This window comes from Micromonospora sp. WMMD734 (genome assembly GCF_049178975.1).
Taxonomy (GTDB): domain Bacteria; phylum Actinomycetota; class Actinomycetes; order Mycobacteriales; family Micromonosporaceae; genus Micromonospora; species Micromonospora wenchangensis.
On record NZ_JBMHMK010000001.1, the window covers coordinates 2,923,946 to 2,981,616 of the forward strand.

The window sequence follows — 57,671 nt, forward strand, 5'->3', positions numbered from 1 at the left end:
GTGCGGCCGGTCACGACCTCCTCGAACCGGTCGCCCAGCGCCCGCCGCAGCCGCCGGGCGGGCGGGGCGCTGCGGGCGAGCGTGTAGCCGAACGTGGTGAACGCCCCGTCCGGGGTGAGCGCGTCGGTGACGGCCTGCAGCAGTTCGTCCTGCTGGTTCCCGGCGAACGCCGCCCACGGCAGGCCGCTCACGATCACGTCCGCCCGGCGGTGGCCCCGCCGCGCCAGCACCTCGCCGAGGTCGCGTGCGTCGGCCACGGCGACGTCGAGCTGCGGGTACCGGGTGGCCAGCAGGCCCGCGAACCGCCCGTTGACCTCGACGGCGAGATGGTGGCCCCGGCCGGCGAGCCGGCGTTGGATGGCGGCCGTGAACGCCCCGGTGCCGGGGCCGAGTTCGACGACCAGCGGCTCACCGACGTCGGGCACGGGTGCGGTGACGAGGTCGGCCAGCGGGCCGCCGCTGGGGGCGACCGCGGCGACGGTGAACGGGTCACGGAGGAACTCGCGCAGAAACTGCGCCCGGTGGTTGTCGCTCATCGCCCGGCCCGCCGCCCGGCGAGCTGTGGCCGTGGGGTCAGCACCCGGGCGAGCCAGTCGGTGCGGGCGCGGCGGGCCTGGGCCGAGATCAGCGCCTGCGGGTACAGGGCGTCGAACCCGTGGAAGCCACCCGCCCAGATGTGCAGCTCGGCCTGGCCACCGGCGGCCCAGAGGCGGGTGGCATAGGCGACGGCCTCGTCGCGGAACACCTCGGCGGTGCCGGCGTCGACGTAGGTGTCCGGGAGGCCGGACAGGTCGCCGGCCGTCGCGGGAGAGACGTGAGCGGGTACGGCGTCGTCGGCCAGGTCACCGAGCACCGACCGCCAGCCGAATTCGTTCATCTCGCGCGTCCACACGCCGGGTTCGCCGGCGTACTGGCGGCTGGAGGTGGTGTCGTTGTGGTGGTCGAGCATGGGGCAGATCAGCACCTGGGCGGCGAGCGGCGGGCCGCCGCGGTCGCGGGCCAGCAGGGCGACCCCGGCGGTGAGGCCACCACCGGCGCTGACCCCGGCGACGATGATCCGGCCCGGATCGACGCCCAGCTCGTCGGCGTGCCCGGCCACCCACAGCAGACCGTGGTAGCAGTCGTCGACCAGGCTGGTGCCGGTGGCCTCGGGCGCCAACCGGTAGTCCACGGAGACCACGACGGCGCCGAACAGGTCGAGCCACTCCAGCGGGATGTCGAGCTGGGAGAAGCGGTCGCCCATCACCATTCCGCCGCCGTGCATCCAGTAGACGCACGGGGCCGGGGCGGTGTGGTCCGGGCCGGCGGGGCTGAAGACGGACAGCGGGATGTCCGCGCCGTCGGCACCGGCGATGCTGACCTCGCGCCGGTCGACCGCCCGGCCTTCGAGCAGCGGCTCCACGGGCGTCGACGAGAACTGCCGGATCTGCGGGAGCACCTCGCGGTTGAGTTCGGGCACGAGCGGCATGTCGGCGAGCAACGCGCGCAGCTCGGGGTCGAGAGGGGGACGTGTCAGTGCCATGAGGGGTTTCCTGTTCGTGTTCGGTGCGCAGGGGCGGATGTCCGTGCCGGATCTCAGATGGCGGCCTTGCCGCCGATCGGCACCTCGTCGAGGTATGCCGGCTCACCGGCGAGCAACGGCTGGAGCCGGTTGACCAGGGCCTGTGCCTCGTCGGTGGCGAAGAACCGGTGATGCGCCTCCTCGGTGGTCCAACCCTCGGTGACGTGGACGACGTCGGAGTCGGCGGCGGATCGGCCGATCAGGAAGACGACGCAGTCCTCATTCGTCAGCGACGGCGAGGCGAGCAGGAAGTCGACCAGTTGGTCGCCCTTGCCGGGGCGGGCGGTCATGGTGGCGTGAAAGCCGTAGCTTGCGGTCATCGGGCACTCTCCTCGGCGGCTGCCACCGGATGTCGGCGGCGACGGTGTTGCCTGGCTGGGATCAACTTTCGGGGCCGCCCGGTCGCCCCTCTTCAGTCATCCGACTTCCGGGATCCGGGCCGCACCCTGCCGATGACCTAGCCGGTGGTGCTGCAATCGGGCAGCCCCGTGGCCGGGTGTGACCGGCGACGTGAGCGGAGTCGCCGGCGCACCGCGCCCCGGTGCCCTGGTGCGGGGGCTGCGGGCTCCGCCCACCGCCGGCATGTCGGCCCCGGGGTTAGGTCATTCGACAGATGCGCGGGCCGACAGCCGCGCCGCACCATCGACGGTGTGACGCCATCAGGACGGGAACACCCCGCATCGCCGCCCACCGTGCTGCGGATGCGCGAGGTCCGCGACCGGGCCCTGTTCGACCTCGACGACGGGCCGGTCACGCCGTCGAACCGGGCCGACCTTCCGGCGACCACGCGCCTGCTCAACGTGCTGCTGGCAAGCCTGGTCGTGTCCTCGTTGCAGTACGAGCAGCATGCGCTGGCCGTCCGCGCCCCGTCGGCCCGGCCGCTCGCGGAGCTCCTGTTCGCCGGGGCCGACCGCGACCGTGGTGACGCGCGGCTGGTCGCGACCCGGATCCGGCAGCTCGGGTGCGTCGGCGACTACGACCCGCAACACCTCGGCGCCCGGTCCCGGGTCGCCTTCCGGGCGTTCCCCGACGGTGACGTCGTCGGCATCGTGACGCAGAACCTCGTCGGGGCACGGGTCCTCGTTCAGACGTTGCAGGAGGCGGTGCGTTGGATCGGCGACGACGACCCCACCACCCGGCGGCTCCTGGAGCGGCTGCTCGAAGCGAAGGAGACGCAGGCCGACGAGCTCAGCGCGCCGGCTGCCCGGCAGCAGGCGGCGACAGCGCGGCCCGGAGCGCGGCCCGGGACGTGACGCCCAGCTTGGGGAAGATCCGGTACAGGTGGGCGCCGACGGTCCGGTGGGACAGGTACAGGCGTTCGGCGATCTGCTTGTTGGTCAGGCCGCTCGCCGCCAGCTGCGCGATCTGGAGTTCCTGCGCCGTCAGCGCGGTCAGGTCACCCCGCTGCCGGAGGGCCGGACGGTGACCGCAGGCGCGCAGTTCCCCTGCCACCCGGTCGAGCCAGGGCGCTGCGGGCAGGGCGGCGAATCCGTCCCGTGCGGCCAGCAGGTGCGGCCGGGCCTCCACCGGCGACCGGGTCCGCCGCAGCCGCTCACCGAGGGCCAACCGCACCCGGGCGGCGTCGTACAGCCACCGTCGGGTCGCGGCGTCGGCCAGCCGGGCCTCCACGCGGGTCACCGACTCGTCGTCGTCGAGGACGAGGGCCTCCGCGCCGGCCTGGAGCAGGGCCATCCGGGGCGACAAGCCAGCCACGTCCGCGTCCCGCATCGCCTGCACGTGGGCCCGGGCCTCGGCCGTCCGCCCGGTGCGTACGGCCGCCTCGACGAGGTCGAACATGACCCAGGTGCAGTGCGGCACGTGGGAGGCGAGCACGCCGGGCGGGCTCATCGCAGCGGCGTGGCCGAAGGCGGCGTCGTAGTCGCCCTGCCCCATGGCGGCGAGCACCCGGGGATGCTGCGCGAACAGCGCGGCGGCGGCGACGCCCCGGGGCAGCGCCCAATGGGTGATCTCGTCGGCGAGCGCATACGCCTCGTCGAACCGTCCCCGGCCGGCGGCAAGGATCGCCCGGTTGTACCTGAAGTACCACGCGAAGAACGAGAAGCCGCTGGTGTCGCAGGTCCGCTGGCCCTCCGCGGCGAGTTCCTCGGCCTCGTCCCACCGGCCGGTCAGGAAGTCGTCGAGGCACAGGTGCATCAGGGCCCCGAGGTGCCGGCGGGGCGCCCCGCCGTTGCGCCCCTGCTCGACCAGCCGCCAGGACACCTCCCGCGAGTCGCCGAGACGATCGAGGTACACCGAGGCCGTGCCGATCCGCATGATGCGGGTAGGGTCCTCGTTCTCGGTCAGCGTGCGGAGCACCGCGTCGATCCGGTCCAGCGCGGCCTTCCCGGTGCGCACCGGGTCGGCGAAGCTGTCGCTCGCCAGCGCGAGCACGTCCGGCGGCCGGGGCCGGATCCGGCGCAGCATCGCGAAGAACGGTTCCCAGTACTCCGGCGTGCTGCCGTACCAGCACAGCAGCAGCAGGGTGTGCATGGCCTCGACGAGCGCGGGGTCGTCGGCCCGGTAGCCGTGGTCGCCGGTCTCGATGGCACCCGCCAGCAGCCGGTGGGCGGTGTTCACGTCGCCGTCCCCGTTGATCATGAGGAAGGCGGTCGCGTTGGCCGCGTGCAGCGAACCGGCCGAGTCGGGAGCCGCCCGACGCGCGTCGGTCAGCAGGATCTTCGCGTCGTCGATGGTGCCGCTGGCCTCCGCGCCGATGTACGCGGCCTCGGCAAGCCGCCGCCCCCGGCCGGCGCTCGTGGCGCTCAGCTCGGCGGCGCGGACCAGGGCCGCCACCGCCGCGAACCCGTCCCCGCGCCGCATCACCCGGTGCGCCGCCTCCTCCAGGAGCTCCGCCACCGCCTCGTCCGGGCCGACGGCCGCCGCCGCGAGGTGCCAGGCGCGGCGTTCCCCGTCGTCGACCAGGGCTCCGGCGAGGGCGACGTGCGCGGTGCGGCGCTCCTCGTGGGTGGACATCGCCACGATCGCCGAGCGGATCAGTGGATGCCGGAACGCGATCCGGGCCGTGGCGTCGTCCACCCGGACGAGCTGCGCCCGCTCGGCGGGGGCCAGGTCGGCCAGGCTGGACTGGTCGGGCAGCGCGGCGCGGAGCACCCGGACGTCGCCGGTGCCCTCGAAGGTGGCCAGGAGCAGCACCCGCCGGGTCGCCTCGGGCAGCCCGGTCAACCGGGCCGCGAAGATCGCCTGCAACCGGTCGCTGAGGGGGACCACCTCGGGCTGCGTCTCCGTGCGCCGCACGGAGCCGAGCAGCGCGGCGGGCAACTCCATCAGCGCGAGGGGGTTGCCCTGGGCGAGGTCGAGCAGGCGTCGGCGTACCCGCGCCGGCAGTTGCGGGTGGCGGGCATCGACCAGCCGCCCCGCGGCCTCGTCGTCGAGCGGCCCGACGACGTGCTCGGACAGCCCCCGCAGGTCGAGGAAGCTCACCGATCCCGCCCTGGTCGACGCCAGCAGCCCGGCCCGGACACCCGCCAGCCGCCGGGCGACGAAGCCGAGGACGACGGCGCTCGCGCGGTCGAGCCAGTGCACGTCGTCGACCACCAGCAGGACCGGCTCGTCGGCCGTGAGCTCCGTGACGAGCAGCAGGGCGGCGTTGCAGACCAGGAGGACGTCCGGGGGCGTGCCGACGCCGAAGCCGAGCGCCACCGACAGCGCCTCGCGCGAACCGGACGGAAGACGGTCGAGGGCCGCGTACGCGGGCAGCAGCAGCTGGTGCAGGCCGGAGTAGCTGACGTCGGCCTCGAACTCCGACCCGGACGCCCGCAGCACGCGCATCCCGTCCGCGAGGGCGAACTCCATGGCGGCGGTCATCAGGGCGGACTTGCCGACCCCCGGCTCGCCGCAGATCAGCCGCGCGCCGCCACCCTGGCGCACCACGTCGAGGAACTCGGCGAGCTGCGCCAGGTCGTCGTGGCGTCCGAACAGTTCGCTTCCGGCCACCCGCACCTCACGCGCCCATCGTTGTCCGTCGGCCCCGGCCGACCTCGCCCTTTGTCCGGGCAGGCTACCGGGGTGTGCCGCCACCGGGATCGTCCGTCGGGCAGTCAGGCAGGAACGGGCAAGACAAGGCGAGTTCTCGTCAACTGTCGCGACGCGCCGCCCGCGTGGCGGTCCGGGCGTGCAGGCGGGCCGCGTCCTGGCGGGGCGGGCCGCCGAACTGCCGGCGGTACTCGCGGCTGAACTGTGCGGCGCTCTCGTAGCCGACGCGGCGGCTGACCCCGGCGACGTCGCCGGGGTTGGCGGCGAGCAGCAGCCTGGCGCGTTGCAGGCGGATCTGCTTCTGGTACTGGATCGGGCTCATCGAGGTGGCGGCCTGGAAGTTGCGGTGGAACGCGGAGACGCTCATCCCCGCCTGCTGCGCCACGTCCTCGACCCGGAATGGCTGCGCGTGGTTGTCGCGGATCCACTGGACGGCCCGGGCGATGTGGCTGAGGCTGCTGTCGGGCAGGCCGAACTGGCGCAGGACGCCGCCCTGCTCGCCGGTCAGCAGCCGCCAGATGATCTCCCGCTTGATCAGGGGCGCGAGCATGGGGATGTCGCGGGGCTGATCGAGCAGGCGCAGCAGCCGCACGGCGGCGTCGAGCAGCTCGACGGGGGCCCTGCTGACGGCCAGGCCGGCTGGTGGATGGGGGGCGGGCGCCGGCAGGTCCGCCGGGTCCGCCTGGAGCAGCACCTCGGCGACGGCGGCCGGGTGCAGGGTCAGGCCGAAGCCCAACGCCGGCTCCTGCGGGCTGGCCCGGGCGAAGTACGCGGTCACCGGCAGGTCGATCGAGGCGACGAGGTAGTCGCCGGCCTGGTACTCGTACACCCGGTCGCCGAGCGCGAACCGCTTCGTGCCCTGGGCGACGAGGGCCAGCACCCGGCCGTAGGTGGTCGGCGTCGGCGGGGTGGGCCGGTCGGCGCGGAAGATGCGGACGTCGGCGATGCCGGTGCCCAGATCGGGCCGAGCATGCCGGGCCAGCAGAACACGCAACTCGTCGAGCGGCATGCCCACCATTCAAGCACCGCGACCCGCGTGCCCAGGCAAAGGTCGCCGTCGGGGGGCCGCCCCGGGGTCGACCGCGCCGTCGCGACCCCACCCGGTCGGGAGCGAGTTGCCGCTGTCCCGGCGTACCAGGGTGATGTCCGAGGAAGCCGTCAGTGGGGCATGCCGGTCGCAAACTCCTCGACTCCCAGCACACGCAGCAGCTCAAGCCGCTCCCGGGCCTCGGCGTCGGCCGGGGTCAGCACCAGCAGCTGCTGGCCGAGATCGGGGGTGACCAGGGTCTCGCAGTCCATCGTGATCCGGCCCACGCGCGGGTGGATGAACGTCTTGCGGTCGGCCCGGCGTACCGCCACCTCGTGCTCGGCCCACAGCCGCCGGAAGTCGTCGCTGGCCGCCCGTAACCGGTCGATCAGGCCGGTCACGGTCGGGTCGCCGGCCCGCCGGCCGGCCACCGCGCGCAGGTCGGCGACCTGCTGGCGGGCGTGCCGCTGCCACTCCCCCGGGTCGTGCAGGTCGCGGACGGTCGGGTCGGTGAAGTAGCGGTAGGCGACGTAGCGGCGGTCGCCGGTCAGCCCGGTGTGGTCTCCGCTGAGCAGGACCGACATGCGGTTCTGCGCCAGGACCTCGCTGAGGTCGGACAGGACCATGGCGGGGGTGTCGCCCACCAGGTCGAGCAGCCGGACCAGGCCGGCCCGGGCCAAGCGGGCGGTGCCCTCGGCGGGCGGCGGCTGGTGGCCGGCCAGGTGGAACAGGTGACTGCGCTCGTCGTCGGTCAGGCGCAGGGCCCGGGCCAGGGCGCCGAGCAACTGGGTCGACGGCTGGCTGCTGCGGCCCTGCTCCAAGCGGACGACGTAGTCGACGGACATGCCGGCGAGCATGGCGACCTCCTCGCGGCGAAGGCCGACGGTGCGGCGGCGGGGGCCGTCGGGGATGCCGACCTCGGCGGGGCGGATGGCCTCGCGTCGGCGTCGCAGGAAGTCGGCGAGCTGCTCACGCTGCATGCCTCCATGCTGCCCGCCGAGGCTGGCACCGAGCCAGGGAGTGGCGCTCCCACGACAAGCGCTCCGCTGCCGGCGGGCCGGGAAGCGGCGCAGGGTGGAGCCGGGATCGACCGACGAGGGAGAGTTTCGATGCAGACACGCAGGTTGGGTGACACGGGTCCCACGGTTTCCGCGGTGGGGCTGGGGGCGATGAGCATGTCGGGCACGTACGGCCCGGCCGATCGTGGGGAGAGCATCGCCACCGTACGGGCCGCGCTGGACGCGGGGGTCACGCTCATCGACACGGGCGACTTCTACGGCATGGGGCACAACGAGCTGCTGTTGGCGGAGGCGTTGCGGGGACGCGACCGGGACAGCTACCTGCTGAGTGTGAAGTTCGGGCAGCAGGTCGGGCCGGGCATGCGGTTCGCCGGTCAGGACTCCCGCCCGGATTCGGTGCGCAACTTCCTGAACTACTCGCTGACCCGGCTCGGCGTCGACCACGTGGACATCTACCGGCCGGCCCGGCTCGACCGGTCGGTGCCGGTCGAGGACACGATCGGCGCGATCAAGGACATGATCGACGCCGGTTACGTGCGGTACGTGGGGCTGTCGGAGGTCGACGCGGCCACCGTCCGCCGGGCACACGCCGTACACCCGGTTGCCGATCTTCAGATCGAGTATTCGCTGCTGTCGCGGGCGGTCGAGGCCGAGGTGCTGCCCACGCTGCGGGAGTTGGGCATCGGGCTGACCGCGTACGGGGTGCTGGGCCGTGGTCTGCTCTCGGGGCACTGGGTGCCGGGGCGGGCGGACGATCCGCGTAACCACGCTCCCCGCTTCGCTGCCGAGAACGCGTCGCACAACCTCGCCCTGGTGGCGGCGTTGCGCCGGGTCGCCGAGGCGAAGGGGTGCACGGTGGCGCAGTTGGCGATCGCGTGGGTGGCGGCGCAGGACCCGTCCATCGTCGCGCTGGTCGGTGCGCGTACCCGGCAGCGGCTGGCCGAGGCGTTGCCGGCGCTGGAGGTGGAGCTGTCGGCCGGTGATCTCGAAGAGATCGAGGCGGCCGTGCCGAAGGGTGCCGCGCGCGGTGACCGTTACCCGGCGGCGTTCATGGCCAGCCTCGGCGTCGGCAACTGAGGGTGTCACGGGGCCCCCGGTCGACGGTGCCGACCCACTGAGATACGATACGGTGCGTGTCGTATCGGAATGAAGAACCACCAGGGGCCCGGGGACGGCCGCGCGATGCCGAGCTGGAGCGGCGGATCACCGCGGCCGTCCTCGGGATCCTCGCCGAGCACGGGTACGAGGACGTGTCCTTCGAGGCGGTGGCCCGACGCTGCCAGACGTCGAAGGCCAGCCTGTACCGGCGATGGGGATCCAAGCGGGACATGGTCATCGCCGCGGTGAAGGCGGGGCCGGCCCGGCACTCGACGTCCCCGCTGCCACCGGGGGACACCCTGCGCGAGGACCTGCTGGCCCTGGCCCGGCGGCTGGCACGCACGATGGCCACCTCCGACACCGGCACCGCGTTGATGCTGCTCCAGGCCGGGCTGAAGGACCCCGAACTGTGCGACGCCATCGAGAGCTCCACGGGCCCCACCGGGGCCCGGCTGCCGCAGGCGGTGATCGACGCCGCGGTCGCCCGCGGCGAACTGCCCGCCGGGGCGAGCCCGTTCGCCTTCGAGGAGGTCGTCGGATCGGTGCTGCTGCTCCGGCACGCGAACGGCCTCGCGGTCGACGACGCCTACCTGTCCGCACTCGTGGACACCGTGATCATCCCGGCCCTCGTCGCCTCCGCCACCAGCGGGACCACGCTGCCCGCCGGCCTCTTCTCCGGCCATCCCGAAATCCGCACCACCGACCCGACCCGGGAGAATTCGTGACCACGCCATTCGTGATCGACAACTTCACCTACCACACGATCGCCGGCGACGGCGGCGTCGACCTCACCGTCGCCGTCGGCGGCCACGGGCCGGCCGTCGTGCTGCTCCACGGCTTTCCGCAGACCCACTACATGTGGCGTCACGTCGCCGCGAAGCTCGCGACCGACCACACCGTCATCGTCCCCGACCTGCGCGGCTACGGGGCCAGCGGCAAGCCCGTCGCCGACGACCCGGGCACCTACTCCAAGCGCACGATGGGCAACGACGTGGTCGCCGTCACCCGTCAGCTCGGCTTCGACCAGTTCGGGCTGATCGGCCACGACCGGGGTGCCCTCGTCGCCGTCCGCGCCGGGCTCGACCACCCCGAGGCGGTACGCTACCTCGGCATCCTCGACGTCCTGCCGACCCTGGACACGTGGGCCGTCCTGCACGGCGTCGACGCCAAGGTCGCCTGGCACCTCTATCTCATGGCCCAGCCGGCCGGCCTGCCCGAGAAGATGATCGCCGCCGTCGGTCCCGAGTTCTTCGGTTCCTTCCTCGACGCCTGGGACCCCACCGGCACCACCTTCACCCGCGACGAGCGTGACCACTACGTCGACAGCTCCGTCGCCGCGATCGACTCGATCGTGGCCGACTACCGCGCGACGGCCAGCGTGGACCTCGACATGGACGTCGCCGACCGTGAGCGCGGCGCGCAACTCACGATGCCCGTCGGCGTCATCTCCCAGGACTGGGGCGCCCAGCTCGGTTTCGACGCCTCCGCGCTCTGGCGTGCCTGGGCCCCGGACCTCACCTACCGGGCCACCGGCAGCGGGCACTTCATGGCCGAGGAGAACCCCGACGAGATCGTCACGTTCATCACCGCGTTGGCCGGGCGCGCTCCCGACACCGGGCACCGGAGCACGCGATGAGATGTTCGACCTACCCCGCCCGGTCGTGCGAAGGAGGCGGGCGTCGTCGGTCGTGACGAGCAGATCGACGGCACCGAGTTCGCGGGCGTCGTCGGCCTTGCCGTTCGACGCCGTCATCGCCGACCAGCTCATGAGCGCGGTCGCGTTCGACGCGGACGACCTGCCCGGATCGGCGGTGGCGATGTACGACGCGAACCTGCGCGATCCCCGACTGGTCCGGCTGCTGACCTGGCTACGCCTGGAGCGGCAGCCCACCGGCAGCCTGGGCCGGGCCGTCGACCACGAGCCGAAGCTGGCGGCGACCGCCCGGGCGCAGGCCGCCGGCCGGGTGCGCCCGGGCGATCCCTTCGACCTGTTCACCCTGGTCCTGAGCATGGCGTTCGCGTGGTCGGCGGCCAGCATCGGCTACGCCGCGACCGCCGACGAACCCGACGAGGAGCACGAGCGGCGGCGCAGGCTCCTGGCCGCGTGCGTCCGGGGCGCGATCTCACCGGGCACCGCGCCGCCGGACTGACCCCGGCCACCCCGGTTCCCTGGTCAGCGGCCCGTCCAGCAGCTGAGTTCCATGCCGTCCTCGACGGGGAAGTCGATGCTGACGTAGCCGTTGCCCGGGTCGCGGACGTAGGCCAGGTAGTCACCCATCGACGCGAACGTGGAGTCGTCGCCGACGACCAGGGCGCCCGGGGCGAGCCGGTCCTCGATCAGGCGCAGGACGGGCAGGCACAGCTCCTTCCAGCCGTCGAGCAGGGCCAGGCCGATCGGGCCGCCGACCGTGCCGAGGGTGGTCGACGCGTCCCCCTCGAGCACGGTCACCAGGTCGCCGAACCCGGCCGACTCCAGGTTGGCGCGGGCCGCCTTCACCTTGGTCGCGCTGAGCTCGGTCGTCGTGACGTGCCCGACCCCGTTGTCCCGTACGGCCGCCGCGAGGTAGAGCGTCGAGATCCCGTACGAGGTGCCGAACTCGACCACCGTCTGCGGTCGGGCCGCGCGAACCAGGGCGTAGAGCAGGTCGCCACCCCGGGCCGAGATCGGCATGTAGACGTCTTCGAGCAGGTCAGAACGTTCCTGGGCGGTGGCCGTGGGCGCGGGCCGACCCGGCGAACGCTCGTCGTCGCGCTCGGCCTCGGTGAACAGCCGGTCGATCAGGTCGCGGACCGCCGGGTCGTGCAGTGTCGTCGTCATGGGTCGTAGACTAGACGCAACGTTGCGTCTATGGAAGATGTGGGTCTTGTAGCGTCGTCGGGGACGTGGAGGACACCGCACGGGGAAGGAGCGTCCGATGCACCGCGGCAACCGGCACGGCCGCAGCGAGGCGGCCCGTGAGGCCGTACTCCAGGCGGCGGACGACCTCGTCGCCGAGATCGGCTACGCCAGGGTCACCATCGAGGGCATCGCCGCCCGGGCCGGCGTCGCCAAGCAGACCATCTACCGGTGGTGGCGCTCCAAGACCGACATCCTGGTCGACGCGTTCGCCGCCGACAGCGCCCAGGAACTCACCCTGCCCGACACCGGCGCCTTCCACACCGACCTCCGAGCCCACCTCGACGAACTGGTCCGCTTCCTGGAGGTGTCCGACTCCGGCGCGGTGTTCCGGGCCCTGGCCGGCCAGGCCCAACACGACCCCGAACTGGCCGCCCGGCTACGCGCGGAGGTCCTGCCACGGCTGCGCGCCCGCGACCGGGTGCCGTTCGACCGCGCGGCCACCCGGGGCGAACTACCCGCCGACGCGGACGTCGACCTGCTCGTCGACCAGGTGGTCGGGCCGATCCACTTCCGGGTGCTCGTGACGGGCGAACCCGTGACACCCGCGCTGCTGGACGCGCTGGTCACCCTGGCGGCCCGACAGCAGCCCGAGGCGTCGCCCCGGTCGCAACAGCCGGGCGGGGCAGCCGCCTAGGCACCGGGCGCGTGCGGCAACCGCACGGGCCGCGGGGCTGCCCGGCCCGGACCATCTGGTCGAGCGGGTTGACGGCGAAGGCCCCGATCCGTACGCGGACCTCGCCGGCTGCGGGCTCGACGCCCAGCACGTCCGGACCCCACCCGCCTGGCCGTGGAGATCATCGCCGGTGGTGGGGTCACCCGCACACCGGTTGCCAGCGGATCTCCCCGGCGCTAGGTTGACCCTCTATCGACAGATGTCTACGTAGTTGTCGGGGGTCGCATGTCCGCGTCGGTCTCTCGCCGCACCGTCCTGGCCGGTGGCGCCGGCGTCGCCCTCGGTCTCGCGCTGCCCGACCCGGCCGCCCACGCCGACGGCCACCACCCCGTGAGCGTCAGCTTCACCCTCGACGCGACGACGCTCGACGGCGGCGAACAGGTCACCTCGGTCACCCTCCACACCGGCCGGCTGGGACCGATCGACCCCGCCGGGCTGCACGCCGACACGTTCACGGTGCACGCCAGGGCCACCAGCCCGATCCCGATCGCTCCCGGCGACCTGATCTTCAGCGAGTACGACCTGGACCGTACGGTGACCGCAGCCCGGCTCGACAGACGGGGCGACATCGTGCTCGACCTGAGCCACGCCGAAGGTCAGCTCGGCGGCGGCACCCTCGGCTACATCCTGAGCAGGGGGCGCAACGTCCGGCTGGACCTCGTCTACACCATCACCCAGAACGCCCCGCTCGTGCGGCGTCACGGCCCGCCCGTCACCATCACCGGCTTCGTGCAGGGGCGGCTGTCCAACCCCGAGGTGGACGCCTTCAGCCACCACGTGTCGGGGTCGGGCCTGAAGTACCGGTTGTACTCCCCGACGCGTTCACCGGGTCGTGGCCGGCGACCGCTGATCCTCTGGCTGCACGGTGCCGGCGAGGGCGCCTCCCTGCCCGACGGCTACTACGACAACGAGACCACGCTGCGCGCCAACCGGGGCGCGTTGGGCTTCGCCACCCCGCAGGCCCAACGGATCTTCTCCGGCGCGTACGTCGTGGCCCCGCAGAGCACCTCCTACTGGATGGAGGACGGTCCCCGGTTCGCTCCGCTGATCCGCGAGATCGTCGACGACCTCGTCCGTCGTGAGCACGTCGACCCCGACCGGATCCACGTGGTCGGCTGCAGCAACGGCGGCTACATGTCCCTGAAGATGACCGTCGCCTACCCCGACCTGTTCGCCGCGTCGGTGCCGATCTGCGGCGTCGTCGAGCCGCTCGGTGGTGAGGGCCCGCCGCTGGTCACCGACGCGGAGCTGGCGGCGATCGACACCCCGACCTGGCTGGTCACCTCGCGTGACGACGACACCGTGCCGCCGGAGACCAACACGGTCCACGCCCACGACCTCATCCCTGGATCACTGATCACCCTGTACGACCACGTCGTCTGGAACGGCTACCGGTTCCCCGGCCACTTCTCCTGGATCTACGTGGCCCGCAACGACCCGAGCGTCGACGGCACCCACCTCTGGCAGTGGATGTCCCGCCGCCGCCGGTGATCAGCCGCATCCGCGAGTTCTCCCCCAGCGGTGCGGCCCGCCCCGACGGACACGTGTGCGCGGTCCTGACGCGCAGGTTCTACTCCGCTCGGGCGGGGCGGAGCACCTGACGCACGGCGGCACGCAGCCACTGGTGGGCGCCGTCGACGCCGTGCCGTGGGTGCCAGGCCATGCCGATGGTCAGCGGTGGCAGCGGCAGTGGAATGTCCAGCAGGCGCAGCCCCAGCGTGTGTGCCGCGTCGCTGAGCCGTGACGGAGGTTCGCCCGGCAGCGCGGTCGGCACCAGGCAGACCACGTCCTCGGCTGCGGCCAGCATCATCGCGGCCAGGTGTCCGGGCAGGACGGCGCCGACCCGCCGGCTGAGCCCCTGCGCGGCCAGGGCCGCGTCCAGCGGTCCGCTGAAGCGTCCGCGACGGCTGACCGCCACGTGCTCGGCCGCCGCGAGCCGGGCGGCCGTCAGAGTTCCCTCGGTGAGTGGGTGCCCGGCCCTGACTCCGGCCGCCATCCGCAGGGTGACGAGTTCTTCGACCTGGGTCTCCGGGTCGACATGGTCGATGGCCCCGATTTCCAGGTCGATCCGTCCGTCCCGCAGCGCGGGGCCCGCCTCCCACTCCTCGGCCAGCACCCGCAGCGAAACGCCAGGTGCCCGCTGTCGGGCGAACCGGAGCAGACCGGGCGCGACCGCGGCACCGACCAGGTCCGCGGCCTGGACGGTGAAGGTGCGCCGCAGTGCCGCGGGATCGATTCCGCCGCTCGGGGCGAGCAACGCCTCCAGCCGGCGTACCACCGCGGCCGCCTCGTCGCGCAGCGCCTCGGCGCGCGGCGTGGGCACCATCCGCTGTCCGGCCCGGACCAGGAGTGGATCCCGGAGCACCCGGCGTAACCGGGCCAGGGTACGGCTCATCGCCGCCGGGGAGGTCTGCAGCCGCGCGGCGGCGCGGGTGACGCTCTGCTCGGTCAGCAGGGCGTCGAGGGCGACGGCGAGGTTGGCATCGAGGTTCGGGGCTGGGCTGCTCACCGCAATGGTTCCACTTCAGGCAATGATTGGATGCTGAAGTTCCCATTGTGGCAATGCGGTCCCGGTCCGCACGATGGCTGAGTCCTGCCGATCCGACAATCGAGGTTTCATGATCGTCATTACCGGTCCCACCGGGAACATCGGGCGGCACCTGCTGTCGCTGCTGATCGAGGCCGTACCCGCCGGCCGTGAGGAGTTACGGGTCATCGTCCGGGATCCGGCCCGGCTACCCGGAGGCGTCCGTGGCCGGGTCGAGGTGGTCGTCGGCTCGCACGGCGACGCCGCGACCGTCGAGCATGCCTTCGCCGGGGCGGACGCCGTGTTCTGGCTGGTGCCACCGGACGCTTCCGTTCCGCCCGACGACGCCTACAGCGGCTTCACCCACCCGGCCGCGCGGGCTTTCGCCGCCCAGGGCGTCGGCCATGTTGTCGGCGTCTCGGCGCTCGGCCGTGGCACCCCGCAGGCCACCCGCGCCGGGCTGGTCACCGCCTCCCTGGCCATGGACGACCTGATCGCCGGCTCCGGCGTCGCCTACCGCGCCCTGGCCTGCCCGTCCTTCTTCGAGAACCTGCTGGAGGAGGTCGACGCGATCCGCGACGACGGCGTCTTCACCGACACCGTCGCCCCGGACCGTCGCGCTCCCATGGTGGCCGTCGCCGACATCGCCGCCGCCGCGGCCGGGCTGCTGCTGGACCGCTCCTGGAGCGGTGTTGGCGACGTCCCGGTGCTCGGCCCGCAGGACCTCTCGCCCGACGACCTGGCCCGCATCATGACCAAGGAACTGGGCCGTCCGGTCCGCTACCGGCGTCAGCCGCTCGACGAACTGCGCTCCACCATGCTCGGCTACGGTCTCAACGAAGCGTTCGTCGAGGCCATGGTCGACATGAAACGCGCCAAGGACGAGGGCCTGGACTCGGGCGTCGCCCGCTCACCGCAGGCGGGGCCGGCCACCACGTTCGCGCAGTGGTGCGACCGCACGCTCCGGCCCGCCGTCCGCACCACCCAGGGGGCCGTCGGTGCCCGCTGACCGATCCGGGCCGCCGGTCACCGCTTTCATGCTCGTCAAAACCACTCCCGAGTGGCTGGCGATGACCGTGGCCGAACGCGTCCAGGCCTTCACCACCCACGTTCTGCCCGCCATCGAGGCCCGCACCCGTGGTGTCCGCTCGCGCTTCTACGACACGGAGTTCTACTCGGCGCGGGTCACCGACATCTGGGTCTGGGAGGCGGACGACCACGACGCCTACCGGCTGCTGATCGACGCCCTGCGCGAGACCCCCTTCTGGGACCGCTACTTCGAGGTCGTCGAGCTGCTCGTGGGCACCGAGAACGGCTACGCCCACACCTACGGCCTGAAGCCGCTGGCCACCGTCGCCACCTGAGGCGCCGCCGGGGCCGGTGCCGCTGTCACCCGACGGCGGCACCGGCTCGGCGGCCGACGATCGGCCGGATGCCCTGGCGCAGCAGCCAGGCGAGCACCACCTGGTTGCGGGTCGCCCCCGTCTCGACGGTGATCCCGTCGAGCACACCGAGGACCCGGCTCGTCCCGGGTGGTCGTAGGCCTCGGGCAGCGGCTTGTCGGGGCGGACGTAGCCACCGTTGATCAACGGGGTGTTGGCCACACGTCCAGGCCCTCGGTGTGCGCGTAGTCGAGGTCGTCGGCGGTGAGGAGCTGGTGCCCCTGGTCGGGCAACCCGGCACCGGGCTGGGGTTGCACCAGCGAGTGCTGCGGTCCACCCTGACCGGTCGACCGGGGGCTTCGGGTACCACGCCGACACCACCCATGGTTGCCAGACCCTAAGAATAAGAAATGCGTAACTTGACCGATTTGTCCTCGTTCACTCGTTGACGCCTGCCGCCACATCACGCAGGACCGTCATTCCATCTGAACGGGGGAAACTGGTGAGGACCGTCCTACGAAGAACCACGAGCGCCGCCACGGCGCTCCTGGTCGCCAGCCTGGCAACCCTGACCCTGGGGACGCCGGCACTGGCGGCACCTGGCGACGCGAGCGCCCGCGGTGTCGTCGTCGACCTGTCGGCCGAGGTGGCCGGGATAGCCGTGATCAGCGCCGACGCGACCATCGGTACCGCCACCGCGCCGGCCGGCGGGGGCACCGACACCGAGACGCTGCTGGCGATCTCGGTGCCGGGGGCGGTCGGCGTGACCGCCAGCGGCACCGTCGAGGAGGTCACCGCCACCCGGGCGGCCGACGGGTCGTCGGCGTCCTCCAGCGTCAACGGGCTCAACCTGGCCGTGCTCGGCATCGACGTGCTCGACGCCGCGGAGGTCACCGCCACCGCGGTCTGTCCGCAGGTCGGCGCGACCAGTGCGGACACCACGCTCGTCGGGCTGGAACTCTTCGGCTCGGCGGTGACGCTGACCGCGAACACCCCCGCCGTCGTGGGCAGCGCGGCGGTGGTGGTGCCGGGACTGCTGGACGCGAGCCTGAACGCCTCGTTGACCCGCGTCGAGACGACCACCGCCACCGGCGCCACCGCGATCACGGTGCGGGCCGTGCTGACCCTGTCGGGCAGCATCCTCGGTGTCCCGACCACCATTCCCGTCGGCACCGTCATCGTGGCCGAGGCGCTCTGTGAGCGTCCGCCGGCGGCACCGACCACCGCGACGATCACCCCCGACGAGGGCCCGCAGTCGGGCGGCCAGACCGTGACGATCACCGGCACCGGCTTCATCCCGGGCGGCACCACGGTCACCTTCGACGGGGTGCCCGCGACCGACGTCACCGTCGCGCCGGGCGGCACCTCCCTGACGGCGGTCACCCCGCCCGGCGCGGTCGGACCCGCCGAGGTCGTGGTCGGCACGGTGAACGGCACGGCCGCACCGCTGGGCTACACGTACCTGGCCGACGGCAGCGGGGCCATCATCACCGGCCTCACGCCGACCTCCGGGCCGACCGTCGGCGGCACCACCGTGACGATCACCGGCACCGGCTTCACCGGGGCCGCCGGTGTGGACTTCAACGGCCTGCCCGGCACCGGGTTCACCGTCAACCCGGCCGGCACCACGATCACCGTGGTGACACCGCCGAACCCGGCGGGCCCGGCCCTGGTCGAGCTGGTCTTCCCGGATGGCCGGGTGACCGCGCCGACATTCACCTACCTCCCGCCGACGATCACCTCGATCGTGCCGGACACCGGACCGACCGCCGGCGGCACGACGGTGACGATCACCGGCACCGGCTTCACCGGGACGACCGGAGTGACCTTCGGCGACACCCCGGGCACCAACGTCACCGTCAACCCGGGCGGCACCTCGCTGACCGTGGTCACCCCGCCCGGTCAGGTCGGCCCGGTGGACGTCACCGTGCTCCTGCCGGGCGCGGACGCGACCGCCCCGGACGGATTCACGTACGTGGCGGCGCCGCCGACCGTCGCGTCGATCACCCCCAACGCGGGTCCCCAGTCGGGCGGCCAGACGGTGACGATCACCGGCACCGGCTTCGTCCCCGGTGACACGACAGTCACCTTCGACGGGGTGCCGGCCACCAACGTCACGGTCGCCCCGGGCGGCACCTCCCTGACGGCGGTCACCCCGCCCGGCGCGGTCGGACCCGCCGTGGTGGTGGTGACCACCGGCGGCGGTACGGCGGCACCGCTGGGCTACACCTACCTCGCCGACGGCAGCGCCGCGACCGTGACCGGGCTGACCCCGACGAGCGGACCGACCTCGGGCGGCACCACGGTCACCATCACCGGGACCGGGTTCACCGGCGCGACCGGCGTGACCTTCGACGGGGTGCCCGGCACCGGGTTCACCGTCGACCCGGCCGGCACCACGATCACCGTGGTGACCCCGCCGAACGCGGCCGGGCCGGCAGACGTGCGACTGGTGTTCCCTGCGGGCACCGCCGCCGCGCCGGTATTCACGTACGTCGCACCGACGATCACCTCCATCGTGCCGGACACCGGACCGACCACCGGTGGCACCACGGTGACCATCACCGGCACCGGTCTCACCGGCGCGACAGGCGTGAACTTCGGCGGCACACCCGGCACCAACCTGGTCGTGAACCCGGACGGCACCTCGCTGACCGTGGTCACCCCGCCCGGCTCACCCGGGGCGGTGGACGTCACCGTCCTGCTGCCCGGTGACGACGTCACCGCACCTGACGGGTTCACCTACCAGCCCGTCCCGCCGCGCATCGACACCGTCAGCCCCGGACAGGGACCGACAGGTGGCGGCACGACCGTGACGGTCGGTGGCTCCGGGTTCGTACCGGGCGGCACCACGGTCAGCATCTGCGGCACGACCATCCCGGCCGACCAGGTCACCGTGGCGTCGGACGGTCGCTCGCTGACCTTCCGCACACCGCCCTGCGCGGCCGGTGACACCACGGTCGTGGTGAACACCGCCGGTGGGACCTCCAACGGATCCACCTTCCGCTACGTCGGGGGGATCCTGCCGGTGACCGGTGACGCCATGCTCGCGCCGCTGACCGTCGGGGTGCTGCTCGCCCTGCTCGGCACCGTCCTCGTCGTGCTGACCCGCCGCCGGCACCGCGCCGGCCGCATCGGCTGACCGGACGCTCCCGGCCAGGGTCCGACCGGACCCTGGCCGGGAGCGACGCCGCCCTTTCCGGGGCGCGCGCTTCGCGCGCCGCCGGTGCAGGGCGGTTCGTCACGCCACGGTGCACCCGCCGCACGGCGTCCGCTCCGGCTGCACCGTCGAGGGGGCCGTGGGCCGGTCGTCGAGGGCATCGAGGTAGCCGGCGAAGCCGTGCGGGGCCCGGCCGTCGTGGCGGGCACTGGTCCACACCGCACAGCCGGCGTCGGCGACGACCCGCATGGCCTGTCGACGACCACGTTCGACGAGATCGTGGTCCTCACCGTGGCGCAGGTCGGCGAAGCCGCCCAACCGCTCGTACGCGGTGGCGGCGCAGCCCAGGTTCGCACCGTGCACATGCCGGTGGCCGGTGTCGGTCAGCCCCTGCCGGTACCGGGTCTCGTACCGGTCACGGACCGGGGTGGCGCGGGACGCCCAGTCGGTGACCCGTACCGTCCCGACCAGCAGGTCGGTGCCGGCGCGGGCGTGCCGCAACTGCCAGCCGCCCCACCGCCGGGGCACCCGGCTGTCCGCGTCGGTGGTGGCGAGCCACAACCCCTGCGGGCCGTCGCGCAGCGCGTACGCCATGCCGGCGGCCCGGGCCCGGCCGACGTTGTGGGCCCGTACCGTCAGCACGACGACGCCGGCCCGTGCGGCGACGGCGGCCGTGGCGTCCCGGCAGTCGTCGGCCACCACGATCACCTCCGAGCGCACCGGCAGGTGCCGCAGCGCGTCGAGGACGGAGGTCAGACAGCCGGGCAGCAACGCCTGCTCGTCGTGGGCGGGCACCACGACCGCCATCCGGTTCACCACAGACCGTCGGCCTGGGCGACGGACCTGGCCGGCGGCGGCACCCGCAGGAACACGTCGAGGAGGAAGTCGGCCTCCTCGTGCCGGGCCGTCCGCGCCAGGGCGTCCACCCCGGCGAGCAGCCGGTGCACGTCGTCGCCGCTGCGGGCGTGCTCGGCCACCGCCGGGCGCCAGTGCACGGCCACCAGCGTGCCGCCGGGTTCGAGCGAGTCCACCGTACGGGTCACCAGCAGATCCAGCCCGGCGTCGTCGAAGTAGTAGCCCAGCTCGGAGAGCACGATCAGGTCGAAACCGTCGTCCGCCACGGCCGGCCACTCGTCGGGAACACGCATCCGTTCCACCCGGACCTGCGGCTGCTCCGCCAGCCGCCGTCGGGCGCTCGCCACCGGCGCGGCGGCGATGTCGACCGCCAGCAGCCGGTCGCACCGCGGGGCGAGACGGCGGGTGAGCATCCCGGTCGAACACCCCGGCTCGAAGGCCGAGCGGTACCGGCGGCGCGGCAGGCAGGCCACCGTCATCTCGTGCTTACGCTGGTCGTACCAGCGGGTTTCGAAACTCCACGGGTCCTCCGCCCCGGCGTACATGTCGTCGAAGTACCCGGCCGGGGTGCCGCCTGAGGTCATGGCACGAACACCGTTTCGTAGGGACGTGCGAAGCGGGCGAGCACGTGCGGGGGCAGGATCGCGGCGTCGGCGGGTGCCGGCCCCAGCGGCAGCACCTGGCTCCGGAAGGCGTCGACCGCCGCGAGCTTGGCCGATCGGGCCGCCCCGGTCAGGTCGATCCGGCGTGCCCGGTGCCACGGCACGTCGGGATGGTCCGGCCGGGCCCAGTGCCACGTCCACACCGGGAACTCCAGCAACGTCGCACCCGTACGCCGGCAGGCGACCTCGGCGGCCCGCCCCACCGCCTCGTGGTCCGGATGTCCGTCGCCGCGCCATGTCGTGACACACCACCGCCCCGGCCTCAGCCGGCCGGTCAACGCCTCGACGAGCGCCCCCTCGTCGACGCGGCCGTCGGGATGCCCGAGATGGTCGATGGCCGTGGGGGCGACCCCGAGCAGCGCGCAGGCCGTGACCGTCTCGGCCCGCCGGATCGCGGCCAGCGCCGCCCGCGAGTGGACCGTGGAGTCCGGATGCGACGCCTCCCCGTCGGTGACGACCGCGATCTCGACGCCGCCGGCGAGCATCGCGACCAGGCCACCCACCCCGAGCACCTCGTCGTCGGGGTGCGGGGCGACCACCAGCGGCGGCACCGCCCGCACCCGCTCGTCCAGCGTCAGTACGGGCCAACCCGCCGGTGCCGGCCAGGCACGCCAACTGCTCTCGTCGGTGCCCGCGTCGACGATCGGCCTCACCATCCGGGATCCCCGACCGCCGCCACCAGCTCACCCAGATGCGCCAGGTCCGCCTCCGCGTGGCTCTGCCGCAGATACACGGTCAGGTCGGCGACCCGGCGGGCATGGTGGGCGTCCTGACACAACGGGCCGGCCCCCAACGCCCGGCCGACCCGGTCGACGACCGTGGTGGCCGCCGCCTCGACGGTGGCCCGCACCTGGTGCGCCAACCGGTCCGCGTCCCCGGTGGGGTTCGCGTCGATCTCGTCGGCGGCGGCGAACAGCACGCCCCGGGCGGCGGTCAGGGCCGCGTCGACCGCCCCGAGGTGCGCGAGGGCGTGCGGGCCGAGACTACGGTGCCGCGCTGCGGCGTACAGCGTGTCGGCGACCCCGACCGCCCCGCCGTACCAGCACGCCGCCACCCCCAGCCCGCCGTGCCAGAAACCCGGCCGCGCGGTGTAGCAGCCGGGTCCACCGACCGGCAGCGCGGTCACGCCGTCGAAGCTGACGGTACGGCTGTCGCTGGCGGCCATGCCGACGGCCGGCCAGGTGTCGGGCAACGCGGTGACCCCGGCGGCGTCGACCTCGACGGCGAACAGCCGGATGCCGTCGTCGGCGGTCGCGGTGACCAGGGCGCGGGCGAGCAGACCCGCCCCGGAGCACCAGGGCCGGTCACCGGTCAGCCGCCACCGGTCGCCGTCGCGGGTCGCCGTGACCGACGCCGGCACGGCCGCCCAGACACCCCACGGCTCACGACGCCGGTCGGGGTCGACCGGCACGCCGAGTTCGGCAAGGATCGCCAGGGCGTCGGCGTGCCCCTCGCCCAGCCGGGCCAGGGCCAGGTCGGCCCGGCCGAGTTCGACGAAACGCAGGAACCGGTCACGGGTGCGTCCGCCACCGGGCAACGGCAGGTCGAGCAGCCCGGCGTGGACGGCCGACCGGAACGCCGTCCCGGGGTCGTCGGCTCCGGGGGTCACCACCGGGTGCCCGCCGGACGGGACGGTCTTCCGGACCGCAGCCGCCCGGCACGGCCCGATCCGCCCTCGACCACGGGCAACGTTTCCGGACGACCGGCCGTCATCGGGGACCTCCATCAGTGCGACGCGCGGCCCGCACGGGTCGCCGCCGGAAGATGCCCCTCTCCCCCGGGACGAAACATGGCACGGCCCACAGCGCGTGACATCGGAGCGCCGGCAGGTGGCACCGCATGGTGACAGCTACCCGGCGATCTGCGGTGGTTGGACCTGTCCCGCAGGTGCCAGACTCGTGACGGTGCCCGTAGGTCGAGAGGAGCAGCGCATGGCGGTGGGCCCTCCGATGCCGGTGCACCTCACGCAGGTGCTCGACGGCCTCGCCGAGAACCCGGCCCTGCCGGCCGGGTTGATCCGCCGACTGATGCGCTACCGGCGCGGCCACGGCCACGTCGCCATGCGCGCGGACCTGACACCGGACATGATCGAGGAAATCCTCGCCTCGGACCATTACTGGCTGCTGCACTCACTCGCGCTCAACCGTCGTCTCCCACACGCTGCCCGGATGCGGCTGGCCGTCCACCCCGATGCCGCCATCCGGGCCGCCCTGGCCGTGGGTGCCCAGGACTCATCCCGCGATCTGTACCAACGGCTTCTCGACGATCCAGACCCACAGGTGAGGAAGTACCTCGCCGAGCGCGACGATCTGTCGGCCGATCTGCTCGCCCGGCTCGTCCAGGACCCGGACCCGACGGTCCGGGCCACCCTCGCACGATGGTGGACGCAGGCCCCCGAAGCGGTCCGACGGGCCCTGCTCACCGACCACGTCGACGAGGTACGCGCCGCCGCATGCTCGACCTACTACGCGCGGCTTCCCCACCCGACGCCACCACCCGACCTCGTCGCGGGTCTCCTCGCCGACCCGGTCACCCGCGCCGGGGCCGTACGCCACGCCGTCCTGACCCCGGAACTGGCCGCACGGCTCGCTGGCGACCCCGACTACCAGGTTCGCCGCCAGGTCGCCGAGCACCCGCAGTTACCCCCGTCGGTACGGGACCTGCTCGCCGAAGATCCCAGCGCGAACGTCCGCGTCGGTGTCTTCGGCCGTCAGGACACTCCCGAGCCGGTACGCCACCGCATCTACACCGACATCCAGCAGGGTCACCTCCGGCTGACCGACCTACCTGACGAACTCGACGATGTCGCGCTGCTACAGCACATCGAGGATCACGTGGCCGTCGCCGAGCTACGCCACCTGTGCCTGGACTGGGTCACCGCCAACCCGCTGCCGTACGTGACCTCGCCGTATACCTGCTTCCGACGCTCCGCGGCACGGAACCGGACGCTGCCCACCGATGCCGTCCTCCGACTGCTCGACGACCAGGACAGCGGCGTACGCACCACGATGGCCACCCACGCGCCACACCTCGTGGACCCGACGACAGCCGAACGCATCGACCGCGAATTCCGACCGGACAAGAAGACGGCCTGGCGCCCCGCCGACCTGCTCACGCTCCCACCGCATACCCTCCGCCGCCTCGCCAGCGACCCGGACCCACGAATGCGATGCCTGGCACCCCGGGACCCGGACCTTCCCGTCGAGACAGCCGAACATCTGGCCACCGACCCCGACAGCACAGTCCGCCGAGCCGTTGCAGGGCATCCCCGCCTTCCGGTCCACGTGCGTCGTGCGCTGCTCGCCGATCCAACTGAACACGTGGCGAAGGCAGCAGCCGCCGCGGCGGCCCTGCCCTTCGACGACATGGACCGACTACTCGCCCTTGCCGGAGTCTGACCGCATCGGGCACCAACACGAGAGACCGTTCCCGTCGTCTCGGCCCGTGCCGCCACGACGGGACTTTTCGTGGTTCGAGCGAAAGTTCACCGTGGTTCAACAGAAGCCGTAGACAGCGGGATCGAAACAGCTTAATGTCTTCGCCATCACGAAGGTGTTTCGGCGAGGTGAACCGGCGGCGCGGTGATCCATCGACCCCCTCCCCCGCTACGGCATCCGGCGCGACGGCGCGCGCCCCGCCCTGGCAATCGAACGTCAGGAAGGGACGGACAGCCAGTGTCCTCACACGATGGCGCGTTCGGCCGGCGAACGACGTCGGTCAGCTCCGCACTGCTCCTGGTCGCCGCCGCCGGGCTGGTCGCCCTCGGCAGCCCGGCCCCCGCCCAGGCCCACACCATCAACCCCACCGACTTCCAGCAGGTCACCCTGGCCAAGGGGGAGCCCGAGGTCGGTGAGCCGATGACCATTGCGGTGCTGCCCGACCGGTCGGTGCTGCACACCGCCCGCAACGGCACGCTGCGGCGCACCGACGCGGCCGGCACCACCACCGTGGTGGGCACCATCCCCGTCTACACCCACGACGAGGAGGGCCTGCAGGGCGTCGGGGTGGACCCCAACTTCACCACCAACCGGCACGTCTACCTGTACTACGCCCCGCCGCTGTCCACCCCCGCCGGGGACGCCCCGGCCACCGGGACGGACTTCTCCGCCTGGCAGGGCGTGAACCGGCTGTCCCGGTTCACCCTCAACGCCAACTGGACGCTGAACACGTCCAGCCAGGTCACCATCCTGGACGTGCCGGCCGACCGGGGCATCTGCTGCCACGTCGGCGGGGACATCGACTTCGACGCGGCCGGGAACCTGTACCTGTCGACCGGCGACGACTCCAACCCGTTCGACTCCGCCGGCTATTCGCCGATCGACGAGCGGACCAACCGCAACCCCGCGTACGACGCGCAGCGCAGCGCGGCCAACAGCAACGACCTGCGCGGCAAGATCCTGCGGATCAGGGTGAACGCGGACGGCAGCTACTCCATCCCGGCCGGGAACATGTTCGCCCCGGGCACCGCGCGGACCCGTCCGGAGATCTACGCGATGGGGTTCCGCAACCCGTTCCGGATGAGCGTGGACAGGGCCACCGGCGTCGTCTACGTCGGGGACTACGGCCCGGACGCCGGCACCACCGGCACGCGCGGCCCCAGCGGGCAGGTCGAGTTCAACCGGGTGACCGGACCGGGCAACTACGGCTGGCCGTACTGCACCGGCACGAACACCGCCGCCGAGACGTACGCGGAGTGGGACTTCACCGCCGGCACCGCGGGCGCCAAGTACAACTGCGCCGGCGGGCCGACCAACAACTCGTTCCGCAACACCGGCCTGCCCACCCTGCCGGCGGCCCAACCGGCCTGGATCCGGTACGCCGGTGACGCCGGCAGCCCGGCGGAGTTCGGCGGCGGCTCCGAGTCGCCGATGGCCGGCCCGGTCTACCGCTACAGCGCGTCGAACCCGTCCACCACGAAGTTCCCACAGTCCTTCGACGGGCAGTTCTTCGCCACCGAGCTGGGCCGGGGCTGGATCAAGCCGATCCACGTGAACGCCGACGGCTCCCGGGGCGCCATCGACGCGTCGTTCCCGTGGAACGGCAAGCAGGTCATGGACTCCGCGTTCGGCCCGGACGGCGCGCTGTACGTCCTCGACTACGGCACCGGCTACTTCAACGGTGACGCCAACTCGGCGCTGTACCGGTACGACTACGTCGCCGGTGGCAACCGCGCGCCGACCGCCGCCGCCACCGCCGACAAGACCTCCGGGGCGGCCCCGCTGACGGTGAACTTCTCGTCGGCCGGGTCGTCGGACCCGGAGGGTGGGGCGCTGACCTACTCGTGGGCGTTCGGTGACGGCACCACCTCCACGGCGGCTAACCCCAGCAAGACGTTCACCGCCAACGGCACCTACACCGTCACCCTGACCGTCCGGGACCCGCAGGGCGCGACCGGCACGGCCAGTGTGCGGATCGGCGTCGGCAACACCGCCCCGACTGTCACTATCACCGGCCCGGCGAACGGCTCGCTGTTCTCCTACGGCGACACGGTGCCGTTCAGCATCACCGTCACCGACCCCGAGGACGGCACCATCGACTGCGCCAAGGTCAAGATGACCTACGTGCTCGGCCACGACCAGCACGGCCACCAGATCACCTCGACCAGCGGCTGCTCCGGCACGATCACCATCCCGGTCGACGGTGAACACGACGACGCGGCGAACATCTTCGCCATCTTCGACGCCGAGTACACCGACGCCGGTGGGCTCACCACGCACACCCAGCACACCCTCCAGCCGCGCAAGCGCCAGGCCGAGCACTTCAAGACCTCGTCCGGCGTGACCCTCTACGACAAGGCCCCCGCCGAGGGCGGCAGGACCGTCGGCAGCATCGACAACGGCGACTGGATCGCGTTCGAGCCGTACCGCCTCGACAAGGCCACCTCGTTCAGCGCCCGGGTCTCCTCCAACGGCGTCGGCGGCACCCTCCAGGTGCGGACGGGTTCACCCACCGGCACCGTGCTGGGCCAGGCGACCGTCCCGGTCACCGGCGGCTGGGAGACCTTCACCACCGTCACCGGCACCATCTCCGGCGCGCCGGCCAGCACCGGCACGCTCTACCTCACCTTCGCCGGGGGCACCGGAGCGCTGTTCGACCTCGATGCGTTCACGTTCGTCACCGGCGGCACCACCGCAGGCACCGGGCCGATCGTCGGGCTCGGCGGCAAGTGCCTGGACGTCCGCAACGCCGCCACCGCCGACGGCACCCAGATCCAGATCTACACCTGCAACGGCACCGCCGCGCAGACCTGGTCGGTCACCCCGAACAGCACCGTCAAGGCACTCGGCAAGTGCCTGGACATCTCCGGCGGAGGCACCGCCGACGGCACGAAGATCCAGCTCTGGACGTGCAACGGCACCGCGGCGCAGAACTGGTCCGCCCAGACCGACGGCACCCTGCGCAACCCCCAGTCCGGCAAGTGCCTCGACGTGTCCAACAACAGCGCCACCGACGGCCAGGCCGTCCACCTGTGGACCTGCCTGGCCGCCGCCAACCAGAAGTGGACCCTGCCGTGACCCGGCAAGCGGGACTTCCGGCACCCTCCTCCACCCGTTCGGGAGAGTGACATGCGCAGACTCCTTCGATCCGTCCTCGGCGCGGTGACCGCCGCCGCCGCGATCCTCGCCGTCCCGACGTCGGCCGGTGCGGCCGACGCCCCGTACGACGTGCTGGTGTTCTCCAAGACCGCCGGGTTCCGGCACGACTCGATCGCCGTCGGCATCCAGACCATCCGGGAACTCGGTACCGCGAACGGTTTCACCGTCACCGCGACCGAGGACGCGTCCCGGTTCACCACCGCGAACCTGGCCCCGTACGAGGCGGTGGTCTTCCTCAACACCACAGGTGACGTCCTGGACGCCGCACAGCAGTCCGCCTTCGAGTCGTACGTCAACAGCGGCGGCGGGTACGTCGGCGTCCACGCCGCCGCCGACACCGAGTACGGTTGGTCGTACTACGGCAGCCTGGTGGGCGGCTACTTCGCCTCGCACCCGGCCATCCAGCAGGCGACCGTCCGCGTCGAGAACCGGGCGCACCCGGCCACCGGGCACCTGCCGCAGACCTGGACCCGCACCGACGAGTGGTACAACTACCAGACCAACCCGCGCGCGGGTGCCCGGGTCCTCGCCACCCTGGACGAGTCGTCGTACTCGGGCGGCTCGATGGGCGGCGACCATCCGATCTCCTGGTGCAAGACGGTCAACTCCGGCAGGTCGTTCTACACCGGCCTGGGGCACACCCAGGGGTCGTACGCGGAGGCGGCGTTCCGCAGCCACCTGCTCGGCGGCATCCGGTACGCGGCCGGTCGGGCGAAGGCCGACTGCCGCCCGGAGACCGGCTACGTCACCCTCTACAACGGGTCGACGACCGGCTGGTCGCAGGCCGGTCCGGGCAGCTTCGGCAACACCGACGCCACCCTCACCTCCGTCGGCGGCATGGGCCTGTACTGGTACAGCGCCAAGCAGTTCACCAACTACTCACTGAAGCTGGACTGGCGGATGTCAGGCGACGACAACTCGGGCGTCTTCATCGGCTTCCCGCCGTCGACCGACCCGTGGTCGGCGGTGGACAACGGCTACGAGATCCAGATCGACGCCACCGACGCGGCCGACCGCACCACCGGTGCGGTCTACACCTTCCAGTCCGCCGACCTGGCCGCCCGGGACGCCGCCCTGAACCCGCCGGGCGAGTGGAACAGCTACGAGCTGCTGGTCGAGGGGGAACGCCTCCAGGTGTTCCTCAACGGACGGAAGATCAACGACTTCACCAACACCGACCCGGCCCGCTCGCTCGCCGGCCACGTCGGGCTCCAGAACCACGGTACGGGCGACGATGTGTCGTTCCGCAACGTCCGGATCAGGGAGCTGGGCGGTACCCCGGGCGGCACCACCACCGTGCAGGCCGAGGCGTTCAGCTCGGCCAACGGGGTCAGCGCGTTCACCAAGGCCGGGGCCAACGGCGGGCAGACCCTCGGCTACGTCGACCCGGGCGACTGGGCCGCGTACCCGGGTCTCGACCTGACCGGGGTCACCTCGCTGCGGGCCCGGGTGGTCTCCGGTGGGGCGGGCGGCACCATCGGCGTCCGGACCGGCTCGGCCACCGGCCCGCTGCTCGGCCAGGTGGCGGTGCCCAACACCGGAAGCTGGACCACGTACGCCGACGTCGGCACCACCCTGGCCGGGGTGCCCACCGGCACGCAGACCGTGTACCTGACCTTCACCGGCTCCGGGACCGGCCTGTTCGACGTGGACGACTTCACCCTGGTCCGGGGCGGCGGCACCCCCGGCACCCCGGGTACCGGGCCGATCGTCGGGCTCGGCGGCAAGTGCCTGGACGTCCGCAACGCGGCCGCCGCCGACGGTACGCAGATCCAGATCTGGACCTGCAACGGCAGTACCGCGCAAACCTGGTCGGTCACCCCGAACAGCACGGTCAAGGCGCTGGGTAAATGCCTGGACGTCTCCGGTGGGGGCTCGGCCGACGGCACGAAGATCCAACTGTGGACGTGCAACGGCAGCGGTGCCCAGAACTGGTCCGCCCAGACCGACGGTACCCTGCGCAACCCGCAGTCCGGCAAGTGCCTGGACGTGTCCAACAACAGCGCCACCGACGGCCAGGCCGTCCACCTGTGGACCTGCCTGGCCGCCGCCAACCAGAAGTGGACCCTGCCGTGATCCGGTAGGTGGACAGCCTGTGCCCCCGCTGCCGATCCGGCAGCGGGGGCACATCTCGTGTTTTGACCGTTGTGTGGGGAGGGTGGGCAGGGTGGTGTGGTGTGGGTGTTCGTGGTGGTGTGGGGGTGGGGTGTTATTTGCCTTTGTGGATGGCGTTGCGGCGGATGACGGGGTAGCGGGTTCGGCGTTTGCGGCGTTTTCCGGCGGGGCGTCCGGGTCCGGGGTGTCCGGGTTTCGGGTGGCCTGGTGGTTGCCAGGCGTTGCGTAGAGCGGGCGAAACCTGTCGGCGGGTCTGGCCGGGGGTGGGGGTTGTGGTGGTGGTGGGTTCCCAGGGCAGCCGGTGGTGGGTGAGGTGGGTGCGGGTGCAGAACAGGTGGAGGTAGGCGTAGGCGTGTAGGCGGAGCCAGGTGGTCAGGGTGTCGGGTTGGCGGGGGTGGAAGTCCGGGGCGTGGGCGGTGGTCTTCAGGTAGCGGAAGTAGTGCTCGATGTCGTAGCGGGTCAGGTAGGTCATGACGAGGGTGAGTAGGTCGTGGCGGGTGCCGGAGTACCAGAGTGCGAGGTCGCCGGCGCGGCGGCTGGGGCGTAGGTGCTGGACTCGGGCGAGGAGCACGGTGCCTTCCACGATCGGGAGGGTGGTCTGGTCGGTGAATCCGCGGCTGGCGCGGGTGAGTTTGGGGTGGACGTGGTGCCAGGCCCGGACGGTGACGGTGCCGTAGATGTCGACCGGGCCGCTGACACCGGCGTCCGGGGTGAGGTCGGGTTCGCGCAGGGTCAGCCGGAATCCGTGTCGGCGGGGCCGGCCTCCGAGTGGGTGGGCGGCCCGGTGTTCGGGTCTGGTCCACATGGTCTGCGAGGTCGCGAGTCTGACCAGGACGTCCGCGGGAATCCTGCGTTCGCGGATCAGGTGGGTGATCCGGGCCGCGGGGTAGCCGGAATCGAGGAGGAACAGCGACGGGTCGCCTGGGCGGGCGCCGTCGGCTGCGCAGATCTGTGCGATGTGGCCGACGGTGACCTCGACCAGGTCGTCGTCGGAGGTGATGCGGTCGGCCAGGACCGGCACGACCCACGAGTCCGGGGTCAGCGTCAACCGGACGACGTGCTGATACCGCCACCCGGTCCTGATCAGCGCCGCGCCACGCGGGCCGCCCGGGGTGTACTGCGGTTGCCGGTCCGGGCTGGTGGCTGCGTTCGGCCGGGGCCACGCGGTGGTATCGACGGCATACACCCGCGGCAGACCGGACCGAGCGGCGATCCGGCACGCCGCCCGCAACGCCCGGCCGGTATCGATCTCGCCGTCGCGTAACGCCCGGTACGCCGCGGCGTGCCCGGTGACCGTGCCCAGCGACAGATGCGCCGGGCAGCCACACCGTCCCTGGTCCGCGGCCAGCTCATCGACCAGCGAGAACAACGTCCTCGACCGCGACACGAGGACACCCTCGTACAACTCCCGCCGCCACGAATCCAACAAGATCCGGCCCAGCTCGCTGTCACCGGCACCGGTAGCCGCTACGCTCCTCATCGAGAACCCTGCCCATTGATGATCTTTGTGTGAGAACTCAGATCATGGACAGGGTTCTCCCTGTTCCGCTAGACCTCGACCACCACAAATCCCCACGATGGTCAAAACACGAGGTGCCCCCGCTGCCGATCCGGCAGCGGGGGCACATCGGGTCCGACGGTGGCGTTCACCGCCGCCGCTATCCGCGTACACCGGTGGTTCCCGGGTGGTGACCGGCCCCGGACCCGCACCGCCGCGCGGACGACGGGCCGGCCCTGTCAGGCCGTTGTCATCCGACGGTGACGTCGCCCGGCGACGTCGGCACGGTCACCGGTGTTCCGGGCGCGGTCCGTCGCGGGCCCCGGGCCAGGACGTATCCGAGCAGGACCGCCATCACGGCGGTCCCTACCCACATGGCCTGCTGCCAGCCATCCACGAAGGACTCCTGGGCGGCGCGGACCAGTGCGGGCGCCTGGGCACCGGCCGTGTCGGCGGTGGCGATGGCGGTGGCGATGCCCTCGCGGGCGGCTTCGGCGGTGCCGGCGGGGACCGTGTCGAGGTGGGTGTCGACGGCACTGCGGTAGCCGGCGGTCAGGACCGCGCCGAGCAGTGCGACGCCGAGCGCGGTCCCGAACTCCCGGGTGACGTCGTTGAGGGCGGACGCGACACCCTGCCGTTCCCGGGGCAGGGCGGAGGTGATGGCCTCGGTGGAGGGGGTCTGGGTGAGGCCCATCCCGAGTCCCATGGCGAGCATGCCGGGCAGGATCGCCAGGTAGCCGCCGTCGACGGAAACAAGGGTGGCCATCAGGGCCAGGCCCGCACCGCCGAGCACGATGCCGGTGGCCATGGTCGCGCGGGCTCCGGCGCGGGCGGCCACCCGCGGGGCGAGGCCTGAGGACAGCATCATCATCGCCGCCATGGGCATGAGCGCGAGGGTGGCGCGTAGGCCGGACCAGCCGAGGACGGCCTGGAAGTAGGGGAACAGGACGACGAAGATGCCCGCCTGGACGCCGAAGAGCGTCAGCAGGGCCAGCGAACCGCTGGCGAGGCGTCGGTCACCGAACAGGCGGACGTCGAGCAGGGGTGCCGGGTGGCGTAGTTCCCACCCCACGAACCCGACGGCGGCGACGGCACCGACGAGCAGGCTGACCATGGTCACCGGCGCGGTCCAGCCGTGCACCGGGCCTTCGTGCAGGACGTAGATGAGGGCGGTCACGGCGATCACCGACGTCAGCGACCCGGTGACGTCGAAGCGGTGCCGCGCCTTCTCGCGGGAGTTCGGGACGGCGCGCAGGGCCAGAACGGCGGCTGCGGCGACGAGGACGACAGGCAGCAGGAACAGCCACCGCCAGTTCGCCCAGTCGACGAGCACCGCGGACAGGTACATGCCGAGGATGCCGCCGCCACCGGCGACACCGGTCCAGATGCCGATGGCCTTGGAACGGTCCCCGTCGGGGAAGGTGGAGGTGATGACGGCGAGCGTGACCGGCATGATCATCGCAGCGCCGACGCCGGCGAGCAGCCGGGCGGCGATCATCATCGTGGCGGAGCCGGCCAGGCCTGCCGCCGCGCTGGCCACGCCGAACAGGGCCAGGCCGGCGAGCAGGACCGGTTTGCGGCCTACCCGGTCACCGAGCGCGCCGAGCGGGAGCAGCAGCGCGGCCAGGCTGAGGGTGTAGATGTTGATCATCCACAGGACGGTGCTCTGCGACGCGTCGAACTCGACGGCGACCTGCGGCTGGGCGACGTTGAGCCCGGAGACGGAGGCGATGACCGCCATCAGGGCGACACACACCGCGAGCAGGATCGCACGGCGTCGACGCGGGTCGTGGACCGTCGCGTCGGGGCCGTTCAGGTGGGACGAGCTGTCGGGCGAGGACATGCGTGGGTTTCCTTTCGAGGGCGCAGTTCGGTACGACGCCGGGGGTGGACCTCGGTCCCGGCGTCGCGGCGACGGTGGGTCAGGGACGGCGGGTGGCGCGTACGACGACGTCGTGCAGGGTGACCGTGTGTCCGCCGGGGCCGGGGATGGCCCGGTGGTGTTCCTCGGCGGTGCGGATCTCCCACGCGGCCACGTCCAGGCCGGCGGTGATGTCGGCGAGGGTGACCGTCGCCTCGGCGGGATGGTGGTGCCCGTGGCCGCCGGAGTGCGGCGCTTGCCCGTGGCCGCCGGAGTGCGGCGTGTGCAGGTGGCCGACGATCAGTAGGGTGCCGCCGGCCGCCACCCATCCGCCGATGCGCTGGTAGAACGCGAGGTGCGGCATCGCGGGGTGCGCGTAGTGCGTGGCGACCAGGTCGAAGCCGACGCCCGGCTCCCAGTCGGTCAGGTCCGCCTGCACCCACCGGATCGGCGGTCCGGTCAGCCCGGCGGCGCTCGCGCGGTCGGCGGCCCGGGTCAGCGCCTCGGCGGCGATGTCGACGGCGGTGACCCGCCAGCCACGGGTGGCGAGCCAGATCGCCTCCGCGCCGGCACCGCACCCGGCGTCCAGGGCGGTGCCCGGTGCCAGGCCGGCGGTTTCCCGGGCGAGGTACGGGTTCGGCGGGTTGCCGGCCATCGAGCCGGGCCCGTGCCCGGCGGTGGGCTGCCAGTGGCGTTGCCAGTAGTCCCGGTCGAAGCTGTGCGTCATCGGACGGCCCCCGTGACCGCGACGATCTCCTTCGGTGCAGCCATCCGACCTGCCCTTTCCCCGTCTTCGCTACCCATGGGGCGATCCTGCGACCACCGGGGAGAACCCGCAAAGATTCTTGCCGAATGGCAAAATGGCCGGGTGGACGAGAACGTGAACCGCACCCTCGACGCGGTCGGCCCCCGGTTGAAGCAGCTGCGGCTGCGCCGCAACATCACCCTCACCGACCTCGCCGACGAGACCGGCATCTCCGCCAGCACCCTGTCCCGGCTCGAAGCGGGCCTACGACGCCCCACCCTCGAACAGCTGCTCCCGCTCGCCCGCGCCCACAGCGTCACCATCGACGAACTCGTGGACGCGCCCCTGACCGGTGACCCCCGGATCAACCTGCGGCCCATCGCCGCCGCCGACGGCGTGACCATCCTGCCGCTGACCCGCCGGCCCGGCGGCATCCAGGCCTACAAGTTCGTCCTGCCGGCGGGCGACGACGACCGCGTGCCCGACCTGCGCACCCACGAGGGGTACGACTGGGTCTACGTCCTCAACGGCACCCTGCGCCTGGTCCTCGGCGACGACGACCTCATCCTGCACGCCGGGGAGGCCGCCGAGTTCGACACCCGCACCCCGCACTGGTTCGGCGCGACCAGTTCCGGGCCCGTCGAGTTCCTGAGCCTCGTCGGCAGACAGGGCGAACGCGCCCACGTACGCGCCGCACCACGACCGGGCACGACCGCGTGAAAGATCCAGCCGGGACGGCGACGCGGGTCGAACAGGGCCGCGGCCAACACCTGGCCCTCGACGTCACAGCGGCGACTTCAACAACACGGTCACCCGCAAGCTCCTGCACCTTGGCCACGGCAGCCCTGACGCCATTGAGGAAGTGGAACGGCGCCCCCTGGGGTGAGGGCGAGCAGGGAGCCGAGGGTGTCGATGACCCGGTGCACGGCGGGGTGCGACACCCCGAACAGGGGGCCGATTTGCCGCATCGTCAGGTTAGTGCGCCAGTACGCGGCTACCAGCAGCACTCGGTCGGCGAGGTCGAGAAACCACTGCCGGCCCAACCGGCCGTCAGCGATGGCTTCTCCGCCACGCTCGGCGACCAGCCTGACCAGTCTGCGGAACTGGGCGGGCTGCAGCCCGGTGAACGGGACGATCCGCTCCGAGCGAGCCGCACTGATCACCTGCACCCGGACATGATCCACCATGGACCACCGACGGAGTTACGAGACATCCTTTAGTTCTTGGATACGGCAGAAATTCCACCCAGAGCGAGTGTGAACACGCTTGCCAGAGCCTCTCTCACATCCGGATCCCTATCCAACCGCGCCAATAAATCGAACTTCTCTGGAGCAATATCGATAGTCGCCAATCCGCCCCCACCCCCTCCGCTAACCATAGAGAAAAGCACGGCACATCGGTAAGCACGGATCTGACCACCCCTAAACTCCCGCATAAGTGGCGAAACCAGGACATTCGCCTCCTTCACCTGAGCACGAAGAGCATCGAGCGACGTCCACCTAGCGGCGAATCCCCTCCCCTCCGCGTCCCGCTGCATCTCCAGCAATGAATCGAAGCTGACGCAGCACACGCGAAAATCCGGGTCTTGTTGTCTCACCATCGACATCAGACTTACAAATCCTCTCACCAAAAATCTCGACGATGCGCTCGGGAAATCAGCTATGCAAAATGTTTAATATCCTAATCCGATTTAGTCGCATGAGCATGGGTGGCGTTGGATCGTAATCGGCGTGTCGGGATCCAAGCGGCCGTCTTTCACACGCCTGATCACCTCATCCAACCTGTGATGTCCGCCGAGAATGAGCCCGTCTCTCGACACCAAGATCCCGTCACCATGTTCAGCACTGTTAATTCCACCCAGAAGGTCGTCATTTTCAAGCATCTCGTGATACCACTGCGAGGCGGGGTCGCGAGTCAACTGACCGGGAGTAAACAGACCTTCGAGATCTCCGGCTTTGATCGTTTCACCGCAGTTGTGCACCAAGATCGGAGTATTGCCGGCGAAGACATAGTACGTGTCTATCTCACCTACGGTGAGGTTGTAGGCGATGTCGAGACGCATTGGAGCTGCCGCAACCCCGTCGCTTGCGACTTCGCGACCCTCCGTCGAGGACAGCTTCTGACCCATTTTGATCTTGCCAGCGCCGATCCAGCGCTTCTCTGAGGCGACCCAGAAGGGGTGGTCCTCAGTCGTGGCGACCGTCGATCCGCCGACTTTCAGCTCACGCAGTCCATCTTCATGGATCCAGGTATGGGTGACCGGTCGCGCACTCGTTTCGCCCGTTTCTGGGTCGGTGGCCAGGACCTTGTCCCCCACCCGCACGTCGCTGATGGGCTTGGACGATCCGTCGGCCATGAGGACCTGCGTCTCGCCACCGAAGCTGCAGAGCGTCTTTCCGGATTTGTAGAGCGCCTCACCGATGGTGCCGGCTGCCTTGAGTTTTCCGATCGGCACGAACCCGATGACGGTCCAGGCACAGGCGGAGACGCTGCCGTGGACACAGTCGACGGCGTCGGTGATGCCGAGCAGGTCGCCCAGGAACTTGTTCTGCGCGGCGATGGAGTCGTCGAGCTCCTTCTTGCAGATTTCGGAGAAGTTGTAGCAGAAGACGTCACGCCGGGCCCTGTCGAGTTCCATGGCGTTCAGGTTCGACACGTGCGTACCCGTGCCGTTGGCACCGTACAGAAGCTGCGCCCAGACCTGGAGCGTCACGTAACCCTTGCTCGGCACCTTACGGCCGTCCGGCATCTGCTCGGTCCAGGTCTTGGGATTGAACGGGTCCTGACCGCCGTTGCCTTGGGGGCTGCACTTCGCTGGCCAGCACGGGTTACCGCCGGGTCCCTTCCCCTGCTGGTTGGCCGGCTCGTTTCCGGGGTGGTAGTCGGGGCAGCCGCCAGCGATCACGGCGCAGTCGGAGTCGATGAGCCCGGTAGGGTCGCTGAAGGTGGCGGGGTTGTTGTGGGAGTACCCGTAGCCGTTCCACTGCTGCGGATCGCCGTGGTCCATGACGGGGTCCACGGAGATGAACTTTCCGATTTGTGGGTCGTATTCTCGGGCACCGAGATGGGTGAGCCCGGTGTCGTCGACCGTGCCGCCGAGGAAGCCCTTGTCCATGGCGACCGGCCAGGTGGACGGCGTGGTGCCGCGAGGAGAGCCGAAGGGTGTGCTGCGACGGCGGGTAGCGCTGAGATCGGTGTTGCTGATGGCCGCTTCGGCGGTGCCGTGGTGGTCACTGACGAGCCAGTCGAGACTGCCGGCGGAGGTACGAACGGCGATGACACCCTGCGCGCCGGTGTAGTAGCGGGTCGCGGTGGCGGGGCTGCTGGTGGGTTTACGGACCTCGGTGCCGCCGGGGAGGTAGAGGGTGGCGCCAGCGGGGTCACGGCGGATGAGGCGATTGCCGTCGGCGTCGTAGACGTAGCTGGTGGTGCCGGCGTTGTCGGCGGAGGCGAAGAGCTTTCCCTCGTGGTCCCAGGTGAGGGTCTGGGTGCCGTTGGGGCCGAGCCGGGAACTGGTGTTGCCCGTCTCGTCGTAGCCGAAGGTCTCGGTCTTGACCGTGGTGCCGGTCAGTTCGACGCTGGTCTTGACCGTGTTCACCGCGTGGGGGTGGCTACCGGACACCCCGGGCTGGCCGAGATAGGCGTAGGTGCGGATGGAGGTCTTGGCGGTGGGGCCGAGCTGCGTGGTCTTGGATATCCATTCGGTGTGCCGGTTGTCCGTGCCGGGGTAGTAGGTATAGGCGTGCCAGTACGGTGAGGGGCCGCCGAGGTTGGTGTTCAGGCGTTGGCTGACCGCGCAGTCGCCGTTGGCGGGCGTCCACGCGTTTTCCAGACGGCGCAGTCCGTCGTAGCTGTAGCACTGTGTGTCGGCGGTGCCGCCGGCAGGCCGATCGGCGATCTTCTCGACATTGCCGGCGTTGTCGTACTCGTAGCCGAAGTTGAACACGTCCGACCTGAGTTCGGGGATGGCGTTGGTGTTGGTGGTACGGCCGGTGTTCTCGTCGATGATGTTGGTGGTCCAGGTCCGCTTGCCGTACGGGCCACTGATCTGCTGGGTGAGCTGGCCGAGTTTGTTGTAGACCGTGTCGTAGAGGTAGATCTGGCCGCCACCCAGGATGCCCTGGAGCAGGCCGACCTCGTTGTAGAGGTAGCTGAGCTTCTCCTTGGGCAGGCCGGCGGCGGCGGGTTGCTCGGCGGTGGCCACGGTGCCGTTGTCGCGGTAGGTACTGGTCCAGGTGTAGGTGCACGGGGTCAGGGTGCCGGCCTGGCACAGGCCGCTGTCGGCGGCCGGAATGGTGAGGCGCTTCTCGGTCGGTCGGCCCGCGCTGTCGAGTTGGGTGGTCTCGGTGACGTAGGCGTTGGTGGTGCCGGCCGGTTCGTAGCGCGTGCTGCTGGTGAGGTGCCCGATGCCGTTGGTCAGGGTGTCGTAGGTCCACTCAGCGCGCAGGGGGCCGGTGGTGGTGTTCTCGCGGAGGCTCGTCTTGCGGCCGAGGTTGTCGTAGCCGTAGACGAGGGTCTTGGTGCGGCTGTCGGTGGTGCTGATGAGCTGGCTGGCGTCGTCGTAGGTGAAGGTGGTGACGCCACGGTCGGGGTCCTCGTCGCGCTTCTTGCGACCTCGCTGGTCGTACTCGTACCGCCAGACGTTGCCGGCCGGGTCCGTCAGTGAGGCGATCTCACCACGGTCGGTGTAGCGGTACTGGGAGGCGTCGAAAGTGGTGGCGGTGTCGCTGCCGGCGTTGGCGCGGTCCTTGTACTGCCGCAGGGTGACGGCTCTCCCGCGGGCGTCGGTGATCGTGGTGGTGGCGATAGCGCCCTTGGGTGGGATGACCGTGGTCTTCTCACCCTCGTACCTGGTGGTGGTGCGCCACTTCTCGTTGAGGGTCTCGTTGACGCCGACCTTGAAGATGGCGTCGGTGAGGCGTCCGGCGCCGTCGTAGACGTTCTGGGTCAGCGCGGGGACGGCCGGGGTGCCGGCGCCGCCGTAGACGGTGGTGTTCGGTGGGGTGTTGGTCTTGTCGTAGTAGGGGGCGGTGGACCAGTCGAGCAGTCCGCGGGAGTCGTAGACGGTGTCGGTGAGGACCCGTCCGCCGCCGAGGGTCTGCTGCTGCACCTGCCGGGGGCGCAGCAGCCCGTCATAGAGGGTGATGGAGGTGTTGTAGGTGGTGTTCGACGGCAGCAGGGTCTTGGTGGTGACGGCCGTCGCGGCGGTGTTCCGCACCTGGTAGATGTGCTCGACGCTGGGCGCGGTGGGGTTGGCGGCCTTGGTGCGGCCGGGGAGCCACGCCTTGAGCAGACGTCCCAGCCCGTCGTAGGTGAGGTCGGTGCGGATGCCGTTGGCGTCGGTGACGGTGACGGGCTTCTGCCAGGCGGTTGAGTAGGTGGTGGTGCTGCTCTGGTTGAGCGGGTTGGTCGTCGTGATGGCGGTGACCGGTCCGGTGACGTCCGGCGTGATGCCGATCTTGGTCAGTCGGCCGAGGGCGTCGGTGCTTTCGCGGACCCGTCCGACGGCGTCGTACTTGTACGTGCCGGTGGTGATCCAGGTCGGGGTGGTGCCGTTCCAGGCGTCGATCTCCTCCACCTTGGCGACGTTGCCGGCGACGGGGAGGTAGGTGTCCCAGTTGTTGTCGGCGGCGTCGTAGGTGGTGCGGAACGCGGACAACAGATCGGCCGGAAGGGTGGCGGTGGCGGCGCAGGCGACGCCCACCATCTCCGTCTTCTTCGGCAGGTTCAGAAGCCAGAGGCTCGGGTTCCGGGCGTACCAGGTGCGGGTGCAGGTGTCGTCGGTGGTGGTGCTCTCGTCGCCCTGGTCGTCGATGGAGGTGGGCAGGTTGTCACTGTTGACCGTGGTCACGGTCTTGGTCCAGCGGGTGGTGCCGTTGGCGAGCTTGGTCCGGTTGCGGACGGTCTCGCTGTTGACCATCCAGGCCTTGAGGTTGCCGAAGGTCGCGGTGGGGCCCTGCCTCGACGGGGTGGTGATCGTCCCGGAGATCCAACCGCCGCCGGCACCGAGCAGGGTGGTCTCCTCACGGATCATGCCCGCGTACGCCTCGTGGTCCTCGACGCGGACGTTCTGCGAGTCGGTGATCCACACGTCACGGGAGCCGGTGGGTGGCTTCTCCCCTGCCGAGGCGGGTTGCTTGTCCTCGTCCATGCCGCGGAAGTAGAGGAACTCCGTGGCGGTCTGGACGCCGGATTCGAGGCCGGTGCGGACCCGGACCTTGCCGTAGCCGCGGAACTCGCCCCAGGTGCGCTTCTTCTCGTCGACCAGTTCGGAATCGTCGTAGTGCCAGGCCGGGGTGTCGAGGTAGTCGTAGTTGGTCTGCTGGTGGGCGAAGCCGCCGGTGTTGTCGTACACGTCGATGCGGTCGACACGGTACTTGTGGAACCAGTCGAGGGTCGGTTCCTCACCCTTCGGGCCGTAGTACTGCGGGTAGCAGCGTTTCGTATTGCTGTGCGCCGTCGGCAGGGCGTTGCGGACGCACTCCGGTGCGGAGTAGCTGACCGCGATCTGTGCGCCGGTTTCGGTGGTGATGGTGTTGATGCGTGAGCGGAACAGGTTGGACCGGCCGTCGGCCATCGCGTCGACCCGGTTGGGAAGGGGTTCGGTGCCCGGGTCGAAGACGATCTCGGGGTCGCTGGCCTCGGCGCCTCCGGCGGTGGTGACCTTCCCGGTGCGGGTCACCCCGGCGAGCCACATCGGCTTGCCTTCGTTGTCGCCGGCCTGCAGGTAGGTGTGCCGCAACGTCCAGGTGGTGACGTCCTGGTAGGTGTCGCCGGTGCCGGAGTAGACCTGGGCGCGGACGGTGGCCAGGCGCTTCGCCGTCCAGAACGTGGGCGACAACTGGTCGGTGCAGGGGGCGGTCTTGCAGTACTGGTCCCACGGGGTGTCCGGCCAGGACGCCTTTACCGGGTCACCGTCGTTCCAGCAGTTGCTGGCACACCGGTCGGCGGTGTCGAAAACGATGCGCGCGGCGGGACGGACGGTGGCGGCCGCGGTGCTGCGGTTGCCGTACTCGATGCGGGTCAGCCAACCGCCCCGGTGGTAGGTGGTGCGCTTGTCCTTGTCGCCCTCCCGGCCGTAGGCGCCGTCCTCCCGGTCGTAGAAGTAGGTCATGGTGTTGCCGCGCCGGTCGACGACGTAGTCGAGGTTCCACCGCCAGGCCTGGGTGGTGCGGGAGGCGGCGAAGTCACCTGCGGTGTAACCGAGTTCGTCGGGGTGGTTGCCGTACACCGGCAGCGTCCACGTGGACTTGGTGGCGGTGCCGCCCGAGGAGCCGCCGGGGCCGTAGTTACGGCCGAAGTAGTACTGGGTGCCGTCGGGCTTGGTGGCCTTCCAGTACTCGCCGTCGGCATCGCCGTTGCCGAGGCTGGTGTCCGTCAGCAACTCGATCTTCGTGCCGTCGTCGGAGACACCCTTCCAGGTGTTGCCGGACGACTTCGCCAACTCCACGGCGCTGCCGTTGAGCGAAATGGTGGCGTTGCCCTCCGGCTTGTACCAGCACTGGTCACCGCCGTAGACGGTCTTGTTGTTGGGCTCCCCACCCCGCATGGCGTCCTTGTCGTCCGCGCACGCCTTGTACTTGCGTTCGATGAACCCGGGCCACAGGTTCCAACCGTCTCCCACCCACGAGCCCTGGGTGTTGGTGCTCGCCGACAGGCCGTCCACCGCTCCCGAGGAGTAGGACATGTTCAGACCGGGCTCGGGGCCACCCACCGCCGGCGGATCGTTGAGGGCGTACGACCAAGAGAAGGCGCCGGTCTGCGCCGACACCTGCCAGGTAGCCGCAGGCGACAGGCTGGTGGCCGAGTAGTCCCCGTTGTCGCCGTAGGCGCCGCCGGCGAGGGCGATCAGGCTCGCCGATCCGCTCCCGGGAACGGGCACTGCCGCCGTCACGGTGTGGGTCTTCAGGTTGTTGCGGCTGTTCAGGGATCTTCCGTCGACCACCCGCGTCAGGCGCAGCCGGGAGGCCCAGTCCCCGCCGTACGCCGCAGCGAACCGGGAGTAGTCGACCTCGATGGTGACGAGTCCGTCCTGGGACGAACCATCGGCCCGCGATACCTTCAGCAACAGTCCTGAGACGCCCGCCTTCGCGGTGACCGTCCGGTTCGCGATCTCGACTCGCGCACGCGTCACCGGGGCGGCCTCGCGGTGCGGGGTCTCCTGTGTCGCCGGGGCCGCCACTGCGCCGGATGACACCCAGACCGGCAGCTTCCCTGCTCGGGTTCTGGCGGCGGCGATGCTCCGTGCACCGGCGGGTGACAACTCAACCGTCTCGTCGCCGACAGGCCAGGTGACCGCGCCGGCCGCGCCGACCTCCCGCCCACCGGCGGTCCAGGACGGGCGCACCGTGTGCTTGAGCGGCTTGACGGCCACCCCCGTGACGTCCTTCGGCCTGGGCTGTCGCCAGGCCGCCGACGCTTCGCTCTCGGGCACCTGCGCGAGTGCCGTCACCATGACGACAGCGACAGCGGCGGCGACAGCGCGGACGCCCCGTGCGGTGGTGGGGCGGCGGGCTGAACCGAACGACCTCACAGAGGTTCCCTTCTTCGTACGGCCGGCGAGCACAGTGTCCAGAGGGCGGATCACGAGTCGAGGTAGTTGTCGACGTCGGTGGTGTTCCAGACGCGTCTGGCGGCCTTGACGTGGTCGATGTCACCGATCCAGCGGTCGGTGGGATCGTTGCCCCGGCCGATCAGAAGTGGGCTGGTGGAAGCCCAACCGCCCACGATGTTCGTGGTCGCCTCGGCACCGTCGGGTGCCGTTCCGTTGACGTAGAGGCGGATCGTGCCGGTCGGCTTGTCGTAGACGCCGACGAGACTCACCCAGTCGTCCGCCGCGACGAACTGACTCGTGCAGGCCGTGGCTTCGGGTGCGTTGACGGCGTCCGCGGCCGTGGCGGTGAAGCACCAGGCGGAGTCGCTGATCGTGTCGCCGTCGAGATCGACGTCGTTGCGGTAGCCGAGCCGGAACATGGCGTTGGCGGCACCCAGCTGCGACACGGCAGTACGGGAGGTGGTCAGGTCCGTCAGCCGCACCCAGGCGGCGACGGTGAATCCGCCGGGGTCGGCTGTGTTCAACACCGGAGCGGACGTCGAGAGGTACCCGCTTCCGTCCAGGTACACCGCCCCCTCCCCGATATGACCGGTCGTTGACGGTGTGACTCCGGTGGGAGTGTAGGCGGCGGTGAATCCGGTCGGGGCGGACACCGCGGCGGCGGCGGTGTCCTGGTCGAACGTCCACGCCCATTCGCCGTTGGTGGGCATCACGAGGAACTGGTAGATCCGGGGATCGGAGGTGGCACCGGCCGAGTTCCGGGACTGCACCGACAGGACGTTCACGCCGTCCCTGCTCGGGGTGATCGACTCTGTCGTGCTGGTGCCGACGACCTCCCTGACCGACAGGTCGTCCCAGTACACGACCTTGCTGGCTTGGCCCGAGGGGAAACCGTTGTAGAGCCGGACGAACGCCTCGGTCGCGCCGACAGGCACCGACATCACGAGTGACAACTGTTGCCAGCCGTCGACCACTGTCGCCTTCGGCGAGGTCACCTCGACGTTGAGGGAGCCGACCTTGTAGAACGCGGCGATCCGCAGCCCCCGGCTGGTGCCGTAGGTGCCGCTGGTCCCCAGGCCGGTGGCGGCCGGCACGTAGATCCAGCCAGTGATCCAGTACCGCCTGCCGCCGGTCATGCCCAGCCGCAGGCCACCGTAGTCACCGCCGAGGTCGGCGAAGGTGTCCCCCTGCGGTGCGGTGGCCGTCCCACCGGACGCCAAGGGCGCGATCTTCAGCGACTGACCGCTGTTGTGGCCACGACCGGTGTCCCGGGTGAGGGTCGCGTTGTGCCCGCCGAAGCCGGTCAGGTCGGTGGATACCTGCTGCTGGTTGGCCGTGAGGATCTGCCCCTGTGCCGTTCCGGCGGGCACGGTGACCGCGTTGGCGCCGTTCAGGTCGTAGATGTACTCCTGCACGTCGGACGCGCCGTTGGGCCCGAAGGTGAATGTTCCCGCCTGCCCTGGACCACCGCTCCACGCCCCGGTCGACTGCTCCGCATACGTGACACCGGCGATGGTCGGCAAGGCCGGGTCCTGGGTGTTGACGGTGAAGGTGAACCAGCCGGAGTAGCTTCCACACTGATAGCTGTCGCAACCCCGGACCCGGAAGTGGTAGGTCCCGTCGGGCAACGTCGTCGTCACCCGCCACGGCCTCGCCGTGCCGGAGGTGACACCGGTGACCGCGGTCCCGGACTTGGTCTTCAAGGTGGTCTTCGCGTTGTCGTACACCTCGTACTCGGCGCGCATCGTCCCACCGTCAGGGTCGGAGACGATCGCCGACAGCGTCGGGCGACCGGATCGGACCACCGCCGGGGACTTGCAGACCGAGTAGCACGAGTCGATCGCCAACTGCGTCGGCACGTTCGGGGCACGGTTGTACACCACCGTCACGTACGGCCGGTTCGACGACGCCTCGGAGGAGTTGAACTTCTTCCATCCGCTGTTGCTGGACTCGTTGGACGCCCGCAGCCCCACGTTCGCCGTCGCCGAATTGCCCGAGAAGCTCGTCTGGAACGTCTCCTTCACCGACGCCGACACCCAGCCGTCACCGCACCCGGAGTTGTACCCCTTCGTGCCGTCGGAGGTGCCGTCCTTCTCCCGCCAGGTGGGCTGGTTGCCCCAACGTACTGATGACGAGACCGAATCCACCCGCCAGGTCTCCCAGGATGCCTTCGTGCAGGAGTACGAGTGGTAGTTCCACAGGAACAACTCCGCCGAGACGACTGTCGCCCCCGAGTAGCCGCCGAGGTTGTGGAAACTGAGGAAGGACCGCGCTAGGCAGGCCGACGAGCAACCTTCGTTCGGATCCACGATGTAGCCCAGACGCAACTCGTCGTCGCCCGACTTGTCGGTGCTGGAGATGGTGTTCTGCACGTACGCGTCGAACGACGGGCTCAGGTTGACCGACGGATCGATCGTCACCGGGAAGACCAGACCGGGACTGTCGAGGAACTCCCGGTCAGGGGTCATCACCAGACTGTTCTGACCATCGATGACAGCAGCGGCGACACCCACGTTCGCACGGTGCAGAGGCTCACCACTGCTGGACACCTGCGCGTCCCACATCTCGCCCTGCGACACCTCCACCGATCCCGCACCGGTCAGCCGGGCGGAAGCGGCTTCACTGCCGGTCGACCAGGGCATCGACACCGACGTCATCCCCGCCGCTGCCGCCGCCGTATGCACCACGAAGGAGTACCGGAAGCCCGTCGGACGGGCCTCCACCACCAGATCGACGCCCGGTTTCACGTTCTGATAGGTCGCCGTCGTGTCCACCAGCAGCGGATCCGGCAGCTCCCCGACCCAGCCGAGGGCGCTCTGCTGCTGCCCCACGCCAACACGTACCAACCCGTCGCTGCCGGCTGGCCGTGCCCCCGACAACCACAATCCGTACGGATGAACCTTCGGCCCCACGGAGCCGTCCGGCTGCCGTGCCAACCTCAGATCGACATCCTCCCAGCCCTCCGGCGTGCGGGCAAGCACCGGCGCTGAGTGCATCTGCGCCCGGAACGTCCCATCAGGTTGTGCCCACACCGTCGACGTCGGCGACATCATCCCGGTCACCAGCACCGGCTTGCGATAGCGGTAGGCAAGGGCCATAGCGGCAGCCTCACCGTCCGCCTCCAACGCACCCACTGCCGGCGACGCCGCCCGCGCCACCGGCGTACCCATGACGGAGCCCATGACCACGATGGACGCCGCCGTGGCTACAGCAGCCGTGCACCGCGCCACGCCGCCAAGGCGCGCAGCACCGTACGACCTCACCCATCCCCGCACAACTGCCCCCGTGATCAACGATCGAAGTCACCGGGACCTTAGAGATCACTCAGCTGGCCCGTAAAGAGCCGTCACAACTTGACACCACAAACAACCCGGCCAACGCCGAAACGGACACCCAGATAACCTGATGTGACGGGCCGTAGCAGCGTGGATATCCCACAAGATCCACACCGACCGGGAGCAGACGTCCGCTATGCGGGCCGCCGGTCGGCGGGGACGCGCAGGCGCAGCAGCGGCAGGCAGGACAGGAGCAGACCGACCGCACCCACCCACAGGGCAACCCGGGCACCGGCGGCGGCCCCCAGCACCGTGCCCAGCAGCGCACCCACCGGCATCGCCCCGCCGAGCAGGAACCGCATGGTGGCGTTCATCCGGCCGAGCAGGTCGGGCGGGCACAGCTGTTGGCGCAGACTGACCTGGGCCACGTTGGACGCTGTCGCACCCGCCCACAGCACCAGGTAGCCGCCGGCCGCCAACCAGATCCCACCGACGCTGTCGATCAGCGGGGTGAGCAGCGCGAACGGGGCGGTGACGAGCAGGCAGAGCCAGACCGCGCGGTACAGCCCGAGCCGCCGGACCAGCCGCCGGGCGACGACCGCGCCGAGGATGCCGCCGGCACCGCCCGCGCTGAAGTACGCGCTGGCCGTCGCCGGGGACGTGCCCAGCTCGCTGACCAGGCGCACCGGCACCATCGTCTGCACCACCAGGGCGAACATGTTGTACGCGCCGCCGGCCAGCGCCAGCAGGCGTAGCACCCGGTGGCGCAGCACGTAGGCCACGCCGTCGCGGATCTGCCCGGCGAGCCGGGACCGGCCGGCGGGGACGGGCCGTGTGTCGACCGCCCGGATCCGGGCCAGGTACGCGGCGGACCCGGCGAACCCCACCGCGATCGCCACGACGGCGGGCCGGGTGCCGGCCAGATCGACGGCCAACCCGGCCAGCGCGGGCCCCGCGACCTGCGCCACCGCGAGGGTGGTGCTCAGCCGGGCGTTACCCTCGACCAGTTCGTCGGCCCGCACTACCCGGGGCAGGTAACTCTGATGCGCGACGTCGAAGAACACGGTGAGCACCCCGACGCCGAGGACGACGACGTACACCTGGCCGAGCGCCGTCCCGCCCGACGCCACCGGCACGGCCAGCGAGGCGACGAGCACGGCCCGCCCCAGGTCGGTGCCGATGAGCAACCGCCGCTGCCGCACCCGGTCGACGACCGCGCCGGCGGGCAGGCCGACCACCAGGAACGCCACCGTGCCCAGGGTGCCGACCAGACCCACCTGCCAGGCGGAGGCGTGCATCGGGCCGGCCGCCACCAGCGGCAGCGCCACCAGGGCCATCCGGGCACCGAACTGGCTGGCGACCGCCCCGAGCCACAGGGACCGGAAGTCGTGCTGCCGGAGCAGCCCGCCACGGCGGTCCGTCACGTCAGGTCGACGCGGCCGTGGGCGGGGCGTCGGCCGCCCGTAGCCAGGTCGCGCGCAGCAGGTCGGCGGCCCGGTCGACGGCGATGTCGGGCTGTTCGGCCAGCAGGGCGAGGAACCGGAGCAGGGCGGCACCGAACGGCGCGGCGGCGGGCAGCACCTCGGGGTCGTGGTGCACGGTCACCTCAGGCTGCTCGGCCGACCAGGTCACCGCCAGGTGCAGCGCGTTGTGGGCGGGGAACCCACGCCGGCCTTCCGGCGGGCGTACGCTGCCGCGCAGCAGCCGGTCCGCCGGGCCGATCGTGGCGTCACCGAGGGTGACGGTGGGTTCCGCCGCCACCACGTTGAGCACGAGGCGACGCCGTTCCCGGAGGGCCTCGACCCCACCGAAGTCGGTGAGCCACTGACCGAACAGCGGCGGGGCGGCGGCGTTGGCGGCGGTGAGAGCACGGACCCGGTCGGCGAGCGAGGCGGACGCACGTTGGCCCGGCGGCACGCTCACCACCGCCTCGTGCAGCGCGCCGGGAACCTCGATGCTCTCCCGGGTCCACCGGCCGCCCCGCGCGTACAGCACCGGGACGTCCGTCTCGGCCCAGAGTTCCAGCAGGAACGTCAGGGCCGCCAGCAGCAGACCGGAGCCGGTCGCGCCGGTGAGTTCCCGGGCGTACCGGATGGCCTGGGTGGTTGCTCGGTCGAGCCGCAGCGGCCAGGCGGCGCTGGCGGTGGTGTCCGGCCACGGTTTCCACCGCCCGCCGGGGAAGGCGACCGCCGGGACGTCCCGGCTCATCGCCGCCGCCCAGAACTCCCGGGACGCCGCCCGCCGCGGGTCGGCGGCGACCTCGGCCGCGTACGCGAAGAACGACGGCAGTGGCGGCGGCGTGCGCCGCGGATGCTGGTACGCCGCAGCCGTGCGACGCACGAACCGGGTGTGCGTCGCGTGGTCGGCGAAGCCGTGGTCCACCACGAGGGCGAGCGCGTGGTCGTCCGGGGCCAGCCGCACCAGGCAGGCCCCGGCCAGCGGGTCGTGGCGCAGGTCGATCGGCGCGTACACCGCGTCGCCGAGGGCCGCCCCGACCGCCTCCAGCAGCCGGTCGGCCGGCACGTCGGCACAGTCCACGGTGGTCACCGGGAAGGGCTGCCCGGCTCCGTACACCAGCTCGGGGCCTGCGGCGAACCGGGCCCGCCAGACGTCGTTGCCGGCGGCGACGGCCCGCATGGCGGCGGCCAGACGCGGCACGTCCACCTTGCCCCGCACGCGCCACAGTGTCCAGGCCCGGGGCATCGGGTTGTGCCGGGGCAGGCCGGCCGGGTCGGTGTCGCTCAGCAGCAGCAGTTCGCGCTGCGCCCCGTAGGGCGGCACCCGCACCCCGCTCACCCCGGGAACGCGGGTAGCTGCAACCACGCCGGCTGGCCCGCCAGCCAGGCCGCCAGCACTCCCCCGTCGTCGGGCAGCCGGCCGCGCAGGTGCAGGTCACGCAGCCGACGCAGCGGCGACACCCCGGTCGGCCAGTGCGCGAGCGACAGACGGTAACACTCGGCGGCCAGGTCGGCCCGGCCGAGTTGCTCGTGCACCTGACCGGCGTTGAACCAGGAGATCCGCCCGTACGGGAACTGCAGGTGCGCGGCCCGCAGGTACGCCTCAAGCGCGCCACCGTGGTCGCCGGCCTGGTACCGCAGCTCCCCGGCGGTGAGCCAGGTCTTCGGGTCGATCGGGTCGATCCGCTGTGCCAGCTCGTCCACCAGGGCCAGCGCGGTGTCGCGTTCACCGAGGTGGGTGTGGGTGCGTACGGCGGTCTCCACGGCCGGGAAGTAGTTGTCGGCGGCGATGACCCGGGTGTGCCCGTCGTGTCCGGTCACCTCCCGGGCGATGCCGAGCCACCGGTCCATGTCCGCCCGCAGCAGGTCACGGTCGCCGGTGAGGAACGGTAGGAAGCCCATGGCCCGGAACCATCTGCTGGTCATGATCGCGGCGTCGAACTCCGACACCTCGGGCAGCGCGGTGTACCGGGCGAGGTCCTCCTCGCCGAGCTTGCGCCACCGGGCGATGGTGTCGGGCTCCCGGCGTCGGGCCGCGTTGACGGTGGCGTTGATGGTGGTGACCACCCGGGTGCGGGCGTACCTGACGTCGTCGCCGAGCTGGTCGTACAGCGTGCGGAAGTGCGGTTCCAGTTCGGCCGCGTGCCCCGTGGTGAGCATCTGCTCGGCGAAGATCCAGCTGGCCAGCGCGTACGCGTCCACAGGGTCGCGGACCGGCACGTCCGGCCCGGGAAGGATCCGCTTGGCCTCGGCGTGGAAGCCCAGCGCGGACAGCAGCCGGCCCAGCAGCGCCCGGTCCAGCAGCGGCAGGTCCGACACGTTGGCCAGCCGGTCCCGCACCCCGGGCGGGCAGCCGTCGGACGCCGCCAGCCACGTCGCGTAGTCGGCCGAGGCGGCATCGGAGGCGTACCCGTACACCGCGGCCGTCGCCTGCATCTCGTCGCGGAACATGGCGGCCGTGGCCCGCTGCGGGTGGATCTCCCGGAACCACGGCTCACGACGCTCCAGCACGGCGGCGTACGACATCAGCGGCGTGTGGATCGCGACCGGCGGGGTGTCGACCGGGTCGAGGAGCGCGCTCGGATTCAGGTCGAGGAACGGCCGGTAGCGCTCCAGCGGAAGCGGACGCGCCCCGGCCGCCGGACCGCCCTGCGCCGCGACCGCCCACCGCACCGCGTCGGCGCAGGCCGTGCCGGCCAAGGCCGGACGCCGCGCCACGAGCACCGCCAACCGGTCCCGTTCGGCGCGGCGATCCGTGGCGAGCAGGTCGGCCAGCGCCCCCACCAGTTCGCCGGTGTCCGCTGCCGGAGCCGACCCGCCGGTGGACTCGTGGTTCGCGCCGGGCGCGGCGGGGGTGGCCAGGTCGAGCAGTCCGGCCAGCGCGGCGGTCCGCTCGGCCAGGCCGGTGCGGGCGGCCACCCGGTAGTGGGTGCGGGCCGCCTCCCGGTCGCCCGCCGCCAGGGCCGCGTCCGCCGCGAGGAGCCGGGTCGCCGCGCCGGTCGGATCGAGGGCGAGGGCGACGCCCGCGAACTCGTACGCCGAGCAGGCAGCGGTCCCGTGCGGGGCAGCGAGGGTGGCGGCCCGCAGCAGCGCCAGCGCGGCGTCGCGGGCGAGGAAGTCGTTCCGGTCCTTGCCCAGGTCGTGGACGACGGCGCGGACCGTGTCGGCCTCGGGTGCCGGCTCACCCGGGCAGCTCAGCCGCACGGCGAGGATCCGGGCCCGGGCGATCACCCCGAACCGTTCGCCGGCGAGACCGGCGGCCAGGGACTCCGCCATGGTGAGCGCCTTCCCGGCCGGCTGGCCGGCCGTCCCGGCGGACCGGGCGTGGGCGAGTGCGGTGGTGAGCCGGACCGGCAGGCCCGCCACCTCGGGCGGCACCGGGGGAGGTGGTTGCCGGCCGTCCTCGGTGAGCAGGAGAGCACGCCAGGCGTACACCGGGGGTGGCGCGTCAGCTCCGATGCGCCGCAGCAGTTGCGCGGCATCGTCCCAGCGGCCCAGCGCACGCATCAGTCGGGCCGCCCACAGCAGACCGGCGTGGTCTCCGCTGGCGAGCCGCTCCGCCACCCCGGGTGGCGCGACGAGTGGGTCCGTGGCGTCGAGCAGGCCGGCGCGGCACATCGTGCGACGCAGGTCGGCGGGGGCCGCGTGGGCGGGCAGCCAACCGCAGGGGTCGGCCTGGGCGGCGCAGAACAGGGCCGCTTCGGCGACCAGGGACGGCGCGACCGTGGGATCGGCGGTCAGGTCGATGAACGGGCGCAGCGGCAACGCCGCCGGATCCCGCCAGGTGAGGTCGGCCACCCCTGTCCTCCCGCGCCGGTCCGTTGGTTCGGTGCCGAAGGGGCGGACACGCGGTGATGGGACGACCCGTGCCCGCCCGGTTGGTGACCGGCGCGTCAGTTAATGACGGCGTTGATCAGGCCCACAGCGGTTCCTTCGAGGTCCTCGTAGCGCTCCATGCTCGACACCTCCTCCCGACCGGACGAGGAAGACGGGCGATGACGGCCCCTGATCCCGACATTCTCGTCCAACAATTGAGCCAAATCAATCTCTTGGAGCATGGTCGGCGACGGAGACCCGGCTGATCACCTCGTCGTGGTCAACGGGTTGGGCCCGGACCGCATGCCATCATCCGCAGGACGACGCCGCCAACTACCTGCTGCTGACGGCGCAGCCGGAGCCTGCTGGGGATGCCGGCGGACCGCCGGGGGTCAGGCCGCAGGGGTGTCGAGGTAGGCAAGCATCGCCTCCCGGCTGCGCGGCAGGCCGTAGTCGCCGACGAGCGAGGCGAAGTTGCCGAACGACACGCCGTCGATCAGCCACGCCCCGGGCGACCGGGCCAGCACCTCGACGAGCCGCCGTTGCCGGGGAGCCAACGCAGCACCGGCCACCCCGGCGGGCAGCCGGCCGTCGGGGAACGCCAGGCGCAGCGCCTCGGCCGCCACCGGCAACGCCTGTTCACCGGCGGCGACGGTCAGCCGGTCGAGCAGCGCGTCGAGTGCCCGACCGGTGTGCCGGGGACCGAGCAGGCGCAGGGACAGCCCCGCGTACCCGTTGAGGTCGCCGCCGAGGAAAGGCACCTCGACCCCGCCGGTCGCCGGCCGGGTGCCCGGCTCGGCGGCGGCCGTCCAGGCGAGCAGCTCGTCGACCGTCGCCTCGTCGGCATCGACGCCGAGCACCCGGGCCCGACCGATCGCGGCGGCCCAGCGGATCACCGGACGCGGATCGGCCAGCAGCCCGACGTCGGGCGCGGCACCGAGCAACCCGGCCGCCACCAGAGCGGTCGCCGCCTCACCCTCGTCCACCTCCCCCGCGACCCCGGCCGCCGCGACGAGCGCCGGGATGCTGCCGGCCGCGTCCTGCGGGAACCAGGCCAGCGCGTACGCCGCACCGGCGCGCAACCCCGGGTCGGCGTCGGTGAGCAGCTCACGGAAAAGCGGCACACCGGCCCGCACCGCCTCGTAGACGGCCAGCTCGATGTACGCCCACAGCCGCTGCTGATCCGCCTCGTCGAGCGACTCCACGTACGCGTACTCGACGTACTCCTTACCGGTCTCGTCGTCGCCGTGCCACGGGGACGGTTTGGCGGCGAGCAGTTCCCGCCCGCCGTCGGCCGCCCGACGCAGCTCCACCACCGGGACGCCCTGCGGCAGCCACCTCGCGTCGTGGCCCACCGCAAGCACCGTCACCAGGTACAGCACCAGCTCCCGGTCGGGGGTGGCCGGGTCGGCGAGCAGCTCCAGCAGGAACGGCACGGCGTACGCCGACGCCTCGTAGCGGGCGCCCTGGTGGAAGATGCTGGCGTAGAGCCCCCCGAAGGCGGCGTGGCGCTCCTCCTCGTCAGGCGAACGCAGGGCACGGAGCAGGCCGGGCACATCACCGGCCGAGCCGTAGGCGTGACCGAACCGCACCCAGTCGATGTCGTCGATCCCGTCGAACACGCGCCCATCCTCGCGCACCACACCGACGATCCCGCCACGCCGACCGGCCCGCATCACCCTGACCATGGCCCTTCGGCCCTGAATCCGGTCGGACCCGCACCTGTGCCCGCCGATGCTGGTTTCAGGACGTCGAGAATCGCCTGCGGGCAGGATGCGTTCGCTCTCCGGTGTGATCACCGCGATGACCAGTAGATCGAGCGTCGCGAACGCGGGGCGCAACGTGGAGACGTCAGCCTCCTGCGCCGGGTCCGCTCCGTTCGCGGCCAGGTAGGCGAGATAGTCCAGTGGTGTGCGGTCGAAGACGACCCTGGAGGGTGACGGCGACCGCATGCTCCGCACCGAACACGCCAACATCGCCCGGTAGTCCTGCGGCGACGGCGGGAAATCGAACTCGTACCCCTGCTCTTCCAGGAGGTAATACGGCTCGTCGACCATGACGTGCCCCGGCAGATGCGCACGCAACGCATCGACAAGAGTGGTCTTTCCGATTCCGTGCGTCCCGGAGATCGCGACCCTCATCGGCCCCTACCCTTCACGATCTCGCTGATCACAGGCTCGCACCGGCACAGCCGAAGCGTCGGACCGGCAGTCCGGAACGTCGAACGTTCCTGGTGCTCAGTCGTCTTCGAGGTATCCGGTGTCGGCGTCGACGGTGTCCAGGAAGTCACGGATGTTCGTGGTGTGCTCGTCAAGCGACAGGTCCGCCGTCGGGCTGACGCCGAAGCCGTAGCCGGGGTTCGGCCCACTGAGCCACGTGTAGTCGGTGCCACCGAACGCGTTCGCGCGGAGAACAAAGGTCTCCCCATCGACCTCGAGCGTGCGGGACGTAGGGTCGGCCGGACCTGCGGTCGCGGGGCGCAGACCGGGCACGGCCCCGGGATCCGCCGCTCGGTCGCCGTCGCCATCGTCAGGGTAGATCGCCTTCACGCAACCATCATCGCGGGCCCACCCGCCCGGCGTACGTGTTCGGCCGCAGAGCAGACATCACCGTGAGGGTACCGGGCAGGCCTCCCAGGCGGGAACGACGGCCTGGCCGCAGTGCCACGACCGATGTCACTCACCGTCCTGGTCAGCACCACCGCCCCGGCTCCTGGTCGTCACCTGATGACAACTCCTCGCGCTTCTCCGCCTCGATGCTCCGCTGTGCTGTCAGGTATTCGGCCAGATGTGGGTCGGCTCGGACTTCGTCCCCGCGCATGAACCGCGCAACGACCCGCTTCGCCGCCCGGTGCTGAAGGTATTCCTGCGCGTCGACCCTCCCGCCGCCGTACCGCCGCAGAACTGCAATTACCTCTTCCGGTGCGATGGTGAAGTCTTTCAATTCGAGCAACGAGTAGATCCGTCGTCCGTCTCGCTTAGTGGCCATCCGACCCCCGAGCTTCACCCCCGGAGCCAGGCACATCTTGATGGTCGGTGCATCCCACGACTCCCCCACCCTCGTTATGGTCAGCGACTCCACCGACTCCCAAGGCAGTCGGGTCGTGATTCCCCGCAGCCGAAGTGTCAGACCACCCGCGTCAACTTCAATCACAAACGGCCAGAGCAGCATCAGCCAGGAAAGGAGAGAAACAGCGACTGTATCCAGGCTGACAACTTCGAAGAAGGACGCCTTGCCGTGATAGAGGTGATCAGGGTTGGCCCCGACCCACCGCGCCGCCAACCAGGCAAGCGCCCCGAACACCCCCCAGGCGAGGCAAGTCTTGCGCAGTTTCGTCGTGTTTCGATGCAACTGCACGCCCACCCTCCCGACAAGACGAATGTCCCACAGATTCGGCAGCTGACCTGGCACCGTACCGCAGCTCGTCACGTTGCCCTACTCGCGTATCGATGGACTTGCGCCACTGCCAATCCCTTGGGGATATTCACGATCGGTATGCCGGGCTTCGGTCCCGGTGATTGGGTGGCGGTTGACCGATCAGGGCGATTTTCGGCCGGTGTGGCGCCATGTTGGGGTGTGCTTCGGTGTTCCGACTGACATCTTCGGTGAAGTATCCCGGGTCGTGGTAGCCGATTCGGGCCGCGATCTCGTTGATCGGACGGTATGGGTCGGCGAGGAGTCGGCGCGCTTCGCGCAGTGGTAAGTCCTCCCCGCTCGGTTCCACAAGGAGTCGAGCCGGCTGTGCCCGTCGCTACCGGGGCGGGCGCACGCCGCCGTGCAGCCGCAGCCAGCCGCTGCGTACGGTCGGTGGGGTGCCGGGGAAACGGGCGACGCCGTCGGCCGGGGCGATGTCGAAGGTGGTGACGCCGACGCCGTCCCGTTCGGACCAGGACCAGGTGCCGTCCACCTGCGGCGGCCGGGGAAGCACGATCGCGGGCCCCGCGGCCGAGGGTTGCAGGTCGGTCAGGAGCGGGCCGAAGCGGACGGTCAGCGCCATTGCCGCCATCGCGTCGGCGACCATGCGTTGCGGCAGGGTCAGGGTCGTCACCGGCAGGATGTCGGTGACCAGGTGGACGGGCAGCCGGGGGTCCATCAGCACGATGAGGTCGGTGCGTGACGCGTCATCGAACCTGACCGCCGGGAACGAGTCCGGGCCGATCGGCCGGACGTAGTCGGTCATCAGGCCGGCCGGCCGGTAGGCCGCCTGGAAGTGCCCGCCGTCCGGGACGGAAAGGTAACCGATCAGGCCGTCGCCGCGCAGCGCCGCATCGCCGACCCGCACCCCGAAGGCATGGGCGGACACCGGCGACGGGACCGGGTCGAAGGTGTGCGGCCACTGCGGGTCGGTGCGCGGCGGCCGGGCCGACCTGCCGTGCAGCGTGGCACAGACCAGGGCGAGCGGGCGGCCGGCCAGGGCCGCCAGGTAGGTCTCGTCGCCGCCGCCGGGCGGGTCGATGGTCCACAGCGTGGCGTCGACGGTGCGCAGCAGGTCGGCGAAGGCCGCCGGGCCGGCGACGGTCAGGCCGCGCAGGAAACCGGCCAGCACCGGGAAGTTCCCGGTGAGCAGGTCGAGGGTGGGGCAGGCCGAGCCCGGGGCGGGCAGCCACGAGACCTGCGGCCCGGTCAGGCCGGCCGTCTCGGTCAGCTCGCCCAAGGTGGTGCCGTCCGGGGCGTAGCAGGCGAGGGCCTCGTCGAGCGGGCTGGGCACGATCCAGGCGCACACCACGTCGGCGGCGGCCGGGGCGTCCTCGTCCGGTCGGCTCGGTCGACCGGGTCCGCCCGGTGCGAAGCCGACGTCGAGCCGCGCCGGTTCCAGCAGCCGCGGCGGCAGCTGGATGAAGGTCGCCACCCCGGTATTGATCGGCTGCTGCGGCACCAGCCCCTGCGCGATGGTCGGGGTGAGCGCGCCGGCGAGACCAATGTCGTATACGTCGATGCTCTGCCCGAACCGGTCGACGACCCTGACCTGTGTGAAGGCGAACTGGCCGGCGCGCAGGGCCTGGAATCCGCCGGGCTCGGGCGGGCCGTAGGTCACCGGCCCGTCGACCATCGGCATCGCGACACCGCCGCCGCAGATCAGCTCGGCGATGCTCAGGCCGGTCACCGGGTCCACGTCGGCGGCGTCCGGGGTACGCAGGCTCGCCGGATCACGCAGGGCCAACTTCTCGTTGAAGCCGCTCAGGGCCTGGGACAGCAGGTCCCACGCGTCGACGGAGGCGGCGAAGGACGACAGCGCGGTCCGCGTGGGCTCCGGCAGTGTGGTCAGGTAGGTGTCCAGGCGGGCCTTGAAGGTGGCCGAGGGCTGCGGTGTCAGCAGACTTCGGCCGCTGATGCTGAACGGGTGCCCGGGAGTCTGCCCGGGTTGGGGTCCGGGGTTCGTCCAGGTGGTGCGCCAGCTCGCGTCGTACGAGGTCCCGTCGAAGGTCCACAAGGTGTCCAGCGGCAGTGGGTAGTAGGTCGTCTGCCATTCCAGGAACAGCGGTGCCCAGGGCTGCGACCAGCGCTGCGGCAGGATCGCCGGCGGTGTCCCGGTCACACCGGAGCCGGCCGCCATGAGCTGCTCGGCGGCGGTGGTCAGCTCGGCCGTCGCCCATGGCAGCCCCACCCGCTCGGCGGCGATGGCGGCGACCTCGGCGGCGTGGGCCGGGTCGAGGAGGTACGCCTCCGTCTGAAGGGCGACGAATGCCGCTGCCACCGGGACCCCGCCGTGCTGCTCGGTGAGGGGCACGATCCCCGGCACGCCTGCGACGTCGCTCGCGTTCACCGGGATCTGCACTCCGGGCGGCGGGGTCGGGCCGGGCACCGAGCCGTCCGGCAGCCGGCCGTCCGGTCCGACCAGCCCGGCCAGCGGCAGGGTCAGCACGGTGACCAACTGATCGGCGAAGCGGCACGGCAGCAGCCCGTCCGGCCCGGTGCCGAGGTTCTCGTCGAACGTGCCCGCCCGTACCCCCGCGATCACCACCACCGGGTCGGCCGCGCTGCGGAACGACGGCAGGTCGGCGCGCTTGAGCACGGTGCGCGGGGGCAGTGGGTGCCGCGCGGTGTAGGCGTCCATCGCGGCCGCCAGCTCCTGCTGCGAGGTGCCCCACGGCACGTCCGCCCGGGCCCGTTGGACCTCCCGGTGCAGCGCCGCGACGCGGCCAGCCAGGCTCTCCGGCCGGCCAGGGTCGAGCTCTGCGGCAAACTGGTCGTCGGTCAGGCCCTCGGGACGGTGATGCAGGGCGTTGTACCGGCCGCGTTTCCACCACAGCTCGTACAGCTCGCGTTGCAGCGCGGCCAGCCGGCGGGCGGCAAGATCGTAGCGGGCCTGCGCCCGGTTCAGCTCGGCGAGCCAGTCGGGGTCGGCGGTGCCCGGCTCGGCCGGTGGCCCGTCGCCGTCGGGCTGTGCCGCGACCACCTGCCACACCGATCCGCCGGGGCGCGCCGTGAACCAGGCGTCGTGGATGCGGGTGGCGAGCAGCGCCGGGCCGTCCGGATCGTCGAGGGTGTGCAGCAGGTCGTACTGGAAGGCTTCGAGCAGATCCGGGTCGAGTCCGGCGTCGGGCTGCCGGGCGGCCCGGTCGCGGATGAGGGCGGACACGGCGTCGACGGAGGTGTTGCCGACGGCCATCGCAGTCGGGGCCGGGCGCGGCGCGGCGAACGTCCGCGAGTAGGCCAGGGCGCGGATCGCGCCGTGGCAGACGGTCGTGCCGGCGACGCGCCCGGCCAGGTCCGGGCCGGCGGACCAGCCCAGCTCGGCCAGCCGGGCGGCGAGGCCGGCGGGCTGGCGTGCCGGGGCCAGTAGGTCCGACGCAGGATCGGCGTACCAGCCGACGACCACGTAGGACAGCGTGGACCCGTCCTCGACGTCGTCGGCCGGGTCGTGCAGCGAGAACACCCCGACGGCGTGCGGCTGGTA

The 57,671-nt window shown here is 71.5% G+C and carries 37 protein-coding genes and 2 pseudogenes (2 of these 39 running past the window's edge); 14 read left to right on the forward strand and 25 right to left on the reverse strand.

The features are described 5' to 3' along the window. The 3 genes in view from ACN267_RS12485 to ACN267_RS12495 are tightly spaced (at most 53 nt apart) and all read right to left on the reverse strand, a layout consistent with a single transcriptional unit that may run on beyond the window. On the reverse strand, window positions 1-536 hold the 5' portion of the coding sequence (locus ACN267_RS12485) for a class I SAM-dependent methyltransferase (RefSeq protein WP_421488710.1). It extends 94 nt beyond the left edge of the window; 536 of the gene's 630 nt are visible here — the first part of the coding sequence; its start codon is at window positions 534-536; the stop codon falls past the left edge of the window. Continuing rightward, complete coding sequence (locus ACN267_RS12490; protein ID WP_421488711.1) at window positions 533-1,522, reverse strand: alpha/beta hydrolase; 990 nt, start codon at window positions 1,520-1,522, stop codon at window positions 533-535. The genes ACN267_RS12485 and ACN267_RS12490 overlap by 4 nt, the downstream gene beginning before the upstream one ends. 53 nt (window positions 1,523-1,575) lie before the next feature. Next, the gene (locus ACN267_RS12495; protein WP_204960848.1) at window positions 1,576-1,881 is read right to left on the reverse strand and encodes a putative quinol monooxygenase; all 306 of its coding nucleotides are present in this window, start codon (window positions 1,879-1,881) and stop codon (window positions 1,576-1,578) included. Between the two features lie 330 nt (window positions 1,882-2,211). Here ACN267_RS12495 and ACN267_RS12500 point away from each other — a divergent pair, with 330 nt between their 5' ends. Next, the gene (locus tag ACN267_RS12500; RefSeq protein WP_204960847.1) at window positions 2,212-2,814 is read left to right on the forward strand and encodes a ferritin-like domain-containing protein; all 603 of its coding nucleotides are present in this window, start codon (window positions 2,212-2,214) and stop codon (window positions 2,812-2,814) included. Here ACN267_RS12500 and ACN267_RS12505 read toward each other — a convergent pair. The 3 genes from ACN267_RS12505 to ACN267_RS12515 form a co-directional block, all read right to left on the reverse strand. Further along, the gene (locus ACN267_RS12505) at window positions 2,750-5,515 is read right to left on the reverse strand and encodes an ATP-binding protein (RefSeq protein ID WP_421488712.1); all 2,766 of its coding nucleotides are present in this window, start codon (window positions 5,513-5,515) and stop codon (window positions 2,750-2,752) included. The two genes, ACN267_RS12500 and ACN267_RS12505, sit on opposite strands and share 65 nt — an antisense overlap. A gap of 139 nt (window positions 5,516-5,654) precedes the next feature. After that, the gene (locus tag ACN267_RS12510; protein ID WP_421488713.1) at window positions 5,655-6,572 is read right to left on the reverse strand and encodes an AraC family transcriptional regulator N-terminal domain-containing protein; all 918 of its coding nucleotides are present in this window, start codon (window positions 6,570-6,572) and stop codon (window positions 5,655-5,657) included. Between the two features lie 140 nt (window positions 6,573-6,712). Beyond that, window positions 6,713-7,561, reverse strand: coding sequence for a helix-turn-helix transcriptional regulator (locus ACN267_RS12515; protein WP_281898619.1), 849 nt, complete (start codon window positions 7,559-7,561; stop codon window positions 6,713-6,715). A 129-nt stretch (window positions 7,562-7,690) separates the two neighbouring features. Between ACN267_RS12515 and ACN267_RS12520 the strand changes: the two genes are divergently transcribed. The 4 genes from ACN267_RS12520 (at window position 7,691) to ACN267_RS12535 (ending at window position 10,848) form a co-directional block, all read left to right on the forward strand. Then, complete coding sequence (locus tag ACN267_RS12520) at window positions 7,691-8,677, forward strand: aldo/keto reductase (protein WP_204960844.1); 987 nt, start codon at window positions 7,691-7,693, stop codon at window positions 8,675-8,677. Window positions 8,678-8,733: 56 nt separating this feature from the next. After that, window positions 8,734-9,423 carry a TetR/AcrR family transcriptional regulator gene (locus ACN267_RS12525; RefSeq protein WP_421488714.1) on the forward strand — a complete coding sequence of 230 codons (690 nt, stop codon included), beginning with the start codon at window positions 8,734-8,736 and terminating at the stop codon, window positions 9,421-9,423. Then, window positions 9,420-10,334, forward strand: coding sequence for an alpha/beta fold hydrolase (locus ACN267_RS12530; RefSeq protein ID WP_204960843.1), 915 nt, complete (start codon window positions 9,420-9,422; stop codon window positions 10,332-10,334). Before ACN267_RS12525 ends, ACN267_RS12530 begins: the two co-directional genes overlap by 4 nt. A gap of 97 nt (window positions 10,335-10,431) precedes the next feature. After that, window positions 10,432-10,848 carry a hypothetical protein gene (locus ACN267_RS12535; RefSeq protein ID WP_421488715.1) on the forward strand — a complete coding sequence of 139 codons (417 nt, stop codon included), beginning with the start codon at window positions 10,432-10,434 and terminating at the stop codon, window positions 10,846-10,848. Window positions 10,849-10,871: 23 nt separating this feature from the next. Here the strand turns inward: ACN267_RS12535 and ACN267_RS12540 are convergent, their stop codons facing one another. After that, a complete protein-coding gene (locus ACN267_RS12540; protein WP_281898626.1) occupies window positions 10,872-11,516 on the reverse strand; it encodes an O-methyltransferase in 645 nt (214 codons plus the stop codon). A gap of 97 nt (window positions 11,517-11,613) precedes the next feature. On the opposite strand from ACN267_RS12540, the gene ACN267_RS12545 reads away from it, so the two are divergent. Next, window positions 11,614-12,231 carry a TetR/AcrR family transcriptional regulator gene (locus ACN267_RS12545; RefSeq protein WP_421488716.1) on the forward strand — a complete coding sequence of 206 codons (618 nt, stop codon included), beginning with the start codon at window positions 11,614-11,616 and terminating at the stop codon, window positions 12,229-12,231. Between the two features lie 264 nt (window positions 12,232-12,495). After that, window positions 12,496-13,761, forward strand: coding sequence for a prolyl oligopeptidase family serine peptidase (locus ACN267_RS12550; RefSeq protein WP_421488717.1), 1,266 nt, complete (start codon window positions 12,496-12,498; stop codon window positions 13,759-13,761). A 79-nt stretch (window positions 13,762-13,840) separates the two neighbouring features. On the opposite strand, the gene ACN267_RS12555 is transcribed toward ACN267_RS12550, so the two are convergent. Further along, window positions 13,841-14,779 carry a LysR substrate-binding domain-containing protein gene (locus tag ACN267_RS12555; RefSeq protein ID WP_421488718.1) on the reverse strand — a complete coding sequence of 313 codons (939 nt, stop codon included), beginning with the start codon at window positions 14,777-14,779 and terminating at the stop codon, window positions 13,841-13,843. 109 nt (window positions 14,780-14,888) lie between these two features. Between ACN267_RS12555 and ACN267_RS12560 the strand changes: the two genes are divergently transcribed. The 3 genes from ACN267_RS12560 to ACN267_RS12570 all read left to right on the forward strand — a co-directional run bounded on the left by ACN267_RS12560 (window position 14,889) and on the right by ACN267_RS12570 (window position 19,321). Beyond that, entirely contained in the window at window positions 14,889-15,806 is a 918-nt protein-coding gene (locus ACN267_RS12560) for an NAD(P)H-binding protein (protein ID WP_421488719.1), read from the forward strand. Beyond that, window positions 15,796-16,161, forward strand: a complete 366-nt coding sequence (locus ACN267_RS12565; protein WP_204960836.1) for a darcynin family protein — start codon at window positions 15,796-15,798, stop codon at window positions 16,159-16,161. Before ACN267_RS12560 ends, ACN267_RS12565 begins: the two co-directional genes overlap by 11 nt. 520 nt (window positions 16,162-16,681) lie before the next feature. After that, window positions 16,682-19,321, forward strand: coding sequence for an IPT/TIG domain-containing protein (locus ACN267_RS12570; protein WP_204960835.1), 2,640 nt, complete (start codon window positions 16,682-16,684; stop codon window positions 19,319-19,321). Window positions 19,322-19,420: 99 nt separating this feature from the next. On the opposite strand, the gene ACN267_RS12575 is transcribed toward ACN267_RS12570, so the two are convergent. The 4 genes from ACN267_RS12575 to ACN267_RS12590 are packed head-to-tail and all read right to left on the reverse strand — an operon-like array spanning window position 19,421 to window position 22,465. Further along, entirely contained in the window at window positions 19,421-20,146 is a 726-nt protein-coding gene (locus ACN267_RS12575; RefSeq protein WP_421488720.1) for a glycosyltransferase, read from the reverse strand. A gap of 5 nt (window positions 20,147-20,151) precedes the next feature. Beyond that, window positions 20,152-20,778: a class I SAM-dependent DNA methyltransferase gene (locus tag ACN267_RS12580; RefSeq protein ID WP_281898639.1), complete on the reverse strand. Its 627-nt coding sequence runs from the start codon at window positions 20,776-20,778 to the stop codon at window positions 20,152-20,154. After that, entirely contained in the window at window positions 20,775-21,512 is a 738-nt protein-coding gene (locus ACN267_RS12585) for a PIG-L deacetylase family protein (RefSeq protein WP_204960832.1), read from the reverse strand. Before ACN267_RS12585 ends, ACN267_RS12580 begins: the two co-directional genes overlap by 4 nt. Continuing rightward, the gene (locus ACN267_RS12590) at window positions 21,506-22,465 is read right to left on the reverse strand and encodes an acyl-CoA dehydrogenase family protein (protein ID WP_307821415.1); all 960 of its coding nucleotides are present in this window, start codon (window positions 22,463-22,465) and stop codon (window positions 21,506-21,508) included. The genes ACN267_RS12585 and ACN267_RS12590 overlap by 7 nt, the downstream gene beginning before the upstream one ends. A 322-nt stretch (window positions 22,466-22,787) precedes the next feature. On the opposite strand from ACN267_RS12590, the gene ACN267_RS12595 reads away from it, so the two are divergent. From ACN267_RS12595 to ACN267_RS12605, 3 genes are all read left to right on the forward strand, one after another. Continuing rightward, complete coding sequence (locus ACN267_RS12595) at window positions 22,788-24,254, forward strand: hypothetical protein (protein ID WP_421488721.1); 1,467 nt, start codon at window positions 22,788-22,790, stop codon at window positions 24,252-24,254. Window positions 24,255-24,530: 276 nt separating this feature from the next. After that, window positions 24,531-27,371: a PQQ-dependent sugar dehydrogenase gene (locus ACN267_RS12600; protein ID WP_421488722.1), complete on the forward strand. Its 2,841-nt coding sequence runs from the start codon at window positions 24,531-24,533 to the stop codon at window positions 27,369-27,371. A gap of 51 nt (window positions 27,372-27,422) precedes the next feature. Continuing rightward, window positions 27,423-29,528: a ThuA domain-containing protein gene (locus ACN267_RS12605; protein WP_421488723.1), complete on the forward strand. Its 2,106-nt coding sequence runs from the start codon at window positions 27,423-27,425 to the stop codon at window positions 29,526-29,528. Between the two features lie 133 nt (window positions 29,529-29,661). Here the strand turns inward: ACN267_RS12605 and ACN267_RS12610 are convergent, their stop codons facing one another. From ACN267_RS12610 to ACN267_RS12620, 3 genes are all read right to left on the reverse strand, one after another. Continuing rightward, window positions 29,662-31,047, reverse strand: a complete 1,386-nt coding sequence (locus tag ACN267_RS12610) for a hypothetical protein (protein ID WP_421488724.1) — start codon at window positions 31,045-31,047, stop codon at window positions 29,662-29,664. 268 nt (window positions 31,048-31,315) lie between these two features. After that, window positions 31,316-32,908, reverse strand: a complete 1,593-nt coding sequence (locus tag ACN267_RS12615; protein ID WP_421488725.1) for an MFS transporter — start codon at window positions 32,906-32,908, stop codon at window positions 31,316-31,318. A 79-nt stretch (window positions 32,909-32,987) separates the two neighbouring features. Next, window positions 32,988-33,653: a class I SAM-dependent methyltransferase gene (locus tag ACN267_RS12620; protein ID WP_421488726.1), complete on the reverse strand. Its 666-nt coding sequence runs from the start codon at window positions 33,651-33,653 to the stop codon at window positions 32,988-32,990. A 141-nt stretch (window positions 33,654-33,794) separates the two neighbouring features. Here ACN267_RS12620 and ACN267_RS12625 point away from each other — a divergent pair, with 141 nt between their 5' ends. Beyond that, window positions 33,795-34,391, forward strand: a complete 597-nt coding sequence (locus ACN267_RS12625; protein WP_204960825.1) for a helix-turn-helix domain-containing protein — start codon at window positions 33,795-33,797, stop codon at window positions 34,389-34,391. Window positions 34,392-34,549: 158 nt separating this feature from the next. On the opposite strand, the pseudogene ACN267_RS12630 reads toward ACN267_RS12625, so the two are convergent. The 10 genes and pseudogenes from ACN267_RS12630 to ACN267_RS12675 form a co-directional block, all read right to left on the reverse strand. Next, window positions 34,550-34,840, reverse strand: a pseudogene (locus ACN267_RS12630) (helix-turn-helix domain-containing protein); the annotation flags it as partial. Between the two features lie 521 nt (window positions 34,841-35,361). Then, a complete protein-coding gene (locus ACN267_RS12635; RefSeq protein ID WP_421488727.1) occupies window positions 35,362-42,126 on the reverse strand; it encodes a polymorphic toxin-type HINT domain-containing protein in 6,765 nt (2,254 codons plus the stop codon). A 128-nt stretch (window positions 42,127-42,254) separates the two neighbouring features. Next, on the reverse strand, window positions 42,255-45,056 hold the full coding sequence (locus tag ACN267_RS12640) for a LamG-like jellyroll fold domain-containing protein (RefSeq protein ID WP_421488728.1): 2,802 nt from the start codon (window positions 45,054-45,056) through the stop codon (window positions 42,255-42,257). Window positions 45,057-45,694: 638 nt separating this feature from the next. Further along, entirely contained in the window at window positions 45,695-46,924 is a 1,230-nt protein-coding gene (locus tag ACN267_RS12645) for an MFS transporter (protein WP_421488729.1), read from the reverse strand. Between the two features lies 1 nt (window position 46,925). Continuing rightward, entirely contained in the window at window positions 46,926-48,287 is a 1,362-nt protein-coding gene (locus ACN267_RS12650; protein ID WP_421488730.1) for a condensation domain-containing protein, read from the reverse strand. Window positions 48,288-48,292: 5 nt separating this feature from the next. Then, entirely contained in the window at window positions 48,293-50,755 is a 2,463-nt protein-coding gene (locus tag ACN267_RS12655; RefSeq protein WP_421488731.1) for a hypothetical protein, read from the reverse strand. A gap of 1,781 nt (window positions 50,756-52,536) precedes the next feature. Beyond that, a pseudogene (locus ACN267_RS12660) lies at window positions 52,537-52,914 on the reverse strand (AAA family ATPase); the annotation flags it as partial. A gap of 96 nt (window positions 52,915-53,010) precedes the next feature. Beyond that, entirely contained in the window at window positions 53,011-53,322 is a 312-nt protein-coding gene (locus ACN267_RS12665; RefSeq protein WP_281898668.1) for a hypothetical protein, read from the reverse strand. Window positions 53,323-53,464: 142 nt separating this feature from the next. Further along, entirely contained in the window at window positions 53,465-54,130 is a 666-nt protein-coding gene (locus ACN267_RS12670) for a hypothetical protein (RefSeq protein ID WP_421488732.1), read from the reverse strand. 394 nt (window positions 54,131-54,524) lie between these two features. Continuing rightward, window positions 54,525-57,671 carry the 3' portion of a hypothetical protein gene (locus tag ACN267_RS12675; RefSeq protein WP_421488733.1) on the reverse strand. It continues 525 nt past the right edge of the window, so the window shows 3,147 of its 3,672 coding nt (coding positions 526-3,672); its start codon lies off the right edge, out of view; it ends in the stop codon at window positions 54,525-54,527.

Bases quoted from the DNA above. Each gene is read 5' to 3' on its own strand.
- ACN267_RS12490 (WP_421488711.1), bottom strand. From the start codon at position 1,522: ATGGCACTGACACGTCCCCCTCTCGACCCCGAGCTGCGCGCGTTGCTC.
- ACN267_RS12495 (WP_204960848.1), bottom strand. From the start codon at position 1,881: ATGACCGCAAGCTACGGCTTTCACGCCACCATGACCGCCCGCCCCGGC.
- ACN267_RS12510 (WP_421488713.1), bottom strand. From the start codon at position 6,572: ATGGTGGGCATGCCGCTCGACGAGTTGCGTGTTCTGCTGGCCCGGCAT.
- ACN267_RS12515 (WP_281898619.1), bottom strand. From the start codon at position 7,561: ATGCAGCGTGAGCAGCTCGCCGACTTCCTGCGACGCCGACGCGAGGCC.
- ACN267_RS12520 (WP_204960844.1), top strand. From the start codon at position 7,691: ATGCAGACACGCAGGTTGGGTGACACGGGTCCCACGGTTTCCGCGGTG.
- ACN267_RS12540 (WP_281898626.1), bottom strand. From the start codon at position 11,516: ATGACGACGACACTGCACGACCCGGCGGTCCGCGACCTGATCGACCGG.
- ACN267_RS12545 (WP_421488716.1), top strand. From the start codon at position 11,614: ATGCACCGCGGCAACCGGCACGGCCGCAGCGAGGCGGCCCGTGAGGCC.
- ACN267_RS12550 (WP_421488717.1), top strand. From the start codon at position 12,496: ATGTCCGCGTCGGTCTCTCGCCGCACCGTCCTGGCCGGTGGCGCCGGC.
- ACN267_RS12560 (WP_421488719.1), top strand. From the start codon at position 14,889: ATGATCGTCATTACCGGTCCCACCGGGAACATCGGGCGGCACCTGCTG.
- ACN267_RS12575 (WP_421488720.1), bottom strand. From the start codon at position 20,146: ATGGCGGTCGTGGTGCCCGCCCACGACGAGCAGGCGTTGCTGCCCGGC.
- ACN267_RS12580 (WP_281898639.1), bottom strand. From the start codon at position 20,778: ATGACCTCAGGCGGCACCCCGGCCGGGTACTTCGACGACATGTACGCC.
- ACN267_RS12585 (WP_204960832.1), bottom strand. From the start codon at position 21,512: ATGGTGAGGCCGATCGTCGACGCGGGCACCGACGAGAGCAGTTGGCGT.
- ACN267_RS12595 (WP_421488721.1), top strand. From the start codon at position 22,788: ATGGCGGTGGGCCCTCCGATGCCGGTGCACCTCACGCAGGTGCTCGAC.
- ACN267_RS12605 (WP_421488723.1), top strand. From the start codon at position 27,423: ATGCGCAGACTCCTTCGATCCGTCCTCGGCGCGGTGACCGCCGCCGCC.
- ACN267_RS12610 (WP_421488724.1), bottom strand. From the start codon at position 31,047: ATGAGGAGCGTAGCGGCTACCGGTGCCGGTGACAGCGAGCTGGGCCGG.
- ACN267_RS12615 (WP_421488725.1), bottom strand. From the start codon at position 32,908: ATGTCCTCGCCCGACAGCTCGTCCCACCTGAACGGCCCCGACGCGACG.
- ACN267_RS12620 (WP_421488726.1), bottom strand. From the start codon at position 33,653: ATGACGCACAGCTTCGACCGGGACTACTGGCAACGCCACTGGCAGCCC.
- ACN267_RS12635 (WP_421488727.1), bottom strand. From the start codon at position 42,126: ATGGTGACGGCACTCGCGCAGGTGCCCGAGAGCGAAGCGTCGGCGGCC.